This window comes from Daejeonella sp. (genome assembly GCF_030695525.1).
Classification (GTDB): domain Bacteria; phylum Bacteroidota; class Bacteroidia; order Sphingobacteriales; family Sphingobacteriaceae; genus Daejeonella.
On sequence record NZ_JAUYSS010000068.1, the window covers coordinates 1 to 57,671 of the forward strand.

The window sequence follows — 57,671 nt, forward strand, 5'->3', positions numbered from 1 at the left end:
AGCTAAAGCTGGAGCCTATTGAACGATCGTACGAGTGCGGTGTCTTACACTGTACAATAGCGGTTTACTGTTGTACTTAAAAATCAATTTTGGTAATCGCTGGAAACTCTACGGACAGTAAGGAACAATCCGTAGAGACGCTGCGCTTAACTCTACGGACAGTAAGGTAATCGCTGGAAACTCTACGGACAGTAAGGACGCTGCGCTTAACTCGGACAGTAAGCATGCGCCCGCATTCAGGACTTAAGAAGCACAATCAGAAAATCACTCAATCTAAAATAGGCCGGCAATTCCAGATCAAACTCTTTAAAAGAGTTTCCGCATAGTGGCATGCTTTTTACCAAGTGTAGCACCGGTAGCTTCATGAAGGGAGAGCATTTTATCATTAAAATCACCCACCCAGGATAATTCCAGTTCCACATACTGATTCATCGGAATCACATATTCTTTCAGTTTGATGAATAAGGCCGATTCCAGTCCGTGTTTCTGATACGCTTTCTTCGTACCCATCACCACTGCCCGCATCCGGTTTACCCCTTTCCAGCGATAATAAACGAATTTTAATTTTTCGATCAAACCGAGCTTGCCATTAAAGCTTTTGATCATTTGATTGGCATCCGGAAGAATCACTATAACTGATGCCGGTTCATTATTGATATAGGCAAACCAGATCAGCTTCTCGTCCATCACCGTTTTCATTTTATTGAAACTTTCCAAAATACCTTTGGTTTGAAGCGGAACAAAGTTTTCAAAATCCTGCCAGGCATCATTGTATATTTCAGCAAAATCCTTTGCAAAATCTTCCAGTTTCTTTATTTCAAGATGTTTGAAGGTATAACCCGGTTTATTGGCCACCCATTCGGCAATCTTTGTAAAGCGCTCCGGAAATGGTTTCATCACCTGCAGGTGATTGGTAATCTGCTCATAAAGGGTTTGGAAACCATAGGCTTCGAAGAGATTTTTATAATAGGGATGATGGTAATTCATTCCATAAGAAGGGGTGGTATAACCTTCGATCAGGAGTCCCCAGAAACTGTCATTTTCGCCAAAATTGATTGGGCCATCCATGGCCTTCATGCCCTTTTTTGTCAGCCATTTTTCGGCGGTGCTGAACAGCAGGGTGGCTGCTTCTGCATCATTGATACATTCAAAAAAGCCAATTCCTCCGGTAGGCTGTTCGGGTTGATAAGCCTTCTTCTCATTGACAAAGGCGGCTATTCTTCCTATCAGTTTTCCCTGATCTGATTTCAATACCCATCGGGTACAAACACCATAATTATGCAGGTCGTTCTTTGCAGGATCAAAAACAGCTTCAATATCTTTATCGAGCGGGCATACCCAGTAGGGATCATTCCTGTAAATTTCGCGCGCCACATCCAAAAATTCGCGGGCTGTATTCTTATCTTTAACTTCTGTTAAAACCATTGGGTAAAGGGGATAAAATAAAAAAAGCATTCAGAGAACTGAATGCCTGAATATTAGGGCTGTAACTCCTTAAAAATCATCTTCATCATCATCGTCGTCGAAAACATCAAATGCCGGAAGATCATCGTCTATCGGTAGATCAAATTCATCTTCATCATCAAGAATGGGACGAACCGGTACAATCGGATCAGACAGATGGGTCTTTTTCTTATCGGGACTTTTCTTTGGTCCCCCGCTTTTGGTTACTTTCTTTGGCGACTTCATTGGTGCAAATTACACGTTTTAAGTTTTAATATTATGTTCTTATAAATTTAACAAGATTTTGAAATTCCAAACCTCTTTTTTAATTTTTATTTCTGAGGCCATTTTTACTCAGTCTGATCCCCGATTACATTGCTTTCCGGAACCAGGTCAGTAAGCTGAGGCAGATCCTTGGTTGAATTAATTCCAAAATAATCCATAAAAAGGCCACTGGTAGCATAAAGCAGTGGTTTTCCAACCGTTTCCGACTTCCCTGCGATACTGATCAGCTCTTTTTCAAGCAATTTTTGTACGGTATAATCACAATTTACCCCCCTGATCTGCTCGATCTCCAGCTTGGTAACCGGCTGTTTATACGCGATGATCGAGAGCGTTTCTAATGCCGCCTGACTCAGTTTCTTCCTCGAACGCTGAATCTGCAGCTGATTGATCACCGGATAAAACTCCTTCCGGGTCAGAAACTGAAAACCTCCATTCAATTGAACCAGCTCTATTGCCAGATTCAAATCCAGGTATTTCTGCCTGATCTTTTCTATCAATTCCTCAATTGCTTTCAGCGAGAATTGCTCCTCACTCAACTCTGCCAAAACCTGCTGTATTTCCTCTGCAGAAATACTCTTTTCGGAAGCAAAAATCAGGGCTTCGATGAAAGGTTCAGGCGCTGTAAAACTCATGGACAAACATAACATATTGCCATCCAAACGAAAAAAAAATCTTCAAAAAAATGTTGTTTTTCTTATTGAGAGCCTGCTTTTTTCAAATTCTCAAAAATAATTCAAAACCGATCCAATCCGGGCCTCGTAGGTCAAAGCAATCAACAGAACATTTTAATTTACTCTACCACATGGAAAATTTAAGACAAAAAGATGAGCAAATTATTCTGCAGGAGCAGGATATTTTATCGGCACCGCTACAGCGCCGGTCCTTCCTTCGCTATGCAGGTGCCGGAGCTGCCGGGATCGCCTTACTCGCAGCAGGTTGTAAAAAAGACGGAATGATGATCGATGATTCTGCCGGGGTAAACCTGGGAAGCGGCGATGTTGGCATTCTGAATTATGCCTATGCTTTGGAACAACTGGAAGCCGCATTCTACATCAAAGTGGCCTCCTCATTCTATTCGGGGATTACCGAAGCCGAAAGATCTTTGCTTTCGGATATCAGGGATCATGAGATCGCTCACCGCGAATTTTTCAAGAATGCCTTGGGCTCCAATGCGATTCCCGGTTTGGAAGTAGATTTCTCCATGATCAATTTCAGCAGCCGCGATAGTGTGCTGGCAACTGCCAAAGCTTTTGAAGACCTGGGTGTTTCAGCCTATAACGGAGCAGGGGTTTTGATCAAAGACGCAAACTACCTGACCCTAGCCGGTAAGATCGTTTCTGTGGAAGCCCGTCATGCGGCATTGATCCGCGATTTGATCAGTAATGGAACTTTTGCCAATGCTGAAGTGATTGACAACAACGGACTCGATAAATCCCGCTTGCCAATGGAAGTGCTGGGTATTGCCGCACCTTTCATCAAAACAAAAATCAACGCAAACGATCTACCTAAATCTTAATCCCAACAGCTATGAATATCCTGAACATATTAGAAGAAATTGAAAAAACAGATGCCGAAGTATATGAGCGCATCAGTCCGAGAAGAAAAGCCATGGCCCAATTTTACGGCTTTGGAAAGAAAGTAGCCCTGGCATCTATTCCATTGGCACTCGGTACCATGTTTAAAAAGGCCTATGCGCAAACTGCGAGTACAGAAGTTGAAGCCGTATTGCAGTTTGCCCTGACCCTGGAATACCTGGAAGCTGAATTTTATACCAAAGGAGTTGCCGCCACCGGACTCGTTCCTGCAGGAGCAGCATTGGGAGCCATTACTACAATCCGTGATCATGAAAACCAGCATGTGGCTTTCCTGAAAACAGCACTGATGTCTCTGGGTAAAACACCCGTTTCAAAGCCGACCTTTGATTTCTCGGCAGGAAACGGATCAAATACAGGCCCATTTGCAAATGTATTTTCAAATTACGATACCTTCCTTGCCGTAGCGCAGACCTTTGAGGATACCGGCGTGCGGGCCTATAAAGGACAAGCTCCGGCATTAATAGGCAGCGGAGGCGTTTTGACCGCCGCATTGAATATCCATTCGGTAGAAGCCAGGCATGCAGCACATATCCGGCAGATGCGCAAGGCACGCGGGGCGAATGTAAAACCCTGGATTACCGGACAGGATACAGGCATTGGCGCAATCGTGCAGGCATCCTATGCCGGCGAAGAACTGGAAAGCCAGGCCGGAATAAAAATTACCGGTATCAACGGGCAGATGATTTCTGTCGCTGCAGCCACCGAAGCATTTGATGAACCATTGACCAAGGCGCAGATCCTGGCCATTGTTGATCCCTTTATCGTTTAGTGTTTGTTTTAGGTTTGTTGGAAAAGAGAGTCGGGGGGCTCTCTTTTTTTGTTATATGGGAATGCTGATGTTGACTTCGGTGCCGGATTCGCCGGTTTGGGTTTGGGTGATGTGGATGGAAGTTTTGTTGATTTTGTTGAGGAGATGGACGCGTTCGTGGATTAGTTCAAGGCCACGGCTTGTATGCTGACCATGTGTTCTGTTATTAATTGAATTGGAAATTCCTATGCCATTGTCAGTAATTTTGATAAAAAGAAGATTGTCATTGCATGAAAAATCAATTTGGATAAAGCCACCTTCTTCCTTTGGTAACAAACCGTGCCAAACTGCATTTTCAATGAATGGCTGTATTAACATAGATGGAATTATTATTTCTTCAGTCTCAATTTTCTTGTCAATATTAATTGAATATTTCATTTTCTCGGCAAATCTGATTTTCTCTAAAGAAAGGTAAAGGCTTAAATATTGAATTTCTTCAAATAGGGTCAAGGTGCTTTTTAAACATATTTCAAGATGTTTTCTCATTAATCGGGCAAAACCTGTAAGAATCTGATTTGCAGATTTTGATTCATTTATGCCAATAAAATATTGGATGGTGTTAATTACGTTAAAAACAAAATGGGGATTCATCATAGCCTGCAGGGCTTTTTGCTCAAGAGTGACTATGGTATTCTGAAATTTTATTTCTCTTTTTCGTTTCTTTTTTTGAGATAAAATATAAATTATTATCACAATTAAGGTAGCCAATAAAACAATTGTGATGATAGTGGTGATCAACCACCAATATTGCGTTTCTTTATATTTTTGTTTGGCTATAATGAGTTCATTTTTTTGTATTTTTTGTAATTGGAGGTAGTGTGAAGATGTTTTGCCGATATTATCTGAAAGGTTTTTAGAAAGTTGAATGCTATCATGATGTTGTACTTCTTTTAAGTATTTTAAAGCGATTGGGTAATTTTTTCTTTTTTCTTCAAGTTCATATCTTTTAAACAGATAGTAATAGACAGAACTATTATCACCCATTTTTCTGGCAAAATTTATTCCTTCATTTATTGCAACTTCAGCTTTTTTATATTCATTCTGCTCTAAATAAATGGAAGCCAAGGTTAAATTCGAACCGACAATTACTTTATATAAATTATGCTTCCTGGCTTGACTAATTGCTTCAAATAATCTGTTTATCGCGGTTTCAAAATCTTTTAATTTGTAAAAGATCACACCTGAGTTTTGGAGGGATGTAATGTAATTAATGGTGTCTTTTGATTTTGAGAAAATCTCTTCACTAATTTTAAGATATTTAAGTGAATTGTTATAGTCTCCCTGTGATCTTAAAATGCTTGCAATATTTAGATGAGTGCCTGCTGTAAATTCATCAATGTTTAATTTCTTAGATATTGAAAGTGATTTTTTATAATAAAAGAGGGCTTTATTATAATTTATTTCCTTATAGAGATTGCCAAAATTATTATAGACCCTAGCTTCGTTTTTACGATCATTATTTATTTTGAAATATTTTAGCGCTTCTATATAGCATTTTACAGCCTGTTCGGTGTCACTTAAATAATAAAATCCTACACCTTTAATTCTATTTGCTTCAGCTATCCCAGAGAAATAATTAATTTTTTTTGCAAAAAACAGTGCACTGTCAGCAAGCACAACTGTTCTATAGGGATTCGTAAGTCTAGTGTTAAATGCAGCGTTATTTATTTTGTTTATATCCAAAGTGTCAATTAAATCAGGCTCTAAATTTGAAGCCAAAGAAAAATACTCTTGCAGAATCGTACGATAACTTTCTCTCAGCATTTTTGGTAAAATATTTATTGCTGTTAGAAGTAAAATGATAAAAGAGGCTTGCAGGATTAGCTTTTTTTTCAATTCTGATTTTAATATTGAAATTAAATAGTATTGAGGAGAGCCTAGATTATAAAGATGATTTAATATAAAATTTTATTTTAAATTTTACAAATAAAAAGCGGCGAAACGCCCCAATCGTTTCAACCGCTTTTGATAAAACTAATGTGTGCTAATTCACCTTGAATTTTTTATCTTTCCTAGAAAATAAGATCAAACACTATAGTTTATCTTAATTTCTAAGGTATATAATTTAGGTTTGTGTTTGTTGATTAATGTATAAGCGGTATGAATTTGTAAATAAACGGTAGTGACTATTAATTTATGAACCAGATTTGCTCAAAGATTTATTCATTGTTATAAAAAAGCTTAGCGGTTTCTAAAAAAGCTGACACTCTTCTTCTCGATACAGTATGTTCTGAAGAGTCAGACATACAGACTATTAGTCCATTCTTGTTAGAATAATTTTTAAGATGTTTAAGATTTATGATTGTTGATTTATGTATCCTGCTAAAACCACTGTTAACAAGTATTTCTTCATATTCTTTTAGGTGCTTCGAAACAACCACCCGGCCTTGATTTTCAAGATTGAATATAGAGTAATTACTATCCGCCTCAACATATATAATGCTATTTACATTCAGGATATGAAATCCATTTAAATGAGGCAGGTTTAATTTGGTAATTTTCTGGATCTCATTGAGATTCTCTTCCAGGCTAGTAAATTGTATGGATTGGTTAGACAAAACATGTTTTTCAATATGGTTTTGGCCTCTCAAAACAATCGCTTTTTCAATCGCTTCTCGTAACTCCTCGATGTCTATAGGCTTCAATAAATAATCAACGGCACTTGCCTTTAAAGCTCTTAAAGCATATTGGTTATACGCTGTTGTGAAAATTACAGATCCAGAAATTTTATTTAAATCTGGTAATAAACTGAATCCGTCTTCATTTGGCATTGCTATATCAAGAAATACAAGATCTATTTCATTTGATTTCAACATTTTACGGGCTTCTTGTACTGATTTAGCTATTCCTCTAATCTTGACTTTAGGGCAATAGCCATCAATCATAAAGAAAAGAGATTTGCAGGAATACTCTTCATCATCTACAATTATTGCGTTTAATTGCATAATAATAGCTATATGTAATTTTTACACTAAATTACAGGTATTTGCAGTAAAGAAATGGCTAAAATGAGTAAACGGTATAAATAAATGAGTATCAATACCCAATCACCTGCTGTTCAGTCATTTCCGGTAAATCCCTGAACTCGTATTGCTGTGTTCTGAGCTGAGGTTCAAAACCTGCTTCGCGTATCGAATCCTGTATGCCCTGGGAGGTAAAGCGGTGGGGGGCACCGGCGGCAGAAACCACATTTTCTTCAATCATAATCGAACCAAAATCATTCGCTCCGGCATGGAGGCAGATCTGGGCAACTTGTTTTCCTACGGTTAACCAGCTGGCCTGGATATTTTTAACATTGGGCAGCATGATGCGGCTTAAAGCGATCGTACGGATGTATTCATCTGCGGTAACCTGGTTCGTAATCCCTCTTACTTTACGCAAAAGCGTACCATCATCCTGGAAAGGCCATGGAATAAAGGCGATGAATCCTTTTGCATCTGCCGGCTTTTCGGTCTGTACTTCACGCAGCCAGACCAGGTGCTCAAAACGCTCTTCAAGGGTTTCTACATGCCCGAACATCATCGTTGCCGAAGTGGTTAATCCCAATTGATGTGCCGCACGCATCACGTCCAGCCATTCCTGTCCCCCGCATTTACCTTTGGAGATCAGCCGGCGCACGCGGTCGTTCAGGATTTCTGCTCCGGCGCCGGGCAATGAATCCAAACCGGCTGCCATTAAGGCTTTTAATACTTCGGTATGGCTCATGCCTTCAAGTTTGGCGATATGGGCAATCTCGGGCGGACCGAGGGAATGTAATTTTAAGGTAGGATATAATTCCTTTAATTGTTTGAACAGATCAACATAGAAAGCCAAACCCAGATCGGGATGATGCCCGCCCTGTAAGAGCAATTGCTCGCCGCCATAACGGAAGGTTTCTTCGATCTTTACTTTATAGGTTTCAATATCAGTGATATAGCTTTCATCATGTCCCGGCCGGCGGAAGAAATTGCAGAATTTGCAATTGGCAATGCACACATTGGTGGTATTCACATTGCGGTCGATGATCCAGGTTACTTTGTTATGAGGGACCTGCTTTTTTCGTAGCTCATTGGCAGTGTACATCAGTTCGGATGTCGCCGCTTGTTTGAACAGGAATAATCCTTCTTCGGCAGAAAGAAATTCAAAATTCAGAGCCCGGGTAAGCAGATCGGAGGTTTGCATGTACAAAGATAGGGAGAATTAGCAAATTAGTTAATTAGCAAATTAGCAAATTGGGGAATTTGACAATTGGTAAATGATTAATGGGGGGAATTAGCAAATGAGGTAATTAGCAACCCGATAGCTATCGGGTTAGCAAATGAGCAACCCGATAGCTATCTGGTATGGGAATTTGACAATTTGTAAATGATTCCTCGGTTATCACATCCATTTCTAAGCCAAAATTTTGCTTCCGGACAGAAATTTAAAACCTATAATTGTCCCTACCGGCAGCCCGTTTTCAGCTACATTCTTACCTGCTTCTTACCTGCTTCGGGAAGACTTATTACCTGGTTCTGGATAAGTATAAATTAAACATGAATTAAAGACGAATGAAACACGGACTAAACGCGTATTTTTCTGTGTTTTGTCCGCGTTTAGTCCGCGTTTAGTCCCTGTTTAGTCTTAATTTATATGCAACCAGTCTTAGCCCTGTTTCACAGGAATTACGGGCTTGCCTTTGAGTGATTTTTGGGCAGCTTTGAGGCTCTTTTTTAAGCTTCTTTTTGAATCAGAATCTTAACTGGCATTTTATTCGAAAAATTTGCCGGAAAAACAAAGTCGCATTTTTTTCCACAGACAATTAAAACCTGAACCCATCTGTTAATAAGTCCTTTAAAACCTTGATAAATATTTTTTTGTTGGGAATGAAGAATAATTATATTTACTGACCTAAGCTATGAAAAATGACCTACAAAGAACAGTATCTGTACCTAAAGCAGAAAACAGCTGATTCCTACAACCTGTGGATTAAAGCTCAAAATCAATTGGCAAGCGATGAAGATGGCTTTTTGAATGAACAATTATGGGATAATCTTGAATTCAGTGCTTCCGACTTACAAAAATCTCAGAATGAGTTTAATAAGTTCTGCAGCATCATCCGGAAAGGTAAATTCAGTGCGCATGATATTTTGGGTGAGGAGCAGGCATGCGCTTAATCAATTGATAGTTGACACCCGATAGCTATCGGGTTGACAGTTGACAATGGAATAGTACTAATTATTAAATGACCGGGTAATAGTTTTTATTCAGGCCAGGATAACATTATTTTCATTGAAAAAGGATTAGTCTTGATTCTTTATTCCTGGTTCTTGAATCAGTTCTTTGTTGACAGTTGACAGCATTGAGTGGTCATTTTCTAATTTGCTCATTTGCTAATTTTCTAATTATCTCATTCGCGTATGATTTACCGAAGGACTTATCTCCTGATTTTACTTCTGTTCCTCATCAATAGCTCCGCGATTGCCCAAACGGCAAAGTTTAGCTGGGTAGGCGATATATGCAGCAGTATAGGCACCTATAAATTGTCGGATTATACAGCGTCTCAGATTCAGGACAGCTATCGTATTGCCATGACGCAGGATTTTAGATTAAATACTGGTAGCATACCTCCTTTTAGTCTGGAGGAACTGAACCGCGAAAGTGTAGCCGATCTTGACAGGGAGTATGAACAGAAATTGGCTGAACTAAATAAGCTGGATCTAATTAAATCAAGCTTTTGGCAGGATCTGAAAGTAAGTAATATTGATTATATGAAGCAATATTATCAATTGAAGAGAGCTACCATGCTGGCCTATACAGATCCTTCGGCTTTGAATGAAATTGCAAAGACTGATCCGGTATTACTCAAATATGCTCAGGCTTTAAATTCGGGCGGAGAACAATTAATTAATGCCTGGAGGGAGGTCAACGAAGTGAATCGATTGAAAAATGGCAATCCCGGAAGGTTAAAACAAAGGTTTGATCAGCAAAATGCTTCAGCTGAGAGATATACGTATGCCACAATAGAAGTATTAGCTTTTGGCTGGTGGAACCATGCCATCAGATCGTTCAGGTATCCCGATACTTCCCAGGCCCAGCAGAATTTTATAAAGTTATTTAAAACTGTAAAAAGTTTTGATTGCAGCCACTAGTGTAGGGAGAAGGGTTGAAGACTGAGGTATGAGGTATGAAGTCTGAGGTCTGAAGACTGATGTCTCTCCATGCTCCTTAAAAATAAATACATAATCTAAGTACGTTCATTTTTTAAAGAAAATATGGAATTTTATCCGTAAAGTGCTACCCCAAACCGTATGGATAGGTTATTCAGTAACAGAAATAGAGGATAATTTAAATGGAAGTTGTTTTACAATCAATAATCACATGCCCCAACTGCGGACACAAAAAAGAAGAAATGATGCCGACAGATGCTTGCCAGTATTTTTATGAATGTGAAAAATGCAAGAGCGTTTTAAGACCACAACCAGGCGACTGTTGTGTTTATTGCAGTTATGGAAGTGTAAAATGTCCGCCAATCCAACAAGACAAAAAATGTTGCTAGCGAAAGGCATGTGTTCATTCCCGGATTTGACAAATAGACAAATCAATTCATTGACAAATTCGATCTCATTTGCTCATTTTCCAATTTGCTAATTAGCTAACTCCTCTCCATATTTTTCCCTAAATTCGCCTCCCTAAAGCTTTCGCTCCCTTATGGTTTCTTTCGAACGTTTCACGCTTGCCAATGGCCTTAAAGTATTGGTCCATGAAGACCCTACAACCCCAATGGCTGTTGTTAATATATTGTATGATGTGGGTGCCCGCGACGAGCATCCGGACCAAACCGGTTTTGCGCATTTATTTGAGCATCTGATGTTTGGTGGCTCAGTAAATATTCCATCCTATGATGAACCCCTGCAGCGGGTAGGAGGTGAGAATAATGCCTTTACCAGTAATGATATTACGAATTATTACATCACCCTGCCCTCTGTAAATCTGGAAACGGCTTTCTGGCTCGAAAGCGACAGGATGCTGAGTCTTGCATTTTCAGAAAAAAGCCTGGAAGTGCAGCGGAATGTGGTTTGCGAGGAGTTCAAACAGCGTTATCTTAATCAGCCTTATGGCGATGTCTGGCTGAAACTGCGGCCAATGGCTTATAAGCAACACCCTTATCAGTGGGCTACTATCGGCAAATCCCTGGATCATATCGAAAATGCGAATATTGAAGATGTAAAGGCCTTTTTTGCCCGTCATTATAATCCTTCGAATGCGATTATGGTTGTTGGAGGGGATGTAAAACTTGAGGAAGTCAAACGCCTGTCTGAAAAATGGTTCGGAAATATCCCGGCAGGGGAGAAGCTTGCGCGTTTATTACCTATTGAAGATGACCAGGCCGAAGAACGTAAAGAAACTGTACAAGCTAATGTGCCCCTGAATGCGATTTATAAGGTGTTTCACATGCCATCCCGGACTGAAGCCGGCTATTATGCCGCCGATCTGATTTCGGATATTTTATCCAGAGGCAATTCATCCCGCCTGTTCCGTAATCTGCTAAAAGAACAGAAATTATTTAGTGAGATTAATGCTTACCTCACGGGTAGTCTGGATGCCGGATTGTTTGTGGTTGAAGGGAAACCTTTGCCGGGAATCAGTATGGAAACCGCCGAAGCGGCAATCTGGAAGGAACTGGAAAAAATCAGTACCGAGCTTGTCCCTGAAGCCGAACTGACCAAGGTGAAGAACAAAATGGAATCGACTATGGTATTCTCGGAAATGAGTCTACTGGATAAAGCGATGAATCTGGCTTATTTCGAATTGCTGGGAGATGCGGATCTGCTTAATTCAGAGACCCAAAAATATCTGGATATTAGTGCTGAAGAGATCAGGACACAGGCTGCACATATCTTCCGTAAGGAAAATTCATCTACTCTCTACTATTTAGCAAAATAACATGATCGACAGAGCACAAGCGCCGGCATTCGGACAGGTTGAAAATATAGAACTGATCAGGGCAAACCCTCTGGTTTTAGACAATGGATTAAAGATCTTCAGTATTGATGGCGGGGAACAGGATCTGGTTCGCATTGAGTTTATCTTTGCAAATATCGCCTACGATTCCAAAAAGCCCCTGCAGGCTTTTGCCTGCAATACCATGCTCAATGATGGGACCAGCGAGCTGAGTTCCACTGAAATTGCCGACAGGGTAGATTATTATGGTTCATTCCTTCAGACTGAATACAACAATGACCATTCAACCGTTACCCTTTACACTTTAAACAAGCATTTAGCGAATACTTTGCCTATTGTGAAGGCGATCATTTCAGATTCAGTTTTTCCGCAGGTGGAGCTGGATACTTTGGTTAGAAACCAGAAGCAGAAATTGAGTGTAAATCTGGAAAAGAATGACTTTGTGAGTCGCAAGACCTTTAATCATGTTCTTTTCGGAGATACCTTATACGGCTATGATATTAAAGCCTCTGATTATGATCAATTAGACCGGGAGCAGTTAGTTTCCTATTTTAAAGCTGCTTACCAGCCAAAGAATTGTACAGTGATTGTTTCAGGCAAAGTGAAGGATGACAGTATCAAACTGCTGGACGAGCTGTTTGGAAAGGACTGGAATAGTTCATTTGATGTAAAGGAAAATAATTTTGAATTTCAGGCCACTTCCGGGAAGGAGCATTATGTTGAGAAAGCCGATGCTTTGCAATCTGCGATTCGTATCGGACAGATCTCCATTAACCGTACCCATGCTGATTTCCCGGGTTTGCAGGTTGTCAATACGATTTTGGGTGGCTATTTCGGTTCGAGGTTGATGGCTAATATCCGTGAAGATAAAGGCTTTACCTATGGCATTGGCTCGGCCCTGGTTTCCTTAAAAAACACCGGTTATTTCTTTATTGCGTCAGAAGTGGGGGCAGATGTATGCTCAGCGGCGATGACTGAAATTGAAAAGGAAATGGCTATTTTAAAGAAGGAGCCCGTAACTGAAGCAGAATTATCACTGGTCAGGAATTACATGCTGGGTTCCATGCTGGGTAGTCTTGAAAACGCACTTTCCCATGCCGATAAGTTTAAAAACATCTATTTTTCAGGTCTTGATTATGATTATTATCAGAAATATATTCAAACGGTGAGGAATATCAGTCCGGAGGAAGTACTTAATCTTGCGAACAAATATTTGAATTTTGACAATTTCCAGAAGGTGATTGTTGGGAAAAAATAAGTTCATCTGGTCGGTGACAACACCGACCAGAGGGAATAAATACCTTAATTTTGATGGTTTGCAACGGGTTATTGTGGGGAAAAAATAAGTGCATTTGGATAAACGAGTCTGAAGACTCTTATTCATTTAACAATCCGTAGAGACGCTGCGCTTAACTCTACAGATTGGAAATTGAAATTAATTGCATAAAAAAAGGCTGCCTTTTGCGGGGCAGCCTTTTTTATTCCTTTTATTTTGGCCTAGTTGCCAAATGTTGTGTCAACGTGGTGAGCGTTAATCCAGGTTGAAATCCTGCCAGCAGCAGCTTTAGCCGCAGCATTGCCAGTAGGTAAATTAGTTGCTGATAATTTAGTCAGTGATGCAAGGTAGCTATCAACAATCGCAACATCAGCCCATACAGTGGCAGAAGGTTTTACAAGGCCTAATCCAGCACTTAATTTTATAGCAGCAGCCTGGGTAAATGCAGCTTTGGAATCAGCTAAACCTTTTTTGTTTGAAGCATTCCAAATTGCTTTTCCTTCCAGTTGAGTATAAACCTTATTTCCCAAAGTGATAGTACCATTTCCAGGCCAAATGGTTTGTGGCTTAGCAAACCAGAATCCCTGTGAATAAGAATATCCTTCTTCCAGTTCAACGATTTCGCATCCAAGTCCGGTGAACGTAAAAGCACCACAACCTGTAATTTTACCTGATTTGTAATAGCCTGTTACGTCAGCAGTTCCCACATTTTTAGATATGGTGATTGAATAGTAAACTTTAGATGTCGCATCTGGTGTTCCTTGTTCAAATTTGAAAACCGGGACTGTAATATTACATCCACCGAGGTTTTCGTTTGATAAAGATGGATCAGCAGCCCATTTCACCGCAACAGTTGACATATTATTTAAATCTGCTCCTTCTGAAGCGCTAACAACATCATCAATTGTTATGCAAGAACCCAAATCCATTGCCCAATGACTAAGATTCTGTGAACCTGTATTGTTTTGCATTGACCAGGTATAAGTCCATGTACCATTTCCGTTAGCGATTTTTCCTTCAAATACATTGGTATAAGCAGTTCCTTGATTAGTGGTTGTCAGTGGGTCTGTTGTTGCCAATTGTACGTCCTTTGAACTAAACGTCTCAGCAGAGCTAAGCTCGTCTTTCGAGCAAGATGTTGATAATGTGATGATGGCAGCGAAGGCCAGTAATGAGGTAAATTTTAGATTCATTTTAAGTGTCATAATTAGTTAATTTATTTTCTTTGGACGATAGGTTCAATTTGGATGCCAATGGCCAAAACGGGATTAGATGATAAGGAATCGCGTTTGTTTATTTTTATGTGAGGGTTTTTATTCCCATAAATGTTTATGTGGGGAATTTTTTGCCCAAATTGTTTGAATAAATTCTATATCAATTACCCAAATTGATTTTCTAATTCAAGAGCATATGTGGAAGCTCATTGCTATTGTATCGATTTTCAATATTAAGTTCCTTATTAACTATCACTATTTCCCTCCTGCGTCGGGATGACATCCTGCTCTGTAAAACGCACCATTGTCAACTATCAATTGTCAATTGTCAATTAATTTCCTACCTTTGCCCTGCAAGTAATAACCCCTCAATTATTTGCCATGCAACTCGATCCAGAAAAATTCGTTTCAGAAGGTCTTACCTACGACGATGTACTTTTAATCCCTGCTTATTCAGAAGTTTTACCGCGTGATGTAGATACCAGTTCTTATTTCACCCGGAAAATCAAACTCAATGTTCCGATCGTTTCGGCGGCTATGGACACGGTGACCGAATCAGTTCTGGCTATCGCGATTGCACAGGCCGGTGGTATTGGTATGCTTCATAAGAACATGACTATTGCTCAGCAGGCTGATGAGGTAAGGAAGGTTAAACGTTCAGAAAGTGGTATTATTCAGGATCCGGTTACGCTTGATGAGGGGGCTTTGATTGCCGATGCCTTTCTGATCATGAAAGATTATAAGATCGGGGGGATTCCGGTAATCAATGCCGACAGAAAACTGGTTGGGATTATTACAAACCGTGATCTTCGTTTCCAAAAGGATATGAAGAAGCCGGTGAGGGAGGTGATGACCAGTTCAAACCTGATCACTGCACCCGAAGGGACTACCCTTACACAGGCAGAAGAAATTCTTCAGGATTATAAAATAGAAAAGCTTCCGGTGGTTGATAAAGACGGTCGTTTAAGCGGTTTGATCACCTTCAAGGATATTCAGAAATTCAAAAATTTCCCCAATGCCTGTAAAGATGAGCATGGCCGTTTGAGAGTTGGAGCTGCTGTAGGAGTAACTCATGATACCATTGCCCGTGTGGACGCTCTGGTAAAGGCTGGTGTAGATGTAATTACAATAGATACCGCACATGGCCATTCCCGCGGTGTTATAGAAATGTTGAAACAAGTTAAAGCAAAATATCCTGATCTTCAGGTTGTAGTAGGCAATATTGCTACCGGCGAGGCTGCCAAAGCCCTTGCCGATGCAGGTGCTGATGCGGTTAAGGTGGGTATTGGTCCGGGTTCAATTTGTACAACCCGTATTATTGCAGGTGTCGGTGTTCCTCAGTTATATGCCGTTTATGAATGTGCCAAAGCCTTGAAAGGCCGGGGCATTCCGGTGATTGCCGATGGCGGGATCAAACAGACCGGAGATATTGCAAAAGCCATTGCGGCCGGAGCAAGTTCGATTATGGCCGGATCATTATTTGCCGGAGTTGAAGAATCACCGGGTGAAACGATCATTTATGAGGGCAGAAAGTTCAAGTCATACCGTGGTATGGGCTCTATTGAAGCGATGGAGAAAGGTTCGAAAGACCGCTATTTCCAGGATGTGGAGGATGATATTAAAAAGCTGGTCCCGGAAGGTATTGTCGGGAGGGTTGCGTTTAAGGGTTCCCTTTCTGAGGTCATGTACCAGCTCATCGGCGGACTAAGAGCCAGTATGGGTTATTGTGGTGCAGCAACAATCGATGATCTGCAAAACGCCCGTTTCGTGAAAATTACTGCAGCAGGAATGCGGGAAAGCCATCCGCATGATATTACGATTACGAAGGAGGCGCCGAATTATAGCCGATAGAAATTGAGAATTGAGAGTGGAGAATTGAGAGTGGAGGTGATGTCAATGCAGGATGTCATTCCGACGCAGGAGGGAACTTAGCCAAGTTGGACAATTTTTTATTATTATACCCTGGTAATTTTAATCTGAAATCAAAATAGAGTATTGAGTACAAATTCCCCTGTACTCACTACTCACTACTCATACTCAATACTAAATGAAAGCTATTTCCGTCTTCTGTGGTTCCAATTTTGATGGTAATCCTGTCTTATTAAAAGCCATAAATGATCTGGCCGATGTGATGGTTGAAAAAGAAATTTCCCTGGTCTTTGGTGGCGGCCGGGTAGGCGTGATGGGTCTGATTGCTGATGCGGTTCTAAAGCGTGGAGGAATAGCAATTGGGGTGATTCCTCGGTTTTTGATGAATAAGGAAGTGGGCCATAACGGGCTAACTGAATTGATCATCACTGAAAATATGCATCAGCGTAAGCAAAAAATGGCAGACCTTTCTGATGGAGTGATTACACTTCCCGGTGGTTTTGGAACCATGGAAGAGTTTTTCGAAGTTTTGACCTGGTTGCAGCTTGGAATCCATGGAAATCCGATCGGTTTGCTCAATGTGGATGGGTTTTATAACCCCTTATTGCTGCAAATTGACCTCATGGTGGAGAAAAAATTCCTCAAGCCTTTAAATCGTGAGCTGGTGCTTTCAGATCATGATCCAAAATCCCTGATCAAACGCATGGAAGATTTTGATACACAACCTGATGATGTTTGGTTCAGGGACAGAAATTTAACCTGAGCTATACTTTCCTGTATTTTTTCGAGTTTATATTACAGGAAAGGCGAAGAAATGGAATGATTTTTGTAGTAATAAAATCATCAAATTATTTTCGTTAATTCCTTAAAAATCAGCTAAATTTTGATTATAATTAATGATTTGCTGGCAGATTTTAATTAAATTTGCACACTTTTAAAAGGAGTATTTATTCATAAATGAGACAACTCAAGATAACCCAATCCATTACCAACCGTGAATCACAGTCCCTGGACAAGTATTTACACGAAATAGGTAAAGTAGACTTAATAACCGCAGAAGAAGAGGTAATATTAGCACAAAAGATCAGAGAGGGCGATCAGGCTGCTCTTGAACGTTTGACAAAAACCAATTTACGTTTCGTTGTTTCTGTAGCCAAACAATATCAGAACCAAGGCCTGACTTTGGGGGATTTGATCAATGAAGGAAATCTTGGTTTGATCAAAGCTGCCAAACGTTTTGATGAAACCAAAGGATTTAAATTCATTTCCTATGCGGTATGGTGGATTCGTCAATCCATCTTACAGGCAATTGCCGAGCAATCCAGAATCGTTCGTTTACCTTTAAACCAGGTAGGGTCTTTGAGTAAAATCAGTAAAGCATTCTCGAGATTAGAGCAGGAATTTGAGCGTGAGCCATCACCTGAAGAATTAGCAGATAACCTGGAAACAACCGTTGAAAAGATCTCTGATACTTTGAGTAATTCAGGTCGCCATGTTTCTATGGACGCACCATTTGTTCAGGGAGAAGAAAACACCTTATTGGATGTACTTGAGAACAGTGATCCGAATACAGACAGTAATCTGATCAATGAATCTTTATCTGAAGAGATCAAACGTTCATTATCAACCTTAACTGAACGTGAGCGTGAAATTATTGTGCTTTTCTTCGGACTCAGCACGAACCATCCCTTATCACTGGAAGAAATTGGCGAGAAATTCAATCTGACCCGCGAACGTGTGAGACAGATTAAAGACAAAGCTTTACAGCGTCTGCGTCATACCTCCAGAAGTAAAATATTAAAATCATATCTGGGATAAAAATTCCTTGAAAATGTAAATGAAAAGATTGGGTCTATGATCCGATCTTTTTTATTTTTGAAGCAAATTATTTTATTAAAATGTTAAATATCTACGAGAACGAGTTCAACAATTGGATTGACAAAGAGAAAAAAGCGATAGAATTGATTAATGTGGTAGGCAAGCTTTGGTTTGACCGTTCAATAGAACTCCTGCTTTTCCGGAAACCTCTGTTTGACATTGGGAGCAGTGAAATTCTTGCACATCACCAGTATGCACGTAAAATTGTCAATAAGAATATTTCAATTTATGAAAGCCTTGCAATTGCTCAGGCCATTGCTAATTCCAATCTGGCGCCTTCCCGTATTGATATTGGTCGATTAGCTGCCGAATGGATTGATGCAGATGGTAAATATTCTAATATTGAAGATTTTGTAATTAAAAAACTGGTACACCATATCGGGAAAGACAAAATAAAAATGCAGTCGAGGGATGTGGTTCTTTATGGTTTTGGCCGTATAGGCAGAATAGCTGCAAGGGAATTAGTAATGCAGGCCGGTAAAGGAGAACAGTTGCGACTCAGGGCCATCGTTACCCGTTCTTACAGTGATGAAGACCTGATCAAACGGGCTGATTTATTGAGAAATGATTCGGTTCACGGTCCTTTTTTGGGGACTATCACAGAGGATTTTGAAAAAAAGGCTTTGGTGATTAATGGTCAGCTTATTTTTATGATTGCGGCTAAAGATCCTGCTGAGGTAGATTATACAAGATATGGCATCAGTAATGCGCTTTTGATTGATAATACCGGGGTATTACGAGACAGGGAAGGACTCGGACAACATCTTGCATCAAAAGGGATAGAACGGGTACTTTTAACAGCTCCCGGCAAAGGAGATGTTCCGAATATTGTTTTCGGAGTAAATCAAAACGATTTTAAAAAAGAGGAGACTATTTTTTCTGCCGCTTCATGTACTACCAATGCAATAGTGCCGGTATTGAAGATTATTCAGGATGCCTTTGGGATTGAAAAGGGGCATATTGAAACGGTTCACAGTTATACCAATGACCAGAACCTGCTGGATAATTATCATAAGAAATACCGAAGGGGACGTTCAGCAGCTTTGAATATGGTGATAACTGAGACAGGGGCAGACAAAGCAGTATCGAAAGTCTTCCCGGCTTTGGAAGGTAAGTTAACAGGAAATGCGGTACGGGTTCCAACTCCCGATGTATCACTGGCAATTCTTAACCTAACCCTGAATACTGAGGTTACGAAATCTGATATTGAAAAGGTTTTGAAAGAGGCTTCCCTTTTTGGTGATATGGTTGAACAGATTGAATATTCGATCTCCAATGAACTGGTATCGAGTGATGTGATAGGAAATAGTCATGCTTCTATTGTAGATGGGCCGGCAACTATCTTATCAAAAGATGGCAGATCAGCAGTAATCTATGTATGGTATGATAATGAATATGGCTATACCAGGCAGGTGGTGAGATTGGCAAAATCGCTGGCGGGGGTGATTAGGTTGACGTATTATTAATTGAGAGTTGAGAATGGAGAGTTGAGAATGAGGTGTTTACGGAGAAGGATGTCATCCCGACGCAGGAGGGAACTTAGCTAATTAGTTGACAATTGAAAATAGAGAGTTGGAATGTATTCCAACTCTAATAATTATAAATAAACATTAATACAATGCTTACTATTCCAATTTACCAGGTTGATGCGTTCAGTGATAAGTTGTTTGGAGGAAATCCGGCAGCTATCTGTCCGCTTAAGGAATGGCTGCCTGCACCTCAGATGCAGAAAATTGCAGCAGAAAATAATTTGGCAGAAACCGCATTCTTCATTCCTCAGGGAAAGGATTTTGAGTTACGATGGTTTACACCCGAGTCGGAAGTGGATCTCTGTGGTCATGCAACACTTGCCACGGCCCATGTTTTGTTCACCTTATTGAATTATGAGGGTGATACGGTTCATTTCCATACCCTGAAGGCCGGTACCCTTACGGTTAGCCGTAAGGATGATCTTTATACCCTCGACTTCCCTTCGCGTGCTCCAAAGAACTGTGATGTCCCTGCGGGCTTGATTGAGGCCCTGGGAGGCAGAAAGCCTGTGGAGGTTTTACGTTCAAGGGATTATTTCATCGTTTATGAAACTGAAGCCGATGTTTTGGCCTTAGAACCAAATTTTGCTGCTTTAAGCCGCATAGAATCCTTAGGTTTTGTGGTAACCGCTCCCGGAGAAAACTCTGATTTTGTTTCCCGGTTTTTCGCCCCTTCTGCAGGTATTGATGAAGACCCCGTTACCGGATCTTCGCACTGTAACCTGATCCCATACTGGGCAGATCGATTAGGAAAATTTAAACTTCATGCCTACCAGGTATCCGCTCGACGAGGTGAGTTATGGTGCGAGCATAAAGGGGATAGGGTATTGATGTCGGGGAAAGCGGTTACTTATTTGAAGGGAGAAATATTTTTAAGCTGAAAGCTTAAAGCCGAAAGCAAAAAGCTTAAAGCTAGGGGCAATAACCATTCATGAAAGTTAATAATCTTAGATCGACTAGCTATTTAACCATCCATAAATTGGATGAACGGAGTTTTATAGCATGGACACCCAACTATTTAGGACTCTTTGTACCTAAATTAATTTATGAGTTTGATACTGATGGACAGAATTTAAAAATCAGAACTATAGGTTTTCTAAAAGTGTTATTTTTAAATTGGTTAATTTATTGTGGAATGATTTCGCTAGTTGTTTATTTTTTGGATAATAGCATTGAACAACTAATCTCGGCCTACCCTTTTTTCCTAGGAATATTTGTATTCCTGATTTTACTGAATTACATAGTTATATTTTCCACACGTTGGAAAGTCGAACAACAATTTAATAATAACAGCCATTAACAGAGGCTTGTTTCAATTGCTGCTAAAGTGGTTTATGAAAATTCAGTTCTTTCTATTGCATTTAGTGCTAGCTTGCGGTCGAAATACAATTAATTCAGCGCCTGCAACAAGCCAGAAAAACGTGGTCAGCAGAAAGATTAAGAATTAATTTCAAATGAAGCTGTCATCCTCAGACCTCAGACATCAGACAACTATTTTTTAGAAATTCGGTTTCAAAACATATTTCTCATAGAACCTGAAAATATGTTCTGTAGCTTCTTCGGCAGTATCCACCAAACGGTATAGATTCAGGTCATCTTCGTTGATATTATGCTCCTGCTCCAGCATATGGGTTTTTACCCAATCCATCAATCCTGACCAGTAATCAACACCGACCAATACGATTGGAAAGCGCGCAACTTTTCCGGTTTGTATGAGGGTTAGTGCTTCGAACATCTCGTCCATAGTTCCAAATCCACCCGGAAGAATAATGAATCCCTGTGAGTATTTCATAAACATCACTTTACGCACGAAGAAATAATCAAAGTCGAGGGTTTTATCACGGTCGATGTATTTATTATGGAATTGTTCGAAAGGGAGGTCAATATTTAACCCGACCGATTTACCTCCGGCCTCAAAGGCACCTTTATTGGCAGCTTCCATAATACCGGGGCCGCCACCTGATATTACTCCGTATCCCCGTTCCGTCAGCATCCTGGCACAGTCTTCGGCCAGTTTAAAATATTTATTTTCGTGTGATGTTCTCGCAGAACCAAAAATAGAAACACAGGGTCCGATTTTGGCCAGTTTTTCAAAACCATCCACAAATTCGGCCATAATTTTAAAGATCTGCCAGGAATCTGTGACTTTAATTTCCTGCCAGTTTTTATTTTCAAATGCATGTCTTATTTTATCGTCATTACTCATATTGGATTCAGAATGGGGTTAAAATTGAGTTTTGCTGGTAGCGGGTTTACTGATTAGTAATAAACCAATAAAGGTGATCAAGCCATTTACCACGATGAGTTCATTATCAAAAATATAGCCACCCATTAGCGTTTTTGAATTTGCATTCAGAAATAAGCAAATTGCAGGGGATAACAAACAAATGAAAGGCACAAGTTTGTCCTTAACACCCCTGTTTTTCATAAATAAACCGAAACCATAAAGTCCCAGTAATGGACCATAGGTATATGACGCTACTGTGAATATCGCACTTACAACAGCCGCATTATTTACAATATTGAACAATATGATAACTGTGAACATCAGCAGGGAAAGACCAATATGAACCATATGTCTGGTTCGGATTGCTGCAGGAGAGTTTAAATCTTCCCTTTTTGAGAATCCCAGGAAATCTACACAAAAGGAAGTGGTTAGAGCAGTTAATGCCGAATCGGTAGTAGCAAAAGTAGCCGCGGTTAACCCGAGCATGAAAACCACAGCCGGAACCATTGATAAATGGTTGAAAGCAATTTCAGGGAAAAGAAAATCGGTTCTTGGTTTACCTGTAACATGGTCGAGCGGAAGTTCAATTCCATTTTTGCTTGCATAAACATAGAGTAATGCACCTACACTAAGGAAGAATATATTAACAATCACAAAAACAGTGGTGAAAGTGAACATGTTTTTCTGGGCTTCTCTGATATTATTGCAGCTCAAATTCTTCTGCATCATATCCTGATCCAGGCCTACCATCGCTATCGTTACAAAAATACCTCCCAGCAATTGTTTGCTGACATGGAACTTACTGGTCATAAAATCTTCATAAAAGAACACTTTCGAATAACCACTATGTTTGATGGTTTCGAAGGCCTCAATTAAATTCAGATCGAGGCTGTCGCAGATAAAAAATATGGTGAGTATGACCGATGAAACCAAAAACAAGGTTTGAAGGATGTCGGTTATGATTATGGTTTTTAAGCCACCTTTAAAAGTGTAGGACCAGATTAAGGTGAGTGCTATAAGCACTGTGGCCCAGAATGGCAGACCATAAGAATCGAAAATAAAGCGTTGTAATACGATAACCACGAGGTATAAACGGAAGGAAGAACCAACTGTACGGCTCAAAAGAAAGATACTGGCAGCAGTTTTATAGCTGTATATACCTAAACGCTCTTCAATATAGGTGTAAATCGAAGTCAGGTTCATACGGTAGTATAGTGGAAGCAGTACAGTAGCGATGATGATGAATCCTATGGCATTACCTAAAACGAATTGAAAATATTTAAACTCATTTCCTGCGGGATTACCAACTTCGCCCGGGACTGAGATAAAGGTTACCCCTGATAAAGCAGTCCCAATCATACCAAAAGCTACCAGATACCATTTTGAATTCCGGTTTGCGGTAAAAAAGGTTGAATTGTCGGAAGACTTTTTGGATGTGAAGTAGGAGATGCCTATTAACATCAAAAAATATCCAATCAGAAAACTAAGTAAAATTCCCGGAGTCATATGGTTTTTAAAATTGATAATCTGCGCAAATTAATAATTAAGTTCTGAATATTCTCTTTACTGGTATTACTAAACGTTATGGGATTGCTTTGTCGTGCTGCCCTTCCGGTCAGGCGGGCCTCCAAAGACAGTTGGATTGTTTCATCGTGCTTGTCCGCCCGGTCGTCTTTTGTCATTGCGAGTGTAGCGAAGCAATTTCCTTACTACTATTACTGAATGTCATGAGATTGCTTCGTCGTACCTCCTCGCAATGGCAGTCAGAGTAAGCCAGTATTTTCTAATAAACCCATGCAAAAAAGACTAAGTTTAACTATAAATTTGCAGAATGAATTTTTCTTCAAAGCTGCTCGAAAATGCAGTCAATGAATTTTCAAGTTTACCGGGCATAGGTCAGAAAACGGCCCTGCGTTTAGTTTTGCACCTGCTGAACCAGCCTCAGTCGGAGGTTGAGAAGTTCGGTAATTCACTTTTGATTTTAAAGCGTGACATCCGGTATTGTATTGAATGTCATAATATTTCTGATCATGAGCTTTGTCAGATCTGCAATGCTGTAAAACGTGATAAGTCGCTGATTTGCGTGGTAGAAGATACCCGTGATGTGATGGCAATCGAAAATACCGGTCAGTACCAGGGTGGATATCATGTGATGGGCGGCTTAATATCTCCGATGGATGGTATCGGGCCTTCGGATTTGAATATCGAAAGCCTTGTAAAACGGGTTCAGGCCGGAGGAATTAAAGAGGTGATTCTGGCTCTAAGCGCAACAATGGAAGGTGATACAACAATTTTTTACCTGTATAAGAAACTTAAAGATTTGGGTGTTTCAATCAGTACGATAGCACGAGGAATCGCATTTGGAGGTGAGCTTGAGTATGTGGATGAAATTACTCTGGGAAGGTCCATAGCCACCCGGGTACCCTACGAGAACTCATTAGCCAGATGAATCTGATTAATAATATAAAAAAATGAACCTTAAAAATAAAACGGTAATTATTACAGGTGCTTCGTCCGGAATAGGCAGGTCATGTGCCGAGGAGTTTGCAAAAAAAGGTTCAAACCTTGTGTTAGGGGCACGTCAGTATGTTGCTCTATGTGAAATAGCGCAGGATCTGGAGGCAAAGTATGGAATTAAAGCAGTTGCTGTTCGCTGTGATGTATCAAAAGAAGCAGATTGTCAGGATTTGATTAACCAGGCAATGGCGACATTTAATCGTATTGATGTTCTGGTTAACAATGCCGGAATCTCAATGCGTGCCTTGTTTACAGACCTTGATCTGCAGGTATTGCGTAACCTGATGGATGTCAATTTTTGGGGTGCGGTGTATTGCACAAAATATGCGATTCCTGAATTGCTAAAACATCAGGGTTCCGTTGTAGGGGTTTCTTCAATAGCAGGTTATCGCGGCTTACCCGGCAGAACTGGATATTCTGCTTCTAAATTTGCATTGAATGGCTTTCTGGAGGCATTACGGGTAGAAAATCTTAAAACCGGATTGCATGTGATGATCGCCTCTCCGGGATTCACCTCTTCAAATATCCGCAAGGTTGCTTTGGTTAAAGATGGTACCGCTCAGGGCGAAACCAGTATGGATGAAGATAAAATGATGAGTTCGGGAGAGGTAGCCCAAATCATAGTCAGAGGAATAGAACAGCGAAAACGCTCATTGATCATGACGGCCCAGGGGAAACTTACTGTATTATTGAATAAAATCCTACCGGCCTGGTTAGACGGACTCGTATACAATCATTTTACGAAAGAAAAGGATCCCCTTATTAGATGAAGCTGAAGTATTTTCTGTTAATTTTAATCCTGGCGTCTGTTTTGGAGCTTTCTGCGAAAGTTTTGATTAGCAAGGATATTCCTTACCGTGAAAATTCAACGGATATCCGAAATCGTCTGGATGTTTATTATCCTGAAAATACCCAGAAGTCAAAAGACGTGTTGGTTTTTATCCATGGAGGCTCCTGGAACAGTGGAAAAAAAGAGATCTATTGGTGGTTGGGTAAAAATATGGCCAGGAAAAATGTCGTATCAGTGATTATTAATTATAGCCTGAGTCCGGAATCTCAATATGAAAACATGGCTTTAGATTGTGCTTTGGCAATAAAATGGGTTAAGGATAGTATTGCCCGATTTGGGGGGCGATCAGACCGGATCTTTGTTATGGGGCATTCGGCCGGTGGGCATCTGGCAGCATTGATCAATAATGACCCAAGGTTTTTTGAAAGTACAGGGATTCCTAATCCAATAAAAGGAGTAATTCTGAATGATAGTTTCGGTTTAGATATGTATGAATATTTGACAGTTGCCGAGCCGGATGAACATACAGAGGATTTCCTGAATGCATTTTCCAGGGATCAGGAAACATGGAAAACAGCTTCACCGATGTATTATCTCCAAAATGTAATGAAGCCATTTCTGGTTTTTGTCGGAGAGCGGACCTATCCGGCAATAAAACTACAATCTAAGCGCCTTTATGACGAACTTCTCAAAGCCAATAAGACCATTGAGATGAAATACATAGAAAGAAAAAGGCACAAGGGAATGATCATTCAAATGATTTCCCGGAAAAATCAGATGTATGATCTAATTCTGGAATTTATGGCTAAAGCTTAAAAATTTCAGTGGGCAACAGTAGCCAATAGATTACTAAATCTTCCTCTGTATTTTTCTGATCGCTGATTCAATTGATTTTTCAGGTTCAATAATATTATATTCTCCCCAGAATTCAGGATCAGCGAAGTTGGATACCTTGTCCATCATGATCACGTTTTGCCTTAATTTCTGAGTTGCTTTTTGTGGTTCGTTTGTTTTCTTTCTCCAATCGGTTACAGCCATCTCGACTGATGTTTCATAGGTTGTATTAAACAGTCTTTTGTCCCAGTTAACCCTGAAAGTGATATCACCGCGTGAATAACTAAACAGCCATTTTCCGTTTTGCTCGCGATAATTGATCTGGTAGCTGGCTTCAATAGGGTATACTTCGGCTCCCGCGGGTTTCTTTTGGGTAAACATCAAGGCTGCGGCTTTTCTGTCTTCAACATTGAGGTTGAATGTAGCGCTTATAATAGCCATACTTTCAGTATCTATAAATAACTTGCCATAATAAAGTGGTGCAGTAATCGCGGGCTTTTGCTTGAAGGCCAGCACATATACCTTTCTTTCATCAATCTGGGTATTATTCTCCATAGAGAAATCATAAACTTTCAATGCGTCATCAGTAAAAATCAAGCCCGGATATTTCATAATATCGAGGAACATTGTGGTATAGGGTCCACCCTGTAATTTGAAGGTCAGGGTGTCAAGTCTGGTATAGTCTGTATTTTTACGCCCTTTGAAAAGTTCAATAAAATCATCAACATTACTCATGTAAGGCTGCTTTTGGATCTCTACTACTGATTCTGAAAGTGATAAATATGTTCTTCGCTTTCTGATCGTCTCGCGGTAAAATCCAGTCATCAGATTCTGGTCACTACTGTAATTCTGCTCTATTCTGCTTATTGCCTGATTAAAAAGTTTTTCAGCATCGTTTGTAGAAATAATAATCTCGCTTAAGGCAATGTTGAAGGCTTCAAGAAGGATCTCGTTATTTTCCGGCTTTAAATCTTTAATACTAATCACCTTATTTTTATATCCCAGAAAGGAAATCATTAGATCGGCATTGGCGTTTTCCCTGGGTACTTTTAAAGAAAACTCACCTTCACTATTGCTTACCCCGGCAATGTTTGTTCCAAGGACTGATAATGTGGCAAAAGCAAGTTCTTTTTTACTTTTACTATCCAAAATGATTCCCTTAAATTGGGTAAAACTGCTGGTATCACTTTGACCGAATGCTGTTGTTGAAGTAAAAATATTCAGGGAAAATATGGCAATGATCAATAAAAGTGTTGAGCCTGTCAGTAATCCTTTAATGTTTAGGTGTCCCGGGTTTTTCATGGCAAATGTTTGAAAAATTGTTTTTAAATAATTGGTTATACAAATTTAAGCATGGAAACCGGTTTTGATAGATGATATATATCACATATTTCCTGGTCTTGGAATTTCTGATTGAAGGTGTTCAGACAAAATTGGGATTATTTTAGAATTTAAATATTAATATCTTGATTATCAATATTTTGCAAATTTAAATTGGAGCACTATTTAATATTGAGCTTCGGGAGTAAAATAATATATGACAGAAAATAAACGCACCTGACTGAAAATGTTACATAAAGCCTTGATAACCTGAGTGCTAATGGGTAAAGAAGAGCTTAAGATTCCGTTTATAGTGCCCTGGTTTTTGTTAAGAATCATAAGTCATGGAATTTGAAATATTATTTCAGGCTTTACTTTGCAGTGATTTTTCTGAGCCGGATAATTTCTAATTTTAGCGCATTGTCTAATGTAAATTCTAAGAAACATGTTAAATACTCCCATAGGTCGTTTCCGATTCATTGCTTTTGTAGAAGGTTGTTCTTTTCTGCTCATTGGGCTTACGATGATCCTAAAGTACCGCTATGATATGCCCGAACCTAATTATGTCGTGGGAATGGTGCATGGCCTGCTTTTTATTCTTTATGTTTTATTGCTGCTTCAGGTGACTTACATTTACAAATGGTCGTTTTGGATGCTGACCCGTGGTTTTATTGCATCTTTAATCCCATTTGGGACATTCTATGCTGATAAGAAGTGGTTTTCAAAGCAAGATTCGCAAATCTTATGATTCAGCTGACCTTGTTCAATGTGTTGTTATTCGCAGGAGGATTAAATGTGGGCCTTCTGATCCGGCTATAAATTTATTCACGATTTAAATGGAGAAGAGCTTATTTAAGAACCATCGCCCGGTAGCCATCTGGTTATATATTGGTGTTGGCATGATCATGATACAGGTTTTGATTGGCGGGCTAACCCGACTAACCGGTTCAGGATTATCCATAACAGAATGGCAGCCGATCTTAGGCGCATTCCCTCCAATGAATGAGCAGGCCTGGCAGGAAGCCTTTGATAGATACAAGCAGATTGCACAGTTTAAACATCTGAACAGTCATTTCAGTCTCAGTGATTTTAAGCTGATTTATTTCTGGGAATGGTTTCACCGCGATTGGGCAAGGCTGATGGGCCTGGTTTTCTTTTTTCCTTTCATATATTTTCTGATTAAGAAAAAGATTGACCGTAGTATGGTTAATCCGATGATTATTTTATTCCTTTTGGGTGGATTGCAGGGGGCTATAGGCTGGATTATGGTTCAAAGCGGCCTAAATGCCGAGAATCTGTATGTAAGCCATATTCGTCTTGCTGTTCATTTTATTTCGGCCCTGGCCTTATTAGCCTATACGCTTTGGTTCGCAATGAAAGTCAGTATTTCCTCAGATCAGATTTTACATGTTCCTAATCTGAAAAAGCTGAATATCTGGCTGCTGGTACTAATTACGCTTCAGTTGATTTACGGGGCATTCATGGCAGGCTTACATGCTGCTTTTGCTGCGGTTACCTGGCCTGATATGAACGGGCAATGGATTCCGGATGGGATGCTGATGCAGGGAGGCTTTTGGGATGATATTACACATAACCTTATAACTGTACATTTTATCCACCGTGCACTCGCTTATCTCATCTGTATACCGGTTATTATCTGGACGATAAAGACTAAGAATCTTCCTGTAAACAGCCTGCTCCGCAAATTCCGCTTACTTCCCTTAGTATTATTATTGGTTCAGATTCTTTTAGGGATACTGACAGTCATTAATACCAGAGGGGAAATACCTTTGATCTATGCGATTCTGCATCAGTTTGTGGGGATGTTGTTCCTGCTTGCGTTTGTTGGGACCTTGTTTTTGAGTGGGGGGAGGCAGGGGAAATAGGGATTTCCTGGTCTTAATTCTTGCTTAAAAACACTAACTCAAGTCCTCCCTGGATTTTGGTATCTGTTATTTTGTATTTAAAATTATTTTGCTCTTTGTTTTTGTAAACGGGTATATTCGTTTAAAAGCGGATAGGGGTGGGTCATTACCACAATAACTGAGTTATAGGCGATGCTAACGAAATCTTTCTCTTAATTAAATCTTTCCACCATTTGCATAAAGTTACCTAAATAGCTAACTTTGATTGTGCAAGAAAAATTCATTAGAGACATATTCTATTATCAGAATTATTATCTGGAATTCTTTGAGAAACTAAAGCCGGAAGTTAAGAAGAAATTTAACTGGACTTTACAGCTCATTGCAACAATTGATAGAGTTCCGGAGAAATATTTCAAATATATGACAGGCTCTACTGGGATCTTTGAGATCAGAGTGGAAGTGGGTTCAGATATTTACAGGGTTTTTAGCTTTTTTGACAAGGGCCAACTAATCATACTTTTAAACGGCTTCCAAAAGAAATCTCAGAAAACTCCAACGACTGAACTTGAACTTGCAGAAAAACTTAAAAAACAATACTTCGATGAAAAAGATAAATAAAAATCTCACCTCTTTTGCTGAGCATCTTGATCTGCAATATGGAAAACAAGGAACCCAAAACAGGGAAAAATACGAAGAAGGCTTTGAGACCTTTAAACTCGGAGTAATGATTCAGGAACTTAGAAAAGAAAAAGGGTTAACTCAGGAACAACTTGCCGAAAAATGTGGCACTACAAAGACCTACATTTCCAGGATCGAGAATGATGCCAGCGATATCCGGCTCTCAACCTTAATGAGAATAATTCGCGAAGGCTTAGGCGGACATTTGAAACTAAGCGTAGATCTATAATCTCTGGCACCGCCTATAACAACGGGTTAAAGTCATGCCTCCTCCAGTGCTAACCAAACTGTTCTGCTATTTATTACTTTAATGCTATACGAAAGATTATGCTGTTAACCCGGCACAACTTTAACCCGCCAAACGTTATGTGCTATGCAGTGGAATACCCTAAAATATGACAAACAATTCAAAAACATTATTATACAAAACAATAACCGACTTGACTGAAATTTCAGCTTCAAGCCTTGACAAGCTATTTGAAATTGCTAATAAACGACAATTAACAAAAGGAGAAACTATTTTAAAGGAAGGACAAATTTGTAAAAATATCATGTTCGTTGAAAAAGGATATGTAAGAACTTTTATTGACAAAGACGGTACAGAAATAAATACGGACTTTACCTTTGAAGGCAATTTTACGACCAACTTAAAAAGTTTACGTTCTGCTTCTTCGGCTGACAATTCAATACAAGCAGGAGAAATTACAACCCTTTACGAATTTGACAAAGACAAACTTTTAGAACTTTACAATGTATCGGCAGAAATAGAATCATTTGGCAGAAAACTTTTAGAGCAACTTTTAATAGCCCAAGAAGAACACACCAACTTGTTTAAAATTTATTCCCCAACAGAACGCTATCAATATTTACAGACGAGCAAACCTGAGATATTGCAACGAATAAGTCTTTCACAACTTTCATCTTATTTGGGTATTGCAAGGGAAACATTAAGCAGAATTAGAAAAAAATAAAAGTATAGAAAGTTTTTGTGACGATTATCACAGGTAAAAGCGATTACAACGAATAACCTTTGCAATTCATTTTAAAAGCGAAAAAGATGAATTCAAAAAACAAATCAATCGTAACAAATTTCATTGAAGAAATTTGGAATCAAAACGAATTTGAAAAAATTGATAATTACATTTCTGCCGACTTTATTGACCATTCGTTACCGCCTACTCTGCCAGCAGACAAAGACGGTATGAAACTTTGGATTATCGGAACAGGCAAATCTTTTGAGCATAAAACCATTATTGACGACATTGTTTGCGAAGAAGATAAGGTTATGCTGAAAATAAGAATGCAACTTAAACACATTGGCGTTTGGAGAGATATTGAACCGACTCATTTTGAAATATCAACGGTTGGTTATAGGTATTACAAACTTGCTGACGGGAAAATTGTAGAACATTGGTCTTTGCTAGACGGCAACTCAATTGAAAACCAACTTAAAAAAGCCAAACACGGTTGTAAAATACAGGAATAAGCGGACAAAATGCACAGCACAGCGGTTTGGCGTAATGGGGGCGGAGGTTCTTCGTATGAAAATTTGTGCTAAATTTGAACTGTGTGCTTCGGAGAAACTTTTGTGGTGAAATGCCCCCCACTGCACCAAGCCGCAAACCGTTGGCGGTAACGCGACCCAAACTCAGGTAATCAAAAAATCATAAATAAATGATTGATGATTTGAACTCATAAAGATAATACGACGAAAAATTATCGAAGTAACGAAAGTGAAAAACATTAATTAAAACCCGTAGTGAAATATACTAAATGAAATTATCCGAGTATGTAAAAAAAAGAAATGGAGTTCCAATTGGACATTCAAGTTCACTTCAAAATAATTTGCAAAGGTCGCTTGGAGCCAAAAACTTTTCGGCATTTTGGAATTTCTGGAACCCGATTTTCGGTTATTATTTAGGTACAAAAATATTTAAACCTTTGAAAAGGGAACTTCCTGCTGGGTTTGCCGTTGTTTTGACATTCGTTTTTTGCGGATTAGTTCACGATTTAGTTACGACTTTAATAAGAGGAAAACTTTCGTTATTTTTTTCTGTCTGGTTTCTTTTAATGGGAACAGCGGTTACGGTTTCGAAATTTTTAAACTATGACCTATCGAATAAGAAGTGGATTTTCAGAGCTTTAATGAACTTAACAATAATAGGTGTATGTTTATTTCTGACAAATTATCTAAACACAATATGGAAGTATTATTAAAATTAGCGAAGAACCAAATTTGACAAAAGACGAACAATAAGGTATAAAAACAATATGTACTACCCTTAACATGGTATTGGCAATAGTGGGCTGACAGTTATGAGCCCAACATTTATAATTCTATTGCGCATTTGTACAAATGATGAACTGTTGTTTTTCAAATGCCCACCATCTTTAATATGTAAAACGTTATGAAAAATCCTTAAATGACATCAGTATTAACAAATCATTCTTCATTCTGTTTTGTTCATAACAAGCACAGTTTTTGGTCAAAGCGATCAGGAATATTGGGATGATTGAAAGCGAAGTATTATTTAAAATAGGGTAGGAAGAAACATGGATGCCAGTTCAGCCACAAATTCTGGAAGTACTAAAAAAAGAAGTCAAAAAGGGAAATAGAGTGACTCTGTACTGTCTTCATTTCAATGAGCATAACAGTAAGAATATATTATATAACACTTTTTTAATTTCAGAATTTTACAAATAGCTGATGCTAACAGGCCTTTGACAAAAAGGCGGAGCGGGAAAGATATAAATAGTGACATACCTGAAGCGGCAATACTATGGGCTTGAGGCGCAAAATTAATATGACAAAACCAGACTGACACACTATATGATTAGAAGGATAACCGTACTTTTTGTCAGTTGTATAACCTTTGCAAGCTACTTTCTTCTTTGCTGTAACAATAAACCGGAACAAAAAATTATAAGAAAACCGATTGATTATATAAGACCAATTCCAGGTGTCAACGATAGCATACCGACCGAACTTGCTGAAAAGGGTAAAGTACTGATTGCTTATTCAGATTGTTATACTTGTCATAAAATTAATGAAAGATCTGTAGGTCCGGCTTTTAATGATATTGCAAAAAGGTACCCTGTAAAAAAAGTTTATATTGAAATGCTTGCTCAAAAAGTAATTATGGGTGGAAGCAGAAGCTGGGGCTATCCGGTTATGACCCCGCATCCTAAACTTTCATTGGAAGAAGCAAAAATTATGGTTAGTTATATTTTATCGTTAAAAAAATAGTGCGGCAATAAATTTTCCGCTTATAGGCCAGGATTTGTTAAACATTAACATGGCTGGTTCTAATTTTATTAGCTTAGTACGATGCGAAAGCGGATTGCAATTTGCCCGTATCAATTTATGCCTGAAATATCATTAATAGTTAGCCTGAAGGGTTCCAAAAACGGTTAAAGATTTAGAAAATGAAGCAGTTTTTTAAAGAACTATTTGAATATAGTCATCATTTCAATCAGAAATTGGGGGATGTATATGAGGGGAATCCTGATCAGATTTCTGAAAAAGCACTGAAACTCTATAATCATATTTTAAACGCACATCAAATTTGGAATAACAGAATTATAGCAAAAGAAACACCATTTGGAGTTTGGGAAATGCATCCTCTTGAAGACTTAAAAGTGATTGATAAGAGAAACTTTGAAGCAACTTTATTGATTCTCGAAAGATTTGACCCGAGAAATAGCATCAGCTATACAAACACAAAGAGACAAACATTTCAGAATAGCATCCGGGATACCTTGTTTCACATTATAAATCATTCAAGCTATCACAGGGGACAAATTGCAACAGAATTTAAAAAGCATGGGCTTGAACCTTTGCGGACGGACTACATTTTATACAAACGATAAAATGTAGAATTATACTAGTAAAAGTAAATAGGAGTGTTAATCCCTGAATTACAGGGAAGCTTATAAATGCATTTAAATCCATAAAAAAGAAGGAATAAATTACTGATAATATCTTTCTCAAAGATAAATTACAAACCTGAAAAAGCTTGCTTTCTTATGCCGGCAAATCGCTTTTATACAATTGGCAGTGGTTTGATTATCTAAAATTTAACTGGGGTCTTAGGTGAATTGACCATAGCTGAATAAATAACGGATATATTCGTGTAAATTGGATTAATAAGTGACGTGTTGCCTAATTTATTTGTGTGCTTTACATTAAATTGAGATTATGAAAAAACTTTACTTTATTAGAAAGATTTTCCATTTTTTTAGTTTAGAATCTGAACTGGAAAATCAGGATTCTGTATATGAAGAAATAAAAAAAGGAATAATTTTCAAGGGTACAAATCTTTGGATATTGATTTTTGCAATTATTGTAGCTTCTGTTGGTCTCAATATGAACTCCACAGCAGTAATAATTGGAGCTATGCTCATATCACCCTTAATGGGTCCTATTAATGGAATGGGTTATAGTATTGCAACCTATGATTTTGACCTGTTTAGAAAATCGATTAAAAACTTTTCATTCGCAATATTAGTCAGTCTTATCGCCTCCACTGCCTATTTTGCATTAAGCCCCGTCTCAACAGCACATTCTGAGTTATTGGCCAGAACAAGTCCGACGATATATGATGTTTTGATTGCATTATTTGGCGGTTTAGCCGGTATCGTAGCAATAAGCAGTAAACAAAAGGGGAATGTAATTCCTGGTGTTGCCATTGCAACAGCGCTTATGCCTCCTTTGTGTACTGCAGGTTACGGACTTGCAACAGGGCAGTTTAATTTTTTCTTTGGGGCGCTTTATTTATTTACAATTAATACCATATTTATTGCCATTGCATCGGTTTGGATTTCACAATTATTAAAATTTCCGATTAGAAGTATTGTTGAGGAAGGTAAAAAGAAGAAAATCAACAGAACAATAACTCTGGTAATTACCATTGTTCTTTTACCCAGTATATTTTTCGGATACAAGCTTGTAAAACAGGAAGAGTTTTCACAAAAAGCCCAGAAATATGTTTCCAATGTTTCGCTTTTCGAAGGGAACTACCTCTTAAAACATAATATAGACATCAAAAAAAGTAAGATTACTTTAGTGTATGGAGGTTCTGCACTTTCAGAAAAACAGAAAAAGGCGATAATTCAAAAATCAAATGATTTTAATTTTAAAGATGCTGTAATTCAAATAGAACAGGGATTAACTTTTAGCAATTTGGATGATAGTAATCTTGAATTATATAAACTTAAAGAGCAAATTGTAAATTTAAATACTACCATAAATAAAAAAAATGTAGAGATAGAGAGTTTCTTAAATCAACAAAAGTTTGGTCAAATTCTTTTAAATGAAATAAAAACTATTTATCCACAGATCCAGGGTTGCAGCTATTCTGAGTCTCTGGTTTTTCATGATTCATCTTCAGTTCCCTTAAAATCATCAGTTATTATTTTATCAGTTAAATCAAACATCCGTGCTTCTGATAAAATAAAAATTAAGAATTGGTTTAGTCAACGGTTAAAAAGTGAGGAAGTAAAAATTTTTTATGAATAGGCACAGTGCAAAACACGAAATATAAAGCACCCCGGGTTCAATAATTAGCAAGTATGTCCTTTTCATTTTGAATTTTTCTTAAGGATTATTACAGTCTGAATTCGAAAACCCAAACCATTGATATTTTAGGGTCTGAGTGCCAAATAATACCCCAGTTTGCCTGGTTTCGAGCGTTTTAAGCAATACTGCAAGCTGTCATAAAAACAACAAACTGAATGATTGAAATAATTGCCAGATGGACAACAATACTTTTTGGATTATTTTTTATTAGTGCCGGCCTTTTGATGCTTTTTAAACCTCAAAAAGCCAGAGTTATTTTAAGAAAAGCAGGAAGCACAAATTTTATTAATTATGCCGAAATTACCATTAGACTGATACCGGCCATCGGCCTGATTTTGTCGGCTGAGTACTCTAAATTCCCGGATATATTTAAAATAGCAGGTTGGTTTATGCTTTGTACATCTTTAGTTTTATATTTCGTGCCAAGACATCTGCACCATAATTTTTCTTTGAAAGCGGCTGATATTTTAAAGCCCTTATACTTTCAATTGATTTCGCCAATTTCTCTTCTAATTGGTATTCTGTTGATTTATTCCATAATTTAAAGCTGAAAACTCAATTTATTACGAATTCAGACAGCTAGAAACCTGAAGCACGAAAACTGAAAGAAATTTTAATGCAATTGAAAACCAGGTTAATTTAATGCAATGGCCTTTGTTTGATGATCCCCCCTTTAGTTTCAGTGATCGCACTCATAACAATAAAAGCCTTGTGATCAATCAGTTCAATTTCTTCTTTTAATTTGGAGACTTCCAGTCGGGTGACAACAGTAAAGATGATATCAATACTTTTGTTTTTAAATTGAGAATGTTCAAGTCCTCTTTCTCCTTTGTAAATCGTTACACCACGCCCTAGTTTTTGGGTTATTGCTTCACGTATCTGGGCACTTTTGGATGAAATTATAGTTACCCCAGTGTACTCTTCAATTCCCTGAATAATAAAATCAACCGTCTTGGAAGCCGAGAGATAAGTCAGAATGGAATATAAAGCTGTTTCTACGTCTAAAATAAAAGCGGCTGCAATGAATATTACAACATTGATTAACAAAATGATATCCCCCATACTCAAAAAACTTCTTCTGTTTATATAAACAGCAAGGATCTCAGTTCCATCAATAACACATCCGCCTCTGATTGCAAGACCAATCCCTGATCCCAGAAAGAAGCCACCGAATATGGATATCAATAATTTATCATCAGTAATTGTTGGAAAATCAATAAAAAAAATAACTGCAGATAGAGATAAAATGGCAATACTTGTTTTGATTGCAAAACTTTTGCTGATTTGTTTTGCACCCATCAAAATAAATGGGGCATTAAATACGATGATCCAAACAGAAACAGGAATTCCGGTCAGTTGATAAGTTAAAAGGGAAATGCCGGTAATTCCACCATCAATAAAGTGATTAGGAAGCAGAAAACCTTTTAAGCCGAATGATGCAAGCCCGACTCCCAATAAAATTAGAACAGCTCTACCGAGATAGATTTTAAACTGCAATAATCTTCTCGATCTTCTGGTTGCTTTCATGTCGTTAAAAATACTTCAAAGTTTTGGTGCTATGGAAATTTTATTCATCTTTGTTATGAAGATGAGCAAGAATACAATATATACAATCTGGTGGTGGCAAATGGAAGAACATTTGGCAATCAGCAGAGGTATGTAATTTTCGATATAAGGAATTATTTATTAAGGGTTGCCATAAGGCAACCCTTTTTTTATGAAATTCGGTTGGATTTATGAAAATTTGAAATAAGAATATTAAAATTGAATGCTTAAAACGATTCGGATTACTTAATACATTTATGAAGAAGATACTTAACCACCTTTTTGAACACAAAACATTCAGTCGTGAAGAGTCGAAGGAAATACTCACGAATATTACACTCGGGAAGTATAATGCCTCTCAAATGGCTGCATTTATGGCTGCCTATTGTATGCGTAGCATTACAGTTGAAGAACTTGAAGGCTTTAGGGATGGGATGCTTGAACTATGCCTTAAAACGGATCTGAGCGAGTATGAGCTTATTGATCTTTGTGGTACAGGTGGTGATGGAAAGGATACGTTCAATATTTCTACCCTGGCTTCATTTGTGGTTGCGGGAGCTGGTTATAAGGTATCAAAGCATGGAAATTATGGGGTATCTTCCGGCTGTGGCTCTTCCAATGTGATGGAATACCTGGGCTATAAATTCAGAAATGATATTGATCACCTGAAAAAGAGTCTGGATGAAGCCGGAATTTGCTTTTTACATGCTCCGCTATTTCATGCTGCCATGAAAACGGTTGCGCCAATCCGTAAAGAACTGGGTGTGAAGACCTTCTTTAATATGCTTGGACCATTAGTAAATCCTTCGCGGCCAAAATATCAGATGGTTGGAGTATTTAGCCTTGAACTTGCCCGTTTATATGCCTATCTCTATCAGAAATCCAAAATTGGCTATACTATCGTTCATGCTTTGGAAGGTTATGATGAAATTTCATTGACCTGTGATTTCAAGACTTTTTCTCCCTCAGGCGAACATATTCATTCGATATCCGATTTGGGCTTTGAGAAAATTGATCCCTCGAAAATAGGAGGGGGAAGTACTGTTCAGGAATCAGCTGAAATTTTTAAAGCTGTGCTTGATAGAGAAGGAAGTATTGAGCAAAACAGTGTTGTTCTCTGCAATGCAGCGGTAGCTATCCGGACAATAAAGCCTGATAAATCCTTTTCCGATTGTTATTATGAGGCTGAAGAGTCCCTGAATAGTGGAATGGCTTTGAGGAGTTTTAATCGATTATTGTCATGAAAATTAAGGTTTGCGGAATGAGGGATCCACAAAATATACTCAGTCTTGCTGAAATGAAGCCTGATTATATGGGTTTGATTTTTTATCCCAAATCAAAGCGTTATATCCCAAATCCGGATAAAGCTATCCTTGCTTCATTACCCGCTTCAATTAATTTAACCGGGGTTTTTGTGAATGAACTGGAGAATGAGATTGTTGAGAAGGCGATGAATTTTGGTTTAGGCGCAGTGCAGCTTCATGGAGAAGAGTCGCCAGAATATTGCCGGAGTTTGAGAACAAAGCTAAATAAAAGCAATCCTGATAAGCATATTGAGTTAATCAAGGCTTTTGGAATTTATCCCGGATTCGATTTTAAGGCTCTTGAAAATTATAATGATGTAGTGGATTACTTTTTATTTGACACCAAAACTTCAGAGCATGGCGGATCAGGTATTGCATTTGATTGGACTATTCTGGATCATTATCAGGGAGAAAAGCTGTTTTTTTTAAGTGGTGGCTTAAGTCCTGAAAATATCCATGGCTTATTAAATATAGCAATAAACAAAATCTATGCCCTCGATTTGAATAGCAGGTTTGAAATAGTGCCGGGTTTAAAGAATATAGAAAGCTTAAGATCAGCCTTTCAATTGATCAGGGCAAACAAAATATCCTGAAAAGGAATAATTATAGCATATGAACAGAGAATTTATTAAGAGTTCGGTAAAATGGGGTGTAAATAATGAAGGTTACTTTGGTGACTTTGGTGGAGCATATATCCCCGAAATGCTTTACCCGAATGTAGAAGAGCTTCGTAAGCGTTATCTTGACATCATCTATGAGCCTGGCTTTCAGGATGAATTCCAGATGCTTCTGAGGGATTACGTTGGCAGGCCTTCGCCATTATTCCATGCTGAACGATTATCTGCAAAGTATGGAACTACCCTCTATTTGAAAAGGGAGGATTTAAATCATACCGGGGCACATAAGATCAATAATACGATCGGACAAATTCTATTGGCTGAAAGACTCGGCAAAAAGAGAATCATTGCCGAAACCGGAGCCGGTCAGCACGGTGTTGCGACCGCTACAGTATGCGCTTTGAAGGGTCTGGAATGTGTGGTTTATATGGGGGAAGTTGATATCGCCCGTCAAGCACCTAATGTAGCCCGAATGAAGATGATGGGTGCAAAGGTTGTACCTGCAACTTCTGGCAGTAAAACCCTGAAGGATGCAACGAATGAAGCCATGCGCGACTGGATTAATAACCCGGTAGATACTCACTATATCATCGGATCAGTTGTTGGTCCGCACCCTTATCCCGACATGGTTTCCCGTTTTCAATCCATTATCTCTGAAGAGACTAAAATTCAGCTTAAGGAGCGAACAGGATCTGAAAATCCGGATATTGTAATGGCTTGTGTAGGTGGTGGCAGCAATGCGATGGGGATGTTCTATCATTTTCTGGATGATGAGGACGTCAGACTGATTGCCGTGGAAGCGGCGGGCCTGGGAGTAAATAGTGGTGAATCTGCTGCAACAACTGCATTAGGCAAAGAGGGAGTATTACATGGTAGCCGTTCGCTATTGATGCAGACAGAAGACGGGCAGGTTGTTGAACCTTATTCAATTTCGGCCGGGCTTGACTATCCGGGTATTGGTCCGCAGCATGCCCATTTATTTAAAGAAAACCGTGGGGAATATGTTAGCGTAACCGATGAAGAGGCGATGATTGCAGGCAGACTATGTGCTGAGCTTGAAGGAATCATTCCGGCGATTGAGAGTGCACATGCACTGGCACATTTAGAAAAGATGGTTTTTACCGGAAAAGAATCTGTTGTAATCTGCCTTTCAGGCCGCGGAGATAAGGATCTGGATACTTACATGAAATACTTTAATTTATAATTAGAAATTACCTGATGGCTTGCCGGATGATAAGTCCGGAATTACTATACAATTTTGCTCATGAACAGACTTAATAGATTATTTCAAAATAAAAAGGAACCGCTTTTATCAATTTACTTTACTGCCGGATATCCCCATTTGGATAGTACCCTGGATATTGCCGAAGCGGTAGAAAAAGCAGGTGCTGATTTTATTGAAATTGGATTTCCTTATTCAGATCCATTGGCTGATGGCCCTGTCATTCAGAACAGCTCCCATATGGCCCTTCAGAATGGAATGAATCTAAAAGTTCTTTTTCAGCAGCTTAAAGATTTGCGTAAGCGTATATCCATTCCGGTTTTATTAATGGGTTATGTTAATCCGTTGCTGCAATATGGTGTCAAGAATTTTTGTGATTCATGTGCCGCGGTAGGGGTGGATGGAGTTATTGTACCAGATCTTCCGATGTATGAATATGAAAACCTGTACAAGGATAATTTTATTCAAAACAATCTGAGCAATATATTTCTGGTTACTCCCCAGACTTCAGAAGAGCGCATCCGGAAGATCGATGAACTCAGTAATGGATTCATTTACCTGCTGTCTTCATCTTCAACTACCGGTAAAAACCTGACTGTTTCAAATGAAGCAGATGCATACTTTTCCCGTATCCGGGGTATGCAGCTTAAAAATCCCACAATGATAGGATTTGGTATTTCTGACATTAAGAGTTTTAATAAAGCTGCAGAATATACCCGTGGTGCAATTGTCGGAAGCGCTTTTGTGAAATTTCTGGATACAGAAAATGCGCTGGAAAGAATTCCTGAATTTATCAGATCGATCCGGCCTTAGGCTGGTTTTTTTGCTTCCCCAGGATAGGGTGTTTCTGTTTTTTTTAATATCGTAAAACAATGTTTCAAATATGTTGATTCATCCAATTCATTAGCTGATTATCAGAGTTTTAATAGCTATATTTTAAAATTCAAGGCTATAGCAAAATCAACATTTTCTTGTTTGATTTGAATGTTCAGTTCTGTACATTGTATTGTCAAAATTTTCGGCATATAGACATTTATAATTAAAATTCATGTCATGGAATTACTGATAACCACAATATTCATTATTGGGTACGCTGCGATCGCATTTGAGCACCCTCTCGGGACTAACAAAACAGCAAGCGCTTTACTTACCGGGGTACTTTGCTGGGTTGTTTATATCATGAGCGGAACAGATACCGGGCTCGTTTCGGCTGAACTTTATGAGCATTTGGGGCAAATTTCGGGGATATTGTTCTTTTTGCTCGGGGCCATGGCCATTGTCGAATTAATCGATGCCCATGACGGATTTGATGTAATAACCTCAAAAATTAAAACTTCTGATCAGCTCAAGCTATTATGGATCATAAGCATCATTACTTTTTTCCTGTCAGCGGTTTTGGATAACCTGACCACAACCATCGTGATGGTTTCATTACTAAGAAAGTTGATCAGCGAAAAAAAGACCAGAATGTTCTTTGTAAGTATGGTTGTGCTTGCAGCCAATGCAGGTGGGGCATGGTCGCCTATTGGGGATGTTACCACTACCATGTTGTGGATTGGAGGGCAAATTACCTCCGGTAATATCATACTCCACTTAATCATACCAAGTCTGGTTTGTTTATTCGTTCCTCTGTTAGTACTTTCTTTTTCAATGAAGGGAAATGTAAGTAAGCCGGATATTGTTGAAAGTAACCATACTGAGAAGACCACAGCCTTTGAAAGAAAATTTGTTTTGGCATTAGGAATCGGAGCATTGATATTTGTTCCATTCTTTAAAACCATTACCCACCTTCCACCATTTATGGGAATGTTATTCGGTCTGGCAATACTCTGGATCGTGACTGAATTTATTCATAAGAATAAAAATGATGCGGATAAGGATGCTTACTCAGTCATTCAGGCCCTCAGAAAAGCGGATATGCCCAGTGTTCTTTTTTTTCTTGGAATTTTAGTAGCTATTTCTGCCCTGGAGTCCACTCATCAGTTGCGTGACCTGGCTCAGTGGATGGATGCAAAGATAGGTAACCTGGATGTAATTGTGATTTCTATCGGTCTCTTGTCATCTATTGTAGATAACGTTCCATTAGTTGCTGCCGGTATGGGAATGTATGATATGGTGACTTATCCAACCAATCATTATTTCTGGTCTTTTCTAGCCTATTGTGCAGGAGTAGGGGGTAGCTGTCTGATCATTGGTTCTGCTGCAGGTGTGGCAGCAATGGGTATGGAAAGAATAGATTTTCTTTGGTATTTTAAGAATGTTTCCTGGCTGGCTTTAATAGGTTATCTAGCCGGAGCGGGTATATTTATGCTGCAGCATTATCTTTTAAACTTTTAAGTTCGGCTTTGAATAATTAATAGATTTAAGCATGAAGGTCATTTTGCTATCCATTGTTCTATTAGCCCTGGCATTTGCAGGCATCGCTATAAAAATTTTAGTGAAAAAGAATGGTAAATTCTCTGGTACCTGCAGCAGTAATAACCCCTTATTACAAACTGAGGATGGGTCATGCAGTATTTGTGGTGCAAGCCGGGAAGAAAAGTGTAAATCTTAATGAACCAGTTTTATCCTGTTTTTCAGACTTTCGGAGGTATAGGTTTTCCAGGAATTATTCTCATCGTAAATGAAAAATACTTCCAGGTTCAGGTCTTTATTTTCTTCCAGAAATTGTTTTGACTGCTCTAAACCCATCACCATAAAAGCAGTTGCATAGGCATCTGCAGTCATAGCATCATCTGCCAGTACGCTTGCACTCAAAATATTTTGCCTCGCGGGAAATCCTGTACGCGGATCAAGAATGTGAGCGTATTTTTTTCCATCTTCTTCATAAAACTTTCTGTAATTACCTGAAGTGCATAAAGCTCTGTTATCCAGTTCAATGATCGCTTCAAGTTTTCGTTCGGAGGATGTATTTTGAAGCGGTTGTTCTATTCCCACTTTCCAGTATTCAGTATTTTTTTTGCCTTTCGCAATAAGTTCACCTCCCAACTCTACCAGGTAATTTTCGATGCCTTTCTTTTCAAGGAATGAAGCTAGTACATCTACCGAATAGCCCTGTGCAATTGCATTGAAATCGAGTTGCACCTCATTCTGTTCTTTTACAAGTTTATTCCCTTCAAGCCTAAGTTTTTTATAATCCACATATTGAAGTATGCTATCAATCTGGTTGCTGTCTATTAATGCTTTTTTACTAAAACCAAATCCCCAGGCTTTTAACAGAGGCCCGACAGTAACATCAAAAAGTCCTCCGGTTCTTTCTGATATTTCCATTGATTTATTAAATACATCAATAAAATAGGGATCAACCCGAATGTCAGGTTCATTATTATTGATCCTGGAAATTATTGAAACCGGAATATAGGTAGAGAGCGAGAAGTCAATATCCTTTAAAATGGAATCTATTGCCTGTTTATGATTAAGCCCGTCTTCAGATAAATAGGAGATATGCCATGTAGTACCCTGAGCTTCTCCATCAATTGTAATTAGCTTATTTTCTTTTGATTGGCAAGCTGAAAGAAGCAGAACGCCGATAAAAATGGGTAAGAAAAATCTTATCATCAATTTTAACCTCCAAAATCATCAAAGGCAATGTTTTCTGGGGGTACACCCAAGTCATCCAGCATCTTAAATACGGCGGCATTCATCATTGGCGGGCCGCAGATATAATATTCAAGTTCTTCGGGCTCAGGATGGTTTTTGAGATAATTTTCATAGAGCACATTATGAATAAATCCGGTATAACCTGTCCAATTGTCTTCTGCCAGAGGTTCTGATAAGGCAATGTTGTATTGAAAATTAGAAAATTCTTTTTCTATCGCCCTGAAATGTTCAGTATAAAAGACTTCTCTGGACGATCGACCTCCATACCAGAAACTTACTTTCCTGTCCCTTTCTTTCATGGTATGGAAGATGTGAAACAAATGAGAACGAAGAGGAGCCATACCAGCACCTCCACCGATATATATCATTTCTTTTTTTGTAGGCTTAATATGGAAATCTCCAAAAGGACCTGCAATGGTTATTTTATCACCGGGTTTACGTGAAAATACATAGGATGAGCATATTCCAGGGTTTACATCCATGAACTTTCCGGCTTGCCTGTCGAAAGGAGGGGTGGCGAGCCTGATATTAAGCATGATAATATTTCCTTCGGCAGGATGATTAGCCATCGAATAAGCACGAAATATGGGTTCCGGGTTTTTCATTTGCAGATCCCAGATCTTGAATTTATCGTAATCGTCCTGAAAACGTTTGTCAATTTTATAGAGATCACTTTTAAAATCAATTTCACAGGCAGGTACATCAATTTGTATATAACATCCTGACTGGAAGTTTAGAAATTCACCTTCGGGTAATTTGACTACTAATTCTTTAATGTAGGTTGCGACATTATCATTTGATACTACTTCGCATTCCCATTTTTTAATACCAAAGACTTCATCTGGAATTTTAATTTCCATATCCTGTTTCACTTTTACCTGACAGCCTAATCGCCAGTTGTCCTGTTGCTGCTTTCTTGTGAAATAGGGAGTTTCGGTGCTTAATATGGTTCCACCGCCCGATAATACCTGACACTTGCACATTGCGCAGGTTCCACCACCTCCACAGGCTGAAGGCAGGAAAATCTTCTTATTGGCTAAGGTTGTAAGCAGGCTGGATCCGGCTTCTGTTTCCATGTCTTCTTCTCCGTTTATGGTGATTTTAACAAGTCCTGAAGGCATTAGCTTTGCTTTGGCTAGCAGGATGATATAAACCAGTAATATATTGAAGAGTAAGAAGATAACGATACTGGAAATGATCGTTGTGGTTTCGGGACTAATAATCATCAGGTTCATCGTAATTACAATTTAATTCCCATAAAACTCATAAATGCAATGGCCATAAGTCCCGTGATGATGAAAGTGATGCCTAAACCTCTCAAAGGGTCGGGAATATTTGAGTAACGAACTTTTTCCCTGATCGCCGATAAGGCAACAATTGCGAGGAACCATCCCACCCCGGAACCAAATGCGAATACAGTCGCTTCGCCCAAAGTGGCATATTCTCTTTCCTGCATGAACAAAGCTCCACCTAAAATTGAACAGTTTACGGCAATAAGCGGAAGAAATATTCCCAGTGAGGCATACAGTGCCGGTGCAAATTTTTCTACCACCATCTCAACTAACTGAACAATGGAAGCGATTGTGGCTATGAACATAATAAAACTAAGAAAACTTAGGTCAATGCTGCCAAAGTCTGTGGATAACCATGTTAAAGCACCAGCTTTTAGAATATATTTCTCCAATAAGTAACAAATTGGAACAGCAACAGATAGAACGAATATAACGGCCATTCCGAGACCTACAGCGCTTTTTACTGTTTTTGAAATCGCAAGATAGGAACACATGCCCAGAAAATAGGCAAAAATCATGTTCTCTATAAAAACAGCTTTAATAAACAGGTTTACATGCTCCATGAGATCATTTATTTAGCCTCAATTAATTTTTTATTTCTACTTCTCTGAATCCAGATAATAATTCCAACGACAATCATTGCCATTGGGGGCATGATGACGAGTCCGTTGTTAAAATAGCCCATTTCATAAGCTGATTCGGGAATTATTCTAAAACCCATAAGTTCACCTGAGCCAAATAATTCCCGAATCATAGATACAATTACGAGAATTACCCCATAACCAATCCCATTGCCAATACCATCAATAAATGATGGCCAGGGTTTATTTGCCATGGCAAAGGCTTCCAGTCTGCCCATGACTATGCAATTGGTTATGATTAGTCCGACAAATACCGACAATTGCTTGCTGACATCATAAACAAAGGCTTTCAAAAACTGATCAACCAAAATTACCATTGCCGCAACCACGGTTAATTGAACAATGATTCTAATTCTGTTAGGAATAATATTTCTTATAATCGAAATGATCAGACTTGAAAATGCGGTTACAACAACTACAGCAAGAGCCATGACAATGGATGGCTGCATTTTTACCGTAACTGCCAGAGCTGAACATATTCCTAATACCTGTACGGTTATAGGATTGCTGTCATTCAAGGGGTCATAAAGAAGCCTTTTATTTTTGGGTGAAAATAAGGGCTCTTTCTTGCCTTTCTCTTTTTCGGGCGCTGTACTAATTTCATTGCTCATGGGTATCTTATTAGGTCTTTAATCTAATGGCTTCATACTTATCTTTTTGAAATAAGGAATATAATTATTCAGGGTTCTTTGTAGCATTTCAGACACCCCATCGCTGGTTATAGTTGCTCCTGAAACAGCATCAACTCCATGTGGGTTTGTTGAACCCGAACTTCCCTTAACTACTTTGACAGAAACAAACTTTCCTTCATCGTCCAGGATTTTTTTTCCTTTGAATTTCTCCTGGAACTTTTCAGTATCAATTTCAGCACCAAGGCCCGGGGTTTCACTTTTATGACCGAAACTTACGCCATAAACAGTATTCATATCCTCTTCAAGGGCGATAAATCCCCATATTGGTCCCCATAATCCTTTGCCTCTAACCGGAATGATATAGTAAGTATTATTTTCTTTCTCACAAACAAACAATGGGAAGAGTTCTTTGTCCTTATTGCCGGTTTTTTCTTTATCCAATTCTTTTTTCAGATCAATATCAAAGGCGGGTATCCCTCCGTCTACAGGTTCACCCTTGCTATCCAAAACAACCTGTTTGGTGATATATTTTGAGAAATTTTTCTCAGCCTCCTCAGAAGAACCATTTATTCCGACGCTGCTTAAAATGTTCTCCATTTTTTCAATCCTGGCATTCCGTGCCTGATAGGGTCCAAGAGCAATGGCTGCTACAGACAACATGATAGCAACGACTACCACCATAGCAGATGAAAATAGAAATGTGGCTTTATTGCTGTCCTTATGCATTTTGCTTTAAATTGGATCTTTTTAACCTTCTCTTAATATTTGCAGCTACCACATAGTGATCGATAAGTGGTGCCATAACATTCATAAATAGTATAGCTAACATCATCCCTTCGGGGTATGCAGGATTAAATACCCTGAACAGGATAGCAAATAATCCAATCAGGAAACCATAAATGTATTTACCAGTATTAGTTTGAGCTCCGCTAACCGGATCAGTAGCCATAAAAATAGCCCCAAACGCGAAGCCTCCGAGAACCAGGTGATGAACCGGACTAATCTGCATGAGCGTGTTAAGCCCGAATAAATTAAAAATCAGTGCCATTATATATCCACCTGCAAATACAGACAACATGATTCTCCAGCTCCCTATACCTGTATATAATAGAATGGCTGCACCAATCAGGCATGCCAGAGCAGATGTTTCGCCAATAGAGCCCGGTATGATTCCGATGAAAGATTCCCAAACCCCGGGAATTTTGTCTGCTAATCCGGCAGCGGCATCGCCCAGTGGGGTAGCACCGCTATAAGCATCAACTACCTGTTTCCCTTCTTCTGAGCTGATATTTATCCAGACTTCATTCCCGGAAATTTTAGTTGGGTAGGCAAAAAACAGGAATGCACGGGCGGTTAAAGCCGGGTTTAAGATATTCATGCCCGTACCTCCAAAGACTTCCTTTCCGATAATTACTGCAAAAACTGTCGAAACTGCAACCATCCACAAAGGGACATCAACAGGCATAACCAGGGGGATAAGCATTCCGGAAACCAAAAAGCCTTCGTTAATGGTATGCTTACGGATAATTGCAAAAATAAACTCTACCGCCAGGCCTGAGATATAGGAAACAACTACTATGGGTAGTACTTTGATTGCTCCAAATATGAAATTATCGAATATCGGGGTGTCTGAAATACCAAATGCCAGGTGGTGTTGGTATCCTACATTCCACATGCCGAAGAGGAGGCAGGGTATCAAGGAAAGAATCACAAGCACCATGGTCCGCTTCAGATCAATTGCATCGCGAACATGTGCTCCTTTTGGAGCAGTTGTATGATCCGGAACAAAAAGGAAGGTCTCAAATGCGTTGAAAGCCGGGTAGAATTTTTCAAGTTTTCCGCCTTTTTCGAAATCGGGCTTTAGCTTATCCAATAATTTTCTAAGTAGCATCAAGTTAAAATGTTTTAGGATAATCTTTGGCTTCCTGCCTGAATTATCGGATTCAAACTTATTTCTTATGTACTATTAGGTATCTTATAATTAAGCTTCGGAACGTATATTTTTGATCTGGTTTTTCTATTAGGGTTCTTTCTCTTTTAGAATTCTTAATGATTAGTTCATTTCTTTTTGGATAATGTCAATTCCACGTTTGATTATTTCCTGAGATTTAATTTTTGAAGTACAAACAAACTCACAAAGCGCAAAATCTTCTTCCACTACCTCATAAATGCCAAGCTGCTCCATCATTTCAATATCTTCAATTAAGATTGATTTTAAGAGTTGAACAGGGTAAATATCCATAGGGAATACCTTTTCATATTGACCGGTGACTACGAAAGGGCGTTCTTCGCCGTGCAGGTTCGTATTTAAGGTGTATTTCTTGTTTGAATTAAGCCATGAAAAAAAGGTGCGCGACATACTGAACTTATCAAGACCCGGTGCTAACCAGCCCATAAACTCAGATTCGTGACCCTCAGGGATAACAGTGATTTGGGAATCATAATAACCCAGGAATCCATCTTCCTTGATTTGGCTGCCTGATAAAACATTTCCACTGATGACCCTGTTTTCACCTGCTTTTAGTCCGCCATCATTTAGCATGCTTTTTACTGAACACCCAATAACAGTTTTATAGTATTTAGGATTTGAAACCTGTGAGCCGGTTAAGGCAATAATCCTTGTAGCATCGTATTTTCCTTCTGAAAACAATTTTCCAATGATCAGAACATCCTGCGGGTTTACATACCATACCACTTCGCCCTTATTGACAGGATCAATATGATGTATCTGGACACCTACATTTCCGGCAGGGTGTGGCCCTGAAAATTTATTGATAACCACACCTTTCGCATTACTGAAAGTGGATACTGAAGATTTTGATCCATCAATATTTAAATGAACCTTCCCATTTGTTAATTTGATGAGGGCGTTCAATCCTGTTTGAAAGTTTTCATTATTTTTTCCCTGCATGATAAAATCAATGTCAGGTGCCAGCGGATTAGTGTCAAATGCCGAAATAAAAATCGATTTTGGTGTTTCTGAAGGTTTTGCTATAATTCCAAACGGACGTTGGCGTATCAGTGGCCATAAGCCATTAACTAATAATGATTGAATAATCTCATCCCTGCCTAATTCATCAGGATTAGTCTTATCCAATTCAAGATAGTTGATTTTTTTGTCGGCCAGTATTTTTATCTCCAGTATTTTACGTTTTTCAGCCCGTATTACTTCGATGATCTCTCCACTAACAGGTGAACAAAATTTTATGGATTCATTGTTTTTGTCAAAAAATAGAATGCTTCCAGCTAAAACTTCATCTCCGGCTTTAACTAAAATTTTAGGGTTTATTCCGGGAAAATCTGAGGGTTTTATTGCAAATACTTCTGGTAAGGGTAGATCAGAAAGTAATTTATTAGCTTCTCCGGTAAGCTGGATATTTAAGCCGTTTTTAATTTTAATACATCCCGACATACAGTAAAATTTAATTCAAGCAATTTTGGAAATGAATCTTAGTGGACTCCTGATATGATGCTGAGCTTACCGAATCGTATAAAAAAAATTGGGGATCTGTCAATTTTTAGTCATTTTGCAATATACATTATATTTAATAATTAAAAAATTTCTGTGTCCTAAAAATATTATTACAAAAAATTATTGCTATTTTTAATCAAGTGCAAATAGCATAGTTATAATTATTTATAAAATCGCCCTAACTGACATCACGAGTCCCGAATAATCTTAAGAGCTAACCCAAAAGAGCGATTAAATTGAGTTTAGAATATTACCTTTTTACAGGATATTTCATTCAAAAAAACAATTTATATGGGAGCAGTCAGCAAAATTTTAGAACGGAAAGGAACATTAATCTTTTCTATTACGCCGGATACAAGTGTATTTCGAGCACTTGAAATTATGGTCGAGAAAAATGTAAGTGCCCTTCTGGTAACCGAAGCCGATAAACTGATGGGTATATTTTCTGAGAAGGATTACGCTCGTAAAGTAATTCTAAAAGGTAAAGCATCAAAACATACAAAAATCAGGGAGATTATGTCTCAGGAACTTACTGTCGTAGCGCCCGAAAACTCTATTGATCATTGTATGCAATTAATGACCAATAAATTCATACGGCATTTACCAGTTGTCTCAAACGAGAAGTTAATCGGTATTATTTCAATTGGGGATGTGGTAAAACATATCATTGAAGAACAAAAATTCATTATTGAAAACATGGAACAATATATTGCTGGTCAATAGCTTTCTCACTAAGGTAGGCTGATAGCATTTTGGTCCAGATTTTTTATTTCTGCATGTATTCTATGTCTTTTATTTGTTAATCTTGCTTTTCTCAATCGTTTCGCTCTCTTTTTGTTTAGTGAATAGAGGAAAACGAATCCGGATACACCAGCAAGAATAGATGCCACTAATACTGAAAATTTAGCTTCAACATTATAGATTGGATTGCTGAAGGAAAGCAGGGCAATGAAAATTGACATGGTAAATCCAATACCCGCAAGTAATCCTAAACCGAAAACATGTTTCCAGCTTGCTCTTGATGGTAAAGAGGCGATACCTGATTTAACGGCCAACCAGGAAAACAGGGTTACCCCGAGTGGTTTACCTATGGTTAAACCGAATATGATGCCTAAACCAAGCGGACTGGTAAGTCCATCTAACATTTTATTTTCGAATTGGATATTCGTGTTTGCTAGTGCAAAAATAGGCATGATCAGAAAATTTACCGGTCTAACGATCAAGTGTTCTAAATGTTCAAGCGGGGAAGTCCTTTTTACCGGATTGCTTGGAATAGTTAATGCCAGTAAAACTCCTGCAATGGTAGCATGAATGCCTGAATGGTGTATAAAGTACCAAAGAAATAGGCCGGGGATTATGTAAAAAAACAATCTTTTTACACCCAGATAATTCATGGTTATCAGTAAAGACATAATACCTGCAGAATATAATAACTGCATCAAATGCAATTCGTTGGTATAGAAAATAGCTATTACAAGTATAGCTCCAAGGTCGTCGACGATAGCTAAAGCAGCCAGAAATACTTTTAATGAGGCCGGTACCCGTTTACCAAGCAGTGATAATACACCAAGAGCAAAAGCAATATCAGTTGCCATGGGTATACCCCAGCCTGATATGGTTTCGAGGTTATAATTGAAAATAAAATAGATTCCGGCAGGAATAAACATTCCACCTAATGCAGCAAATATTGGCATTGCAGCCTTTCGGGGAGAAGATAATTCCCCTTCAATGATTTCACGCTTAATTTCAAGTCCAATTAATAAAAAGAATATAGCCATCAGGCCATCATTTATCCATTGAGATAAAGAATACTCTAACTGAAGGTTGGAACTGCTATATCCAAGTTTTGTAGAAAGTAGATTTTCAAAACCTTCGCCAAGTGCTGAATTCGCAATAGTTAAAGATACAAGGACAGAAAAGATAAGGATTATACCACCAATTTGTTCAGAACGAAAAAAGTCACGGAATGGTTTTAAGTTTATTGCTTGAGCCATGGCGGCAAAAATAGTAAAAATTTTCAGGGTGTTTGTCTATTTAAGGTAAGAAAAGGCCAATATAGTGTATTCCAGGCTATTTTATGGAAATTTTATTCCATAAAATTCAATTACAAAAATTGATCCAGATCACCCTTTCCCTGCCTTATAATTTCAAATACACCTTCACTGCAATCTACAATCGTAGAAGGCACATTATCGCCATATCCTCCATCAATTACCAGATCAACAATATCTTCATACTTTTCATGGATCAGTTCAGGATCTGTTGAATATTCGATAATTTCATCATCATCATGTATGGAAGTAGATATGATTGGATTTCCAAGCAGTTTTACAATGGCTCTGGCTATCGTATTGTCAGGGATTCTAATCCCAACAGTCTTTTTATTTGAGCTCAATAATTTGGGTACATTTTTGTTTGCATTGAAAATAAAAGTAAACGGTCCCGGGAGCGCTTTTTTAATAACCCGGTAGGTCTCGTTATCAATTTGCCTCGTAAAATCTGAGATATGCCTTAGGTCATAGCATATGAATGAGAAATTTGCTTTTTCAGGTTTAATACCCCTTATTTTACAAATTTTTTCAATGGCTTTCGAATTGCTGATATCACAGCCCATACCGTAAACGGTATCGGTGGGATAAATTATTATTCCACCTTTTTTAAGGACGTCGACTACCTGCTGGATCACTTTTTCATTTGGATTTTCAGGGTAGATCTTGATCAACATGTCTAAAAATACGGATTTTTACACATAAACACCCGAATAATGTGTACTCAGTAATATCAGCCTAAAACTCTGCATTTTTTGGTGTTCTTGGGAAAGGGATAACATCCCTGATATTCGTCATTCCGGTAACGAAAAGTACCAATCGCTCAAAACCTAAGCCGAATCCGGCATGAGGAGCTGTGCCAAAGCGGCGGGTGTCAAGGTACCATGACATTTCCTCTGCTGGAATATGCATTTCTTCCATTCTCTTTTCAAGCTTGTCAAGACGTTCCTCACGCTGTGAACCACCTATAATCTCTCCAATACCCGGGAACAAGATATCCATAGCTCTTACAGTTTTTCTTCCTTCTGTATCTGGTTCATTCAGCCTCATATAAAACGACTTGATATCTGCAGGATAATCAATAAGAATTACCGGCTTTTTGAAGTGTTTTTCCACCAGAAAACGTTCATGTTCCGACTGCAGGTCTGCACCCCAGCTATCAATCAGGTATTTAAATTGCTTTTTTTGATTAGGCTTGGAATTTCTTAAGATTTGAATGGCTTCGGTATAAGTGATTCGTTCAAAATTATTTTCAAGGCAGAATTTCAGCTTGGAAAGCAGGTCGAGTTCTGAACGGTCAGCTTGTGGCTTTTGTTTTTCCTCTTCCAGTAACCTGCTGTTAAGGAACTCCAGTTCATCAGCACAGTGTTCTAATGCATATGAAATCAGATATTTGAGCAATTCCTCAGCCAGGTCCATGTTATCGTTCAGATCATAGAAAGCCATCTCAGGTTCTATCATCCAGAATTCTGCCAAATGACGTGTAGTATTTGAATTTTCGGCCCGGAAAGTAGGTCCAAAAGTATAGATATCTCCAAAGGCCATAGCTGCAAGTTCACCTTCCAACTGTCCGGAAACGGTTAGATTGGTAGCTTTTCCGAAGAAATCTTCCTTATAATTTACTGTTCCGTCTTCATTTCGCGGAATATGATCAGGATCAATCGTTGAAACCCTGAACATTTCACCCGCACCTTCGGCATCCGAAGCGGTAATGATTGGTGTGTGCAGGTACAAAAACCCCTTATCATTGAAAAATTTATGTACAGCGTAAGCCAGTGCATGCCGAACTTTGAATACTGCATTGAAAGTATTGGTCCGGAAACGCAAGTGGGCAATTTCCCTTAAAAATTCAAGACTATGTTTTTTAGGTTGTAAAGGAAACTTCTCAGCGTCACTATCACCTAATATTTCGAGGGTATTTACCTTAATTTCAATGCGTTGTCCTTTACCTAATGACTCCACAATTTCACCGGTCAGTGAAACCGCAGCTCCGGTAGTAAGTCTTTTTAACAGACTATCATCGAAAGAATTAAAATCTACTACTGCCTGTATATTCTTGATGGTTGAGCCGTCATTAATGGCAATGAACTGTTTGTTTCTGAATGTTTTAACCCAGCCCATTACAGTTGCCTCTTGCCCGAAATCAGTACTGTTTAGTAAATCTTTAATTTTTATCCGCTTAGCCATGTTTTTTCAATGAACTGCAAAAATACAAATCGTTCTGTTAACCACAAGTCAATCTAGGATGTGAATAAGGAAGGTTGATTATTTACAGGCAGCAAGGTCTCTTGCAACTTCGGCCTGATCATATTGCCCCTGTTTGTTTCCGAATGAATTAGTGATGTAGACGATCAGTTGGGCAATATCAATATCAGCCAGATTGTTGTTTCCGGGCATTTTACCCTGATATACTACATTGTTGATAGTTATCTGTTCAGTTTGGCCATTCCTGATGATACAGGCAAGCTTTTGCTTATTAGCGATCAGGTAAGTGCTGTCAGTAAGCGGAGGGTATAGTGTGCCTAATCCTTTCCCGTCAGCACCATGACAGTTCTGACAATTCTTTTCATATAGTCCTTTGCCGTTAACAAAATAGCGCTTGTAGGTAATGCTGTCTTCATTCTGACATGACTGGATCGTTATGACTGGGATGAACAGAAAAAGAAAGATATATATAAACCTATTTCTCATCAGCAGCTTCTTCCCTGAGAAGTTTATCCATGTCTGCTATCAATTGTTTTACCTGATCTGCTTTTGTTCCGTCGTATGCACCACGTAACTGTTTTTTAGTATCAACCAGAATAAACCATCCCTGATGTACCAAACCCTGGGGGTCAGAACTATCTTCAAATGCGGAAACTAAATAGTTTTTGGCTGCGATATTGAAGATTGAGTCCCGGCTTCCGTGAACGAATTCCCATTGATTCCCTTCTACACCAAGTTTGGTAGCATAAGTTTTTAATCGGGAGGGTAAATCGTATTTGATATCAATGGTATGGGAAAGTAGTTTAACTTTTGGATTGTCTTTGAATTTTTTATAGACATCAAGCATATTCCGGTGCATGATCGGGCATATTGTGTTGCAGGATGTGAAAAAGAAGTCAGCAACATAAATCTTCCCATCAAAATCCTTATCAGTTATAATTACACTATCCTGATTAAAATAACTGAAAGGTGAAATCGTTTGGTAAATTGTATCAACTACGGTTTTGCCATCAACAGTTCTCTCTACCGGCTCACGGTTTCCTAAAATGGGAAGTTTAGTGTCCGACTGATTTGTACAGGATTGAATTACCAGGATGCTAAGGGCAATATACAAGAGCTTTTTCATATTGCAAATATACTTTGTTTAGCGGGTAGAAAGCCCAAAAAAGGAAAATTAGTCCTGAGGTAATCTAATAAAATTTAAGAGTATGATTCATTTTTCTTTTGAATTTTTATCTGATTTTAGACTGCCAGATCATGCATAATTTGTTCTATTTTTTCATCAAGCTGTTTGTCCTTAATACCAAATTCCTTAATGTCAGGAAGGGGGGTTTTTACACTGCAATAAAATTTGATCTTTGGTTCTGTGCCGGACGGTCTTGCTGACACAATGCATCCATCGGCTGTGATGAATTGTAGTACATCAGATTTTGGTAAATCCAGTTTTTTAGTGCTTCCGCTGATCAGATCTGTTTCTTTTCCAAGCTCATAATCTTTGAGGCAAACTACTTTTGATCCACCAAGGCTCAAAGGAGTGTTGAACCGGAATCGTTCCATCATGGATTTAATTTCTTCGGCACCTGTTTTACCCTTTTTAGTGATTGAAACCAGTTTTTCTTTATAAAAGCCATAGGTTTGGTACATTTTAAGCATTGCCTGGTAAAGGCTGCTGCCCTGATCCTTGTAATAAGCAGCCATTTCTGCGATAAAGGCACAGGAAATAACTGCGTCTTTATCCCTGACAAGTTCACCAACCAGATAACCATAACTTTCCTCACCACCAGCAATGAAGGTTTTCTTTCCCTGGAGTTCTGTAATCAAAGCTCCGATCCATTTGAAACCGGTGAGAGTTTCATAGAAATTTACGTTTTTCGATTCTGCAATATCTCCGATCAGTTTGGTGGTTACTATGGTGGATACAATGTACTCGTTCCCTGTGAGTTTACCCTTTTGCTCCCATGCATTCAATAAATAATTGATTAGCAGACTTCCGGTTTGATTGCCATTTAATAAAATAAACTCACCATCATCATTCTTTACTGCAATTCCTACACGGTCGGCATCCGGGTCGGTTGCAAGTACCAGATCAGCATCAATTTCTACAGCTTTGGAAATTGCCAGAGATAAGGCTTCCTTCTCTTCCGGATTTGGATAAATTACGGTAGGGAAGTTTCCATCCGGTACTGCCTGCTCTTCAACAATAGTCACAGTTGTAAATCCGAAGCGTTTTAATGCAGCCGGAACCAGGGTTATACCGGTACCATGAATTGGGGAAAAGACGATTTTGAGGTCATGTTGCCTTTGAATAGCCTCCGGAGAAACAGAAAGTTCGGTAATCTTTTTTAAATACAATTCGTCGATCTCCTCAGAGATGTACTCAATATTTTTGTCAATCCTGCCGAACTTAACTTCATTTATATCGCTTATAGCTGAAACTTCATCCATAACCATTTGATCATCAGGGGATTTGAATTGTCCTCCGTCTGAGCCATAGGCCTTATATCCATTATATTCTTTTGGGTTATGTGATGCAGTGATCATTACCCCGCTTCGGCATCCAAGGTGTCGGATAGCAAATGAAAGTTCCGGTGTTGGTCTAAGTTCCCTGAAGAAATAAACATGTATTCCATTAGCTGAGAATACCTCAGCTGTGATTTTTGCGAAAAAATCGGATTTGTTCCTGCTGTCGTGGGCAATGGTAACACTGATCTTTTCGCCGGGATATTTCTTGAGCAGGTAATTGCATAATCCCTGGGTTGCAGTCCCTATGGTGTACTTATTGATGCGGTTAGAACCAGGCCCCATAGTACCTCGAAGCCCTCCGGTTCCAAATTCGAGATCCTTATAGAAAGAATCGCTTAGCTCAGTATACGATCCTGAATTCAGTAGTTCAGTGATTTCCTTCTTTGTCGCTTCATCATAGCTTCCCGAGAGCCAATTGTTTATCTTATTTAAGACAGAGGGTTCTAACTCATTCATGGATTTTTTATTTTAAGGTAAGGCATTAATTCTTCTTTTTATAAGGAATTATTGATGCCAAATTAAATTCTGTTCGATATAAAATAGCATGAGCTTACCATTCTCCAAACTATTCGTTTATAAGCTCGTGCAATCCCGCACCTGCGGGTATAAAAACAATTATATTCAATGTGAAATATAAGATGCTTTTTCCTAATTTTAGCCTCTCATTGCACAAGTATAAAAATCATTTGCTGCAATTTAAAATTCAAGCTTAAATGAAGGTATTAAAGTTCGGAGGAACATCAGTTGGAAGTCCAGATCGGATCAAAAAATTATTAGACATTATAAACCCTGAAGAAAGACAGATTGTGGTTCTGTCGGCAGTTTCAGGTACTACAAACAGTTTGCTGGAGATATCACAGGCGTATCTGGCAGGTGATAAATCGAAAGCTGCAGAACTTACAGCCATACTAAAGGCAAAATATGATTTGTTCATTAAAGAA

The 57,671-nt window shown here is 38.7% G+C and carries 57 protein-coding genes (1 of these 57 running past the window's edge); 33 read left to right on the plus strand and 24 right to left on the minus strand.

Annotation, left to right across the window (positions count from 1 at the left end; translation table 11 throughout):
- Positions 1-306: 306 nt before the first annotated feature.
- From Q8S11_RS15725 to scpB, 3 genes are all read right to left on the minus strand, one after another.
- Positions 307-1,425, minus strand: coding sequence for a GNAT family N-acetyltransferase (locus Q8S11_RS15725; RefSeq protein ID WP_305663078.1), 1,119 nt, complete (start codon positions 1,423-1,425; stop codon positions 307-309).
- 69 nt (positions 1,426-1,494) lie between these two features.
- Positions 1,495-1,689 carry a hypothetical protein gene (locus Q8S11_RS15730; protein ID WP_305663079.1) on the minus strand — a complete coding sequence of 65 codons (195 nt, stop codon included), beginning with the start codon at positions 1,687-1,689 and terminating at the stop codon, positions 1,495-1,497.
- Between the two features lie 104 nt (positions 1,690-1,793).
- Positions 1,794-2,360: an SMC-Scp complex subunit ScpB gene (gene scpB, locus Q8S11_RS15735; protein ID WP_305663080.1), complete on the minus strand. Its 567-nt coding sequence runs from the start codon at positions 2,358-2,360 to the stop codon at positions 1,794-1,796.
- A 170-nt stretch (positions 2,361-2,530) separates the two neighbouring features.
- On the opposite strand from scpB, the gene Q8S11_RS15740 reads away from it, so the two are divergent.
- Together Q8S11_RS15740 and Q8S11_RS15745 are read left to right on the plus strand one after the other, a co-directional pair.
- Entirely contained in the window at positions 2,531-3,244 is a 714-nt protein-coding gene (locus tag Q8S11_RS15740) for a ferritin-like domain-containing protein (protein WP_305663081.1), read from the plus strand.
- A gap of 11 nt (positions 3,245-3,255) precedes the next feature.
- Entirely contained in the window at positions 3,256-4,092 is an 837-nt protein-coding gene (locus Q8S11_RS15745) for a ferritin-like domain-containing protein (protein WP_305663082.1), read from the plus strand.
- 51 nt (positions 4,093-4,143) lie between these two features.
- Here Q8S11_RS15745 and Q8S11_RS15750 read toward each other — a convergent pair whose 3' ends face one another.
- The 3 genes from Q8S11_RS15750 to mqnC all read right to left on the minus strand — a co-directional run bounded on the left by Q8S11_RS15750 (position 4,144) and on the right by mqnC (position 8,292).
- Positions 4,144-5,967, minus strand: a complete 1,824-nt coding sequence (locus tag Q8S11_RS15750; RefSeq protein WP_305663083.1) for a tetratricopeptide repeat protein — start codon at positions 5,965-5,967, stop codon at positions 4,144-4,146.
- Between the two features lie 323 nt (positions 5,968-6,290).
- Complete coding sequence (locus Q8S11_RS15755; RefSeq protein WP_305663084.1) at positions 6,291-7,076, minus strand: LytTR family DNA-binding domain-containing protein; 786 nt, start codon at positions 7,074-7,076, stop codon at positions 6,291-6,293.
- 91 nt (positions 7,077-7,167) lie between these two features.
- Positions 7,168-8,292 (minus strand): cyclic dehypoxanthinyl futalosine synthase, encoded by a 1,125-nt coding sequence (mqnC, locus tag Q8S11_RS15760; protein WP_305663085.1) that lies wholly within the window; start codon positions 8,290-8,292, stop codon positions 7,168-7,170.
- A gap of 722 nt (positions 8,293-9,014) precedes the next feature.
- On the opposite strand from mqnC, the gene Q8S11_RS15765 reads away from it, so the two are divergent.
- From Q8S11_RS15765 to Q8S11_RS15785, 5 genes are all read left to right on the plus strand, one after another.
- Positions 9,015-9,266 (plus strand): hypothetical protein, encoded by a 252-nt coding sequence (locus tag Q8S11_RS15765; protein ID WP_305663086.1) that lies wholly within the window; start codon positions 9,015-9,017, stop codon positions 9,264-9,266.
- 243 nt (positions 9,267-9,509) lie between these two features.
- Positions 9,510-10,241, plus strand: a complete 732-nt coding sequence (locus tag Q8S11_RS15770; protein ID WP_305663087.1) for a hypothetical protein — start codon at positions 9,510-9,512, stop codon at positions 10,239-10,241.
- A gap of 200 nt (positions 10,242-10,441) precedes the next feature.
- The gene (locus tag Q8S11_RS15775; protein WP_305663088.1) at positions 10,442-10,648 is read left to right on the plus strand and encodes a GDCCVxC domain-containing (seleno)protein; all 207 of its coding nucleotides are present in this window, start codon (positions 10,442-10,444) and stop codon (positions 10,646-10,648) included.
- A gap of 152 nt (positions 10,649-10,800) precedes the next feature.
- Positions 10,801-12,036 (plus strand): pitrilysin family protein, encoded by a 1,236-nt coding sequence (locus Q8S11_RS15780; RefSeq protein WP_305663089.1) that lies wholly within the window; start codon positions 10,801-10,803, stop codon positions 12,034-12,036.
- A gap of 1 nt (position 12,037) precedes the next feature.
- Positions 12,038-13,312, plus strand: coding sequence for a pitrilysin family protein (locus Q8S11_RS15785; protein ID WP_305663090.1), 1,275 nt, complete (start codon positions 12,038-12,040; stop codon positions 13,310-13,312).
- A 239-nt stretch (positions 13,313-13,551) separates the two neighbouring features.
- Here Q8S11_RS15785 and Q8S11_RS15790 read toward each other — a convergent pair whose 3' ends face one another.
- Positions 13,552-14,523 (minus strand): hypothetical protein, encoded by a 972-nt coding sequence (locus Q8S11_RS15790; RefSeq protein WP_305663091.1) that lies wholly within the window; start codon positions 14,521-14,523, stop codon positions 13,552-13,554.
- A gap of 402 nt (positions 14,524-14,925) precedes the next feature.
- Here Q8S11_RS15790 and guaB point away from each other — a divergent pair, with 402 nt between their 5' ends.
- The 5 genes from guaB to Q8S11_RS15815 all read left to right on the plus strand — a co-directional run bounded on the left by guaB (position 14,926) and on the right by Q8S11_RS15815 (position 20,701).
- On the plus strand, positions 14,926-16,395 hold the full coding sequence (guaB, locus tag Q8S11_RS15795) for an IMP dehydrogenase (RefSeq protein WP_305663092.1): 1,470 nt from the start codon (positions 14,926-14,928) through the stop codon (positions 16,393-16,395).
- Between the two features lie 196 nt (positions 16,396-16,591).
- A complete protein-coding gene (locus Q8S11_RS15800) occupies positions 16,592-17,176 on the plus strand; it encodes a TIGR00730 family Rossman fold protein (RefSeq protein WP_305663093.1) in 585 nt (194 codons plus the stop codon).
- Positions 17,177-17,370: 194 nt separating this feature from the next.
- Complete coding sequence (locus Q8S11_RS15805) at positions 17,371-18,231, plus strand: RNA polymerase sigma factor RpoD/SigA (RefSeq protein ID WP_090697759.1); 861 nt, start codon at positions 17,371-17,373, stop codon at positions 18,229-18,231.
- 80 nt (positions 18,232-18,311) lie between these two features.
- On the plus strand, positions 18,312-19,757 hold the full coding sequence (locus Q8S11_RS15810) for a glyceraldehyde-3-phosphate dehydrogenase (protein WP_305663094.1): 1,446 nt from the start codon (positions 18,312-18,314) through the stop codon (positions 19,755-19,757).
- Positions 19,758-19,909: 152 nt separating this feature from the next.
- Positions 19,910-20,701 carry a PhzF family phenazine biosynthesis protein gene (locus Q8S11_RS15815; RefSeq protein WP_305663095.1) on the plus strand — a complete coding sequence of 264 codons (792 nt, stop codon included), beginning with the start codon at positions 19,910-19,912 and terminating at the stop codon, positions 20,699-20,701.
- A 617-nt stretch (positions 20,702-21,318) separates the two neighbouring features.
- Here the strand turns inward: Q8S11_RS15815 and Q8S11_RS15820 are convergent.
- Positions 21,319-22,026, minus strand: a complete 708-nt coding sequence (locus Q8S11_RS15820; protein ID WP_305663096.1) for a TIGR00730 family Rossman fold protein — start codon at positions 22,024-22,026, stop codon at positions 21,319-21,321.
- Positions 22,027-22,044: 18 nt separating this feature from the next.
- Entirely contained in the window at positions 22,045-23,553 is a 1,509-nt protein-coding gene (locus Q8S11_RS15825; protein WP_305663097.1) for a sodium:solute symporter, read from the minus strand.
- Between the two features lie 325 nt (positions 23,554-23,878).
- On the opposite strand from Q8S11_RS15825, the gene recR reads away from it, so the two are divergent.
- The 3 genes from recR to Q8S11_RS15840 are packed head-to-tail and all read left to right on the plus strand — an operon-like array spanning position 23,879 to position 26,170.
- Complete coding sequence (gene recR, locus Q8S11_RS15830; RefSeq protein ID WP_305663098.1) at positions 23,879-24,496, plus strand: recombination mediator RecR; 618 nt, start codon at positions 23,879-23,881, stop codon at positions 24,494-24,496.
- A 22-nt stretch (positions 24,497-24,518) separates the two neighbouring features.
- Entirely contained in the window at positions 24,519-25,334 is an 816-nt protein-coding gene (locus Q8S11_RS15835; protein ID WP_305663099.1) for an SDR family oxidoreductase, read from the plus strand.
- Positions 25,331-26,170, plus strand: a complete 840-nt coding sequence (locus Q8S11_RS15840; RefSeq protein WP_305663100.1) for an alpha/beta hydrolase — start codon at positions 25,331-25,333, stop codon at positions 26,168-26,170. Before Q8S11_RS15835 ends, Q8S11_RS15840 begins: the two co-directional genes overlap by 4 nt.
- 33 nt (positions 26,171-26,203) lie before the next feature.
- Here the strand turns inward: Q8S11_RS15840 and Q8S11_RS15845 are convergent, their stop codons facing one another.
- Positions 26,204-27,490, minus strand: coding sequence for a carboxypeptidase-like regulatory domain-containing protein (locus Q8S11_RS15845; RefSeq protein WP_305663101.1), 1,287 nt, complete (start codon positions 27,488-27,490; stop codon positions 26,204-26,206).
- 463 nt (positions 27,491-27,953) lie between these two features.
- Between Q8S11_RS15845 and Q8S11_RS15850 the strand changes: the two genes are divergently transcribed.
- The 10 genes from Q8S11_RS15850 to Q8S11_RS15895 all read left to right on the plus strand — a co-directional run bounded on the left by Q8S11_RS15850 (position 27,954) and on the right by Q8S11_RS15895 (position 35,569).
- Positions 27,954-28,256 (plus strand): DUF3817 domain-containing protein, encoded by a 303-nt coding sequence (locus Q8S11_RS15850; protein ID WP_305663102.1) that lies wholly within the window; start codon positions 27,954-27,956, stop codon positions 28,254-28,256.
- A gap of 88 nt (positions 28,257-28,344) precedes the next feature.
- Positions 28,345-29,394 carry a COX15/CtaA family protein gene (locus tag Q8S11_RS15855; protein WP_305663103.1) on the plus strand — a complete coding sequence of 350 codons (1,050 nt, stop codon included), beginning with the start codon at positions 28,345-28,347 and terminating at the stop codon, positions 29,392-29,394.
- Positions 29,395-29,640: 246 nt separating this feature from the next.
- On the plus strand, positions 29,641-29,991 hold the full coding sequence (locus Q8S11_RS15860) for a type II toxin-antitoxin system RelE/ParE family toxin (protein WP_305663104.1): 351 nt from the start codon (positions 29,641-29,643) through the stop codon (positions 29,989-29,991).
- Positions 29,975-30,280: a helix-turn-helix domain-containing protein gene (locus Q8S11_RS15865; protein WP_305663105.1), complete on the plus strand. Its 306-nt coding sequence runs from the start codon at positions 29,975-29,977 to the stop codon at positions 30,278-30,280. The genes Q8S11_RS15860 and Q8S11_RS15865 overlap by 17 nt, the downstream gene beginning before the upstream one ends.
- Positions 30,281-30,446: 166 nt before the next feature.
- A complete protein-coding gene (locus Q8S11_RS15870) occupies positions 30,447-31,022 on the plus strand; it encodes a Crp/Fnr family transcriptional regulator (RefSeq protein WP_305663106.1) in 576 nt (191 codons plus the stop codon).
- A gap of 86 nt (positions 31,023-31,108) precedes the next feature.
- The gene (locus Q8S11_RS15875; RefSeq protein WP_305663107.1) at positions 31,109-31,537 is read left to right on the plus strand and encodes an ester cyclase; all 429 of its coding nucleotides are present in this window, start codon (positions 31,109-31,111) and stop codon (positions 31,535-31,537) included.
- 287 nt (positions 31,538-31,824) lie between these two features.
- Positions 31,825-32,268, plus strand: coding sequence for a hypothetical protein (locus Q8S11_RS15880; protein ID WP_305663108.1), 444 nt, complete (start codon positions 31,825-31,827; stop codon positions 32,266-32,268).
- A 613-nt stretch (positions 32,269-32,881) separates the two neighbouring features.
- Positions 32,882-33,298: a c-type cytochrome gene (locus Q8S11_RS15885; RefSeq protein ID WP_305663109.1), complete on the plus strand. Its 417-nt coding sequence runs from the start codon at positions 32,882-32,884 to the stop codon at positions 33,296-33,298.
- Between the two features lie 179 nt (positions 33,299-33,477).
- Positions 33,478-33,921 carry a DinB family protein gene (locus Q8S11_RS15890; protein WP_305663110.1) on the plus strand — a complete coding sequence of 148 codons (444 nt, stop codon included), beginning with the start codon at positions 33,478-33,480 and terminating at the stop codon, positions 33,919-33,921.
- 328 nt (positions 33,922-34,249) lie between these two features.
- Positions 34,250-35,569: a TIGR00341 family protein gene (locus tag Q8S11_RS15895; RefSeq protein ID WP_305663111.1), complete on the plus strand. Its 1,320-nt coding sequence runs from the start codon at positions 34,250-34,252 to the stop codon at positions 35,567-35,569.
- 699 nt (positions 35,570-36,268) lie between these two features.
- Here the strand turns inward: Q8S11_RS15895 and Q8S11_RS15900 are convergent.
- On the minus strand, positions 36,269-37,156 hold the full coding sequence (locus tag Q8S11_RS15900; RefSeq protein ID WP_305663112.1) for a YitT family protein: 888 nt from the start codon (positions 37,154-37,156) through the stop codon (positions 36,269-36,271).
- A 275-nt stretch (positions 37,157-37,431) separates the two neighbouring features.
- On the opposite strand from Q8S11_RS15900, the gene trpD reads away from it, so the two are divergent.
- The 6 genes from trpD to Q8S11_RS15930 all read left to right on the plus strand — a co-directional run bounded on the left by trpD (position 37,432) and on the right by Q8S11_RS15930 (position 42,871).
- Complete coding sequence (gene trpD / locus Q8S11_RS15905) at positions 37,432-38,418, plus strand: anthranilate phosphoribosyltransferase (RefSeq protein ID WP_305663113.1); 987 nt, start codon at positions 37,432-37,434, stop codon at positions 38,416-38,418.
- Positions 38,415-39,071 carry a phosphoribosylanthranilate isomerase gene (locus tag Q8S11_RS15910; protein ID WP_305663114.1) on the plus strand — a complete coding sequence of 219 codons (657 nt, stop codon included), beginning with the start codon at positions 38,415-38,417 and terminating at the stop codon, positions 39,069-39,071. Before trpD ends, Q8S11_RS15910 begins: the two co-directional genes overlap by 4 nt.
- A 19-nt stretch (positions 39,072-39,090) precedes the next feature.
- Positions 39,091-40,299, plus strand: coding sequence for a tryptophan synthase subunit beta (trpB, locus tag Q8S11_RS15915; RefSeq protein WP_305663115.1), 1,209 nt, complete (start codon positions 39,091-39,093; stop codon positions 40,297-40,299).
- Between the two features lie 60 nt (positions 40,300-40,359).
- Positions 40,360-41,130, plus strand: a complete 771-nt coding sequence (gene trpA / locus Q8S11_RS15920; RefSeq protein ID WP_305663116.1) for a tryptophan synthase subunit alpha — start codon at positions 40,360-40,362, stop codon at positions 41,128-41,130.
- Between the two features lie 240 nt (positions 41,131-41,370).
- Positions 41,371-42,654 carry a sodium:proton antiporter NhaD gene (nhaD, locus tag Q8S11_RS15925; RefSeq protein ID WP_305663117.1) on the plus strand — a complete coding sequence of 428 codons (1,284 nt, stop codon included), beginning with the start codon at positions 41,371-41,373 and terminating at the stop codon, positions 42,652-42,654.
- A gap of 31 nt (positions 42,655-42,685) precedes the next feature.
- Positions 42,686-42,871, plus strand: coding sequence for a hypothetical protein (locus tag Q8S11_RS15930; protein WP_305663118.1), 186 nt, complete (start codon positions 42,686-42,688; stop codon positions 42,869-42,871).
- On the opposite strand, the gene Q8S11_RS15935 is transcribed toward Q8S11_RS15930, so the two are convergent.
- The 7 genes from Q8S11_RS15935 to Q8S11_RS15965 form a co-directional block, all read right to left on the minus strand.
- Positions 42,868-43,875 carry an FAD:protein FMN transferase gene (locus tag Q8S11_RS15935; protein WP_305663119.1) on the minus strand — a complete coding sequence of 336 codons (1,008 nt, stop codon included), beginning with the start codon at positions 43,873-43,875 and terminating at the stop codon, positions 42,868-42,870. The two genes, Q8S11_RS15930 and Q8S11_RS15935, sit on opposite strands and share 4 nt — an antisense overlap.
- Before the next feature lie 5 nt (positions 43,876-43,880).
- Positions 43,881-45,152 carry an NADH:ubiquinone reductase (Na(+)-transporting) subunit F gene (gene nqrF / locus Q8S11_RS15940; RefSeq protein ID WP_305663120.1) on the minus strand — a complete coding sequence of 424 codons (1,272 nt, stop codon included), beginning with the start codon at positions 45,150-45,152 and terminating at the stop codon, positions 43,881-43,883.
- A gap of 5 nt (positions 45,153-45,157) precedes the next feature.
- On the minus strand, positions 45,158-45,772 hold the full coding sequence (gene nqrE, locus Q8S11_RS15945; RefSeq protein WP_305663121.1) for an NADH:ubiquinone reductase (Na(+)-transporting) subunit E: 615 nt from the start codon (positions 45,770-45,772) through the stop codon (positions 45,158-45,160).
- Between the two features lie 8 nt (positions 45,773-45,780).
- The gene (locus Q8S11_RS15950; RefSeq protein WP_305663122.1) at positions 45,781-46,461 is read right to left on the minus strand and encodes an NADH:ubiquinone reductase (Na(+)-transporting) subunit D; all 681 of its coding nucleotides are present in this window, start codon (positions 46,459-46,461) and stop codon (positions 45,781-45,783) included.
- A gap of 18 nt (positions 46,462-46,479) precedes the next feature.
- Positions 46,480-47,208, minus strand: a complete 729-nt coding sequence (nqrC, locus tag Q8S11_RS15955) for an NADH:ubiquinone reductase (Na(+)-transporting) subunit C (RefSeq protein ID WP_305663123.1) — start codon at positions 47,206-47,208, stop codon at positions 46,480-46,482.
- Positions 47,201-48,373, minus strand: coding sequence for an NADH:ubiquinone reductase (Na(+)-transporting) subunit B (locus Q8S11_RS15960; RefSeq protein ID WP_305663124.1), 1,173 nt, complete (start codon positions 48,371-48,373; stop codon positions 47,201-47,203). The genes nqrC and Q8S11_RS15960 overlap by 8 nt, the downstream gene beginning before the upstream one ends.
- A gap of 162 nt (positions 48,374-48,535) precedes the next feature.
- Positions 48,536-49,894, minus strand: a complete 1,359-nt coding sequence (locus Q8S11_RS15965; protein WP_305663125.1) for a Na(+)-translocating NADH-quinone reductase subunit A — start codon at positions 49,892-49,894, stop codon at positions 48,536-48,538.
- A gap of 351 nt (positions 49,895-50,245) precedes the next feature.
- Here Q8S11_RS15965 and Q8S11_RS15970 point away from each other — a divergent pair, with 351 nt between their 5' ends.
- Positions 50,246-50,677, plus strand: coding sequence for a CBS domain-containing protein (locus tag Q8S11_RS15970; RefSeq protein WP_305663126.1), 432 nt, complete (start codon positions 50,246-50,248; stop codon positions 50,675-50,677).
- 8 nt (positions 50,678-50,685) lie between these two features.
- Here the strand turns inward: Q8S11_RS15970 and nhaA are convergent, their stop codons facing one another.
- The 6 genes from nhaA to Q8S11_RS16000 form a co-directional block, all read right to left on the minus strand.
- Positions 50,686-51,948, minus strand: a complete 1,263-nt coding sequence (gene nhaA, locus Q8S11_RS15975) for a Na+/H+ antiporter NhaA (protein WP_305663127.1) — start codon at positions 51,946-51,948, stop codon at positions 50,686-50,688.
- A gap of 110 nt (positions 51,949-52,058) precedes the next feature.
- Positions 52,059-52,679 carry an L-threonylcarbamoyladenylate synthase gene (locus Q8S11_RS15980; RefSeq protein ID WP_305663128.1) on the minus strand — a complete coding sequence of 207 codons (621 nt, stop codon included), beginning with the start codon at positions 52,677-52,679 and terminating at the stop codon, positions 52,059-52,061.
- A gap of 61 nt (positions 52,680-52,740) precedes the next feature.
- Entirely contained in the window at positions 52,741-54,189 is a 1,449-nt protein-coding gene (gene asnS / locus Q8S11_RS15985) for an asparagine--tRNA ligase (protein ID WP_305663129.1), read from the minus strand.
- A gap of 78 nt (positions 54,190-54,267) precedes the next feature.
- The gene (locus Q8S11_RS15990) at positions 54,268-54,693 is read right to left on the minus strand and encodes a cytochrome c (protein WP_305663130.1); all 426 of its coding nucleotides are present in this window, start codon (positions 54,691-54,693) and stop codon (positions 54,268-54,270) included.
- Positions 54,683-55,333: an SCO family protein gene (locus Q8S11_RS15995; RefSeq protein ID WP_305663131.1), complete on the minus strand. Its 651-nt coding sequence runs from the start codon at positions 55,331-55,333 to the stop codon at positions 54,683-54,685. The genes Q8S11_RS15990 and Q8S11_RS15995 overlap by 11 nt, the downstream gene beginning before the upstream one ends.
- A 116-nt stretch (positions 55,334-55,449) precedes the next feature.
- Positions 55,450-57,186 (minus strand): phospho-sugar mutase, encoded by a 1,737-nt coding sequence (locus Q8S11_RS16000; RefSeq protein WP_305663132.1) that lies wholly within the window; start codon positions 57,184-57,186, stop codon positions 55,450-55,452.
- Between the two features lie 257 nt (positions 57,187-57,443).
- Here Q8S11_RS16000 and Q8S11_RS16005 point away from each other — a divergent pair, with 257 nt between their 5' ends.
- Positions 57,444-57,671 carry the 5' end (the start) of an aspartate kinase gene (locus tag Q8S11_RS16005; protein WP_305663133.1) on the plus strand. Its footprint extends 1,080 nt past the window's final position, so only the first 228 of its 1,308 coding nucleotides appear in the window; its start codon is at positions 57,444-57,446; its stop codon lies beyond the right edge, outside the window.

What these genes read in the sequence shown, in the direction of transcription:
- Q8S11_RS15725 (WP_305663078.1), bottom strand. Translation starts at nt 1,425, where the DNA reads ATGGTTTTAACAGAAGTTAAAGATAAGAATACAGCCCGCGAATTTTTG.
- Q8S11_RS15730 (WP_305663079.1), bottom strand. Translation starts at nt 1,689, where the DNA reads ATGAAGTCGCCAAAGAAAGTAACCAAAAGCGGGGGACCAAAGAAAAGT.
- scpB (WP_305663080.1), bottom strand. Translation starts at nt 2,360, where the DNA reads ATGAGTTTTACAGCGCCTGAACCTTTCATCGAAGCCCTGATTTTTGCT.
- Q8S11_RS15740 (WP_305663081.1), top strand. Translation starts at nt 2,531, where the DNA reads ATGGAAAATTTAAGACAAAAAGATGAGCAAATTATTCTGCAGGAGCAG.
- Q8S11_RS15745 (WP_305663082.1), top strand. Translation starts at nt 3,256, where the DNA reads ATGAATATCCTGAACATATTAGAAGAAATTGAAAAAACAGATGCCGAA.
- Q8S11_RS15755 (WP_305663084.1), bottom strand. Translation starts at nt 7,076, where the DNA reads ATGCAATTAAACGCAATAATTGTAGATGATGAAGAGTATTCCTGCAAA.
- mqnC (WP_305663085.1), bottom strand. Translation starts at nt 8,292, where the DNA reads ATGCAAACCTCCGATCTGCTTACCCGGGCTCTGAATTTTGAATTTCTT.
- Q8S11_RS15765 (WP_305663086.1), top strand. Translation starts at nt 9,015, where the DNA reads ATGACCTACAAAGAACAGTATCTGTACCTAAAGCAGAAAACAGCTGAT.
- Q8S11_RS15770 (WP_305663087.1), top strand. Translation starts at nt 9,510, where the DNA reads ATGATTTACCGAAGGACTTATCTCCTGATTTTACTTCTGTTCCTCATC.
- Q8S11_RS15775 (WP_305663088.1), top strand. Translation starts at nt 10,442, where the DNA reads ATGGAAGTTGTTTTACAATCAATAATCACATGCCCCAACTGCGGACAC.
- Q8S11_RS15780 (WP_305663089.1), top strand. Translation starts at nt 10,801, where the DNA reads ATGGTTTCTTTCGAACGTTTCACGCTTGCCAATGGCCTTAAAGTATTG.
- Q8S11_RS15785 (WP_305663090.1), top strand. Translation starts at nt 12,038, where the DNA reads ATGATCGACAGAGCACAAGCGCCGGCATTCGGACAGGTTGAAAATATA.
- Q8S11_RS15790 (WP_305663091.1), bottom strand. Translation starts at nt 14,523, where the DNA reads ATGAATCTAAAATTTACCTCATTACTGGCCTTCGCTGCCATCATCACA.
- guaB (WP_305663092.1), top strand. Translation starts at nt 14,926, where the DNA reads ATGCAACTCGATCCAGAAAAATTCGTTTCAGAAGGTCTTACCTACGAC.
- Q8S11_RS15800 (WP_305663093.1), top strand. Translation starts at nt 16,592, where the DNA reads ATGAAAGCTATTTCCGTCTTCTGTGGTTCCAATTTTGATGGTAATCCT.
- Q8S11_RS15805 (WP_090697759.1), top strand. Translation starts at nt 17,371, where the DNA reads ATGAGACAACTCAAGATAACCCAATCCATTACCAACCGTGAATCACAG.
- Q8S11_RS15810 (WP_305663094.1), top strand. Translation starts at nt 18,312, where the DNA reads ATGTTAAATATCTACGAGAACGAGTTCAACAATTGGATTGACAAAGAG.
- Q8S11_RS15815 (WP_305663095.1), top strand. Translation starts at nt 19,910, where the DNA reads ATGCTTACTATTCCAATTTACCAGGTTGATGCGTTCAGTGATAAGTTG.
- Q8S11_RS15820 (WP_305663096.1), bottom strand. Translation starts at nt 22,026, where the DNA reads ATGAGTAATGACGATAAAATAAGACATGCATTTGAAAATAAAAACTGG.
- Q8S11_RS15825 (WP_305663097.1), bottom strand. Translation starts at nt 23,553, where the DNA reads ATGACTCCGGGAATTTTACTTAGTTTTCTGATTGGATATTTTTTGATG.
- recR (WP_305663098.1), top strand. Translation starts at nt 23,879, where the DNA reads ATGAATTTTTCTTCAAAGCTGCTCGAAAATGCAGTCAATGAATTTTCA.
- Q8S11_RS15835 (WP_305663099.1), top strand. Translation starts at nt 24,519, where the DNA reads ATGAACCTTAAAAATAAAACGGTAATTATTACAGGTGCTTCGTCCGGA.
- Q8S11_RS15840 (WP_305663100.1), top strand. Translation starts at nt 25,331, where the DNA reads ATGAAGCTGAAGTATTTTCTGTTAATTTTAATCCTGGCGTCTGTTTTG.
- Q8S11_RS15845 (WP_305663101.1), bottom strand. Translation starts at nt 27,490, where the DNA reads ATGAAAAACCCGGGACACCTAAACATTAAAGGATTACTGACAGGCTCA.
- Q8S11_RS15850 (WP_305663102.1), top strand. Translation starts at nt 27,954, where the DNA reads ATGTTAAATACTCCCATAGGTCGTTTCCGATTCATTGCTTTTGTAGAA.
- Q8S11_RS15855 (WP_305663103.1), top strand. Translation starts at nt 28,345, where the DNA reads ATGGAGAAGAGCTTATTTAAGAACCATCGCCCGGTAGCCATCTGGTTA.
- Q8S11_RS15865 (WP_305663105.1), top strand. Translation starts at nt 29,975, where the DNA reads ATGAAAAAGATAAATAAAAATCTCACCTCTTTTGCTGAGCATCTTGAT.
- Q8S11_RS15870 (WP_305663106.1), top strand. Translation starts at nt 30,447, where the DNA reads ATGACAAACAATTCAAAAACATTATTATACAAAACAATAACCGACTTG.
- Q8S11_RS15875 (WP_305663107.1), top strand. Translation starts at nt 31,109, where the DNA reads ATGAATTCAAAAAACAAATCAATCGTAACAAATTTCATTGAAGAAATT.
- Q8S11_RS15880 (WP_305663108.1), top strand. Translation starts at nt 31,825, where the DNA reads ATGAAATTATCCGAGTATGTAAAAAAAAGAAATGGAGTTCCAATTGGA.
- Q8S11_RS15885 (WP_305663109.1), top strand. Translation starts at nt 32,882, where the DNA reads ATGATTAGAAGGATAACCGTACTTTTTGTCAGTTGTATAACCTTTGCA.
- Q8S11_RS15890 (WP_305663110.1), top strand. Translation starts at nt 33,478, where the DNA reads ATGAAGCAGTTTTTTAAAGAACTATTTGAATATAGTCATCATTTCAAT.
- Q8S11_RS15895 (WP_305663111.1), top strand. Translation starts at nt 34,250, where the DNA reads ATGAAAAAACTTTACTTTATTAGAAAGATTTTCCATTTTTTTAGTTTA.
- Q8S11_RS15900 (WP_305663112.1), bottom strand. Translation starts at nt 37,156, where the DNA reads ATGAAAGCAACCAGAAGATCGAGAAGATTATTGCAGTTTAAAATCTAT.
- trpD (WP_305663113.1), top strand. Translation starts at nt 37,432, where the DNA reads ATGAAGAAGATACTTAACCACCTTTTTGAACACAAAACATTCAGTCGT.
- Q8S11_RS15910 (WP_305663114.1), top strand. Translation starts at nt 38,415, where the DNA reads ATGAAAATTAAGGTTTGCGGAATGAGGGATCCACAAAATATACTCAGT.
- trpB (WP_305663115.1), top strand. Translation starts at nt 39,091, where the DNA reads ATGAACAGAGAATTTATTAAGAGTTCGGTAAAATGGGGTGTAAATAAT.
- trpA (WP_305663116.1), top strand. Translation starts at nt 40,360, where the DNA reads ATGAACAGACTTAATAGATTATTTCAAAATAAAAAGGAACCGCTTTTA.
- nhaD (WP_305663117.1), top strand. Translation starts at nt 41,371, where the DNA reads ATGGAATTACTGATAACCACAATATTCATTATTGGGTACGCTGCGATC.
- Q8S11_RS15930 (WP_305663118.1), top strand. Translation starts at nt 42,686, where the DNA reads ATGAAGGTCATTTTGCTATCCATTGTTCTATTAGCCCTGGCATTTGCA.
- Q8S11_RS15935 (WP_305663119.1), bottom strand. Translation starts at nt 43,875, where the DNA reads ATGATAAGATTTTTCTTACCCATTTTTATCGGCGTTCTGCTTCTTTCA.
- nqrF (WP_305663120.1), bottom strand. Translation starts at nt 45,152, where the DNA reads ATGAACCTGATGATTATTAGTCCCGAAACCACAACGATCATTTCCAGT.
- nqrE (WP_305663121.1), bottom strand. Translation starts at nt 45,772, where the DNA reads ATGGAGCATGTAAACCTGTTTATTAAAGCTGTTTTTATAGAGAACATG.
- Q8S11_RS15950 (WP_305663122.1), bottom strand. Translation starts at nt 46,461, where the DNA reads ATGAGCAATGAAATTAGTACAGCGCCCGAAAAAGAGAAAGGCAAGAAA.
- nqrC (WP_305663123.1), bottom strand. Translation starts at nt 47,208, where the DNA reads ATGCATAAGGACAGCAATAAAGCCACATTTCTATTTTCATCTGCTATG.
- Q8S11_RS15960 (WP_305663124.1), bottom strand. Translation starts at nt 48,373, where the DNA reads ATGCTACTTAGAAAATTATTGGATAAGCTAAAGCCCGATTTCGAAAAA.
- Q8S11_RS15965 (WP_305663125.1), bottom strand. Translation starts at nt 49,894, where the DNA reads ATGTCGGGATGTATTAAAATTAAAAACGGCTTAAATATCCAGCTTACC.
- Q8S11_RS15970 (WP_305663126.1), top strand. Translation starts at nt 50,246, where the DNA reads ATGGGAGCAGTCAGCAAAATTTTAGAACGGAAAGGAACATTAATCTTT.
- nhaA (WP_305663127.1), bottom strand. Translation starts at nt 51,948, where the DNA reads ATGGCTCAAGCAATAAACTTAAAACCATTCCGTGACTTTTTTCGTTCT.
- Q8S11_RS15980 (WP_305663128.1), bottom strand. Translation starts at nt 52,679, where the DNA reads ATGTTGATCAAGATCTACCCTGAAAATCCAAATGAAAAAGTGATCCAG.
- asnS (WP_305663129.1), bottom strand. Translation starts at nt 54,189, where the DNA reads ATGGCTAAGCGGATAAAAATTAAAGATTTACTAAACAGTACTGATTTC.
- Q8S11_RS15990 (WP_305663130.1), bottom strand. Translation starts at nt 54,693, where the DNA reads ATGAGAAATAGGTTTATATATATCTTTCTTTTTCTGTTCATCCCAGTC.
- Q8S11_RS15995 (WP_305663131.1), bottom strand. Translation starts at nt 55,333, where the DNA reads ATGAAAAAGCTCTTGTATATTGCCCTTAGCATCCTGGTAATTCAATCC.
- Q8S11_RS16000 (WP_305663132.1), bottom strand. Translation starts at nt 57,186, where the DNA reads ATGAATGAGTTAGAACCCTCTGTCTTAAATAAGATAAACAATTGGCTC.